61 protein-coding genes and 1 tRNA gene (2 of these 62 only partly in view) are annotated in these 52689 nt (G+C 69.6%); 23 read left to right on the top strand and 39 right to left on the bottom strand.

Annotated features, from left to right (window positions below):
- Window positions 1-506 carry the 3' portion of a CPBP family intramembrane glutamic endopeptidase gene (locus HWV07_RS10990; protein ID WP_178334345.1) on the top strand. 499 nt of this gene lie to the left of the window's left edge, so the window shows 506 of its 1005 coding nt (coding positions 500-1005); its start codon lies off the left edge, out of view; the stop codon is at window positions 504-506.
- 7 nt (window positions 507-513) lie between these two features.
- Here the strand turns inward: HWV07_RS10990 and HWV07_RS10985 are convergent, their stop codons facing one another.
- The 9 genes from HWV07_RS10985 to HWV07_RS10945 form a co-directional block, all read right to left on the bottom strand.
- Window positions 514-1290: an ABC transporter ATP-binding protein gene (locus HWV07_RS10985; protein WP_178334344.1), complete on the bottom strand. Its 777-nt coding sequence runs from the start codon at window positions 1288-1290 to the stop codon at window positions 514-516.
- On the bottom strand, window positions 1287-2075 hold the full coding sequence (locus HWV07_RS10980; protein ID WP_178334343.1) for an ABC transporter ATP-binding protein: 789 nt from the start codon (window positions 2073-2075) through the stop codon (window positions 1287-1289). The genes HWV07_RS10985 and HWV07_RS10980 overlap by 4 nt, the downstream gene beginning before the upstream one ends.
- Window positions 2072-3304 (bottom strand): branched-chain amino acid ABC transporter permease, encoded by a 1233-nt coding sequence (locus tag HWV07_RS10975; RefSeq protein WP_178334342.1) that lies wholly within the window; start codon window positions 3302-3304, stop codon window positions 2072-2074. Before HWV07_RS10975 ends, HWV07_RS10980 begins: the two co-directional genes overlap by 4 nt.
- Window positions 3304-4206 carry a branched-chain amino acid ABC transporter permease gene (locus tag HWV07_RS10970; protein WP_178334341.1) on the bottom strand — a complete coding sequence of 301 codons (903 nt, stop codon included), beginning with the start codon at window positions 4204-4206 and terminating at the stop codon, window positions 3304-3306. The genes HWV07_RS10975 and HWV07_RS10970 overlap by 1 nt, the downstream gene beginning before the upstream one ends.
- A gap of 2 nt (window positions 4207-4208) precedes the next feature.
- Window positions 4209-5654: an ABC transporter substrate-binding protein gene (locus tag HWV07_RS10965; RefSeq protein WP_178334340.1), complete on the bottom strand. Its 1446-nt coding sequence runs from the start codon at window positions 5652-5654 to the stop codon at window positions 4209-4211.
- Between the two features lie 240 nt (window positions 5655-5894).
- On the bottom strand, window positions 5895-6962 hold the full coding sequence (locus HWV07_RS10960; protein WP_178334339.1) for a PGF-CTERM sorting domain-containing protein: 1068 nt from the start codon (window positions 6960-6962) through the stop codon (window positions 5895-5897).
- A gap of 144 nt (window positions 6963-7106) precedes the next feature.
- A complete protein-coding gene (locus HWV07_RS10955) occupies window positions 7107-8138 on the bottom strand; it encodes a hypothetical protein (protein WP_178334338.1) in 1032 nt (343 codons plus the stop codon).
- A 161-nt stretch (window positions 8139-8299) separates the two neighbouring features.
- A complete protein-coding gene (locus tag HWV07_RS10950) occupies window positions 8300-9427 on the bottom strand; it encodes a PGF-CTERM sorting domain-containing protein (RefSeq protein ID WP_178334337.1) in 1128 nt (375 codons plus the stop codon).
- 117 nt (window positions 9428-9544) lie between these two features.
- Window positions 9545-10660, bottom strand: coding sequence for a PGF-CTERM sorting domain-containing protein (locus tag HWV07_RS10945; RefSeq protein WP_178334336.1), 1116 nt, complete (start codon window positions 10658-10660; stop codon window positions 9545-9547).
- 306 nt (window positions 10661-10966) lie between these two features.
- Here HWV07_RS10945 and HWV07_RS10940 point away from each other — a divergent pair, with 306 nt between their 5' ends.
- The 3 genes from HWV07_RS10940 to HWV07_RS10930 all read left to right on the top strand — a co-directional run bounded on the left by HWV07_RS10940 (window position 10967) and on the right by HWV07_RS10930 (window position 13364).
- Window positions 10967-11764, top strand: a complete 798-nt coding sequence (locus tag HWV07_RS10940; RefSeq protein ID WP_178334335.1) for a hypothetical protein — start codon at window positions 10967-10969, stop codon at window positions 11762-11764.
- A 166-nt stretch (window positions 11765-11930) separates the two neighbouring features.
- Window positions 11931-12464, top strand: a complete 534-nt coding sequence (locus HWV07_RS10935) for a 50S ribosomal protein L16 (RefSeq protein ID WP_178334334.1) — start codon at window positions 11931-11933, stop codon at window positions 12462-12464.
- Window positions 12465-12632: 168 nt separating this feature from the next.
- Window positions 12633-13364: a creatininase family protein gene (locus tag HWV07_RS10930; protein ID WP_178334333.1), complete on the top strand. Its 732-nt coding sequence runs from the start codon at window positions 12633-12635 to the stop codon at window positions 13362-13364.
- A 9-nt stretch (window positions 13365-13373) separates the two neighbouring features.
- On the opposite strand, the gene HWV07_RS10925 is transcribed toward HWV07_RS10930, so the two are convergent.
- Complete coding sequence (locus HWV07_RS10925; protein ID WP_178334332.1) at window positions 13374-13835, bottom strand: DUF5790 family protein; 462 nt, start codon at window positions 13833-13835, stop codon at window positions 13374-13376.
- A 73-nt stretch (window positions 13836-13908) separates the two neighbouring features.
- Window positions 13909-15030, bottom strand: coding sequence for a DUF7544 domain-containing protein (locus HWV07_RS10920; RefSeq protein ID WP_178334331.1), 1122 nt, complete (start codon window positions 15028-15030; stop codon window positions 13909-13911).
- Here HWV07_RS10920 and HWV07_RS20115 point away from each other — a divergent pair.
- Complete coding sequence (locus HWV07_RS20115) at window positions 14965-15357, top strand: DUF7350 domain-containing protein (RefSeq protein WP_425487805.1); 393 nt, start codon at window positions 14965-14967, stop codon at window positions 15355-15357. The two genes, HWV07_RS10920 and HWV07_RS20115, sit on opposite strands and share 66 nt — an antisense overlap.
- Window positions 15358-15481: 124 nt before the next feature.
- On the opposite strand, the gene HWV07_RS10915 is transcribed toward HWV07_RS20115, so the two are convergent.
- A complete protein-coding gene (locus tag HWV07_RS10915) occupies window positions 15482-15961 on the bottom strand; it encodes an RNA-binding protein (RefSeq protein WP_178334330.1) in 480 nt (159 codons plus the stop codon).
- Window positions 15962-16089: 128 nt separating this feature from the next.
- Here HWV07_RS10915 and HWV07_RS10910 point away from each other — a divergent pair, with 128 nt between their 5' ends.
- On the top strand, window positions 16090-17094 hold the full coding sequence (locus tag HWV07_RS10910) for a threonine aldolase family protein (protein ID WP_178334329.1): 1005 nt from the start codon (window positions 16090-16092) through the stop codon (window positions 17092-17094).
- A 7-nt stretch (window positions 17095-17101) separates the two neighbouring features.
- Here the strand turns inward: HWV07_RS10910 and HWV07_RS10905 are convergent, their stop codons facing one another.
- Window positions 17102-17299, bottom strand: a complete 198-nt coding sequence (locus HWV07_RS10905) for a DUF7859 family protein (RefSeq protein ID WP_178332312.1) — start codon at window positions 17297-17299, stop codon at window positions 17102-17104.
- Window positions 17300-17444: 145 nt separating this feature from the next.
- On the opposite strand from HWV07_RS10905, the gene HWV07_RS10900 reads away from it, so the two are divergent.
- Window positions 17445-18314, top strand: a complete 870-nt coding sequence (locus tag HWV07_RS10900) for an ArsR/SmtB family transcription factor (RefSeq protein ID WP_178334328.1) — start codon at window positions 17445-17447, stop codon at window positions 18312-18314.
- 272 nt (window positions 18315-18586) lie between these two features.
- On the opposite strand, the gene HWV07_RS10895 is transcribed toward HWV07_RS10900, so the two are convergent.
- Complete coding sequence (locus HWV07_RS10895; protein WP_178334327.1) at window positions 18587-19108, bottom strand: metallophosphoesterase; 522 nt, start codon at window positions 19106-19108, stop codon at window positions 18587-18589.
- An 86-nt stretch (window positions 19109-19194) separates the two neighbouring features.
- Between HWV07_RS10895 and HWV07_RS10890 the strand changes: the two genes are divergently transcribed.
- Window positions 19195-20160 carry a cation diffusion facilitator family transporter gene (locus tag HWV07_RS10890; protein ID WP_178334326.1) on the top strand — a complete coding sequence of 322 codons (966 nt, stop codon included), beginning with the start codon at window positions 19195-19197 and terminating at the stop codon, window positions 20158-20160.
- Window positions 20161-20213: 53 nt separating this feature from the next.
- Window positions 20214-20792, top strand: coding sequence for a pyridoxal 5'-phosphate synthase glutaminase subunit PdxT (pdxT, locus tag HWV07_RS10885; RefSeq protein ID WP_178334325.1), 579 nt, complete (start codon window positions 20214-20216; stop codon window positions 20790-20792).
- A gap of 91 nt (window positions 20793-20883) precedes the next feature.
- Here pdxT and argF read toward each other — a convergent pair whose 3' ends face one another.
- From argF to HWV07_RS10835, 10 genes are all read right to left on the bottom strand, one after another.
- A complete protein-coding gene (argF, locus tag HWV07_RS10880) occupies window positions 20884-21777 on the bottom strand; it encodes an ornithine carbamoyltransferase (RefSeq protein WP_178334324.1) in 894 nt (297 codons plus the stop codon).
- The gene (locus HWV07_RS10875; protein ID WP_178334323.1) at window positions 21774-22853 is read right to left on the bottom strand and encodes a [LysW]-lysine hydrolase; all 1080 of its coding nucleotides are present in this window, start codon (window positions 22851-22853) and stop codon (window positions 21774-21776) included. The genes argF and HWV07_RS10875 overlap by 4 nt, the downstream gene beginning before the upstream one ends.
- On the bottom strand, window positions 22850-23977 hold the full coding sequence (locus tag HWV07_RS10870; protein WP_178334322.1) for an aspartate aminotransferase family protein: 1128 nt from the start codon (window positions 23975-23977) through the stop codon (window positions 22850-22852). The genes HWV07_RS10875 and HWV07_RS10870 overlap by 4 nt, the downstream gene beginning before the upstream one ends.
- Window positions 23974-24825 (bottom strand): acetylglutamate/acetylaminoadipate kinase, encoded by an 852-nt coding sequence (locus tag HWV07_RS10865; protein ID WP_178334321.1) that lies wholly within the window; start codon window positions 24823-24825, stop codon window positions 23974-23976. The genes HWV07_RS10870 and HWV07_RS10865 overlap by 4 nt, the downstream gene beginning before the upstream one ends.
- Before the next feature lies 1 nt (window position 24826).
- A complete protein-coding gene (gene argC / locus HWV07_RS10860; RefSeq protein ID WP_178334320.1) occupies window positions 24827-25870 on the bottom strand; it encodes an N-acetyl-gamma-glutamyl-phosphate reductase in 1044 nt (347 codons plus the stop codon).
- Window positions 25867-26730 carry a lysine biosynthesis protein LysX gene (lysX, locus tag HWV07_RS10855; protein ID WP_178334319.1) on the bottom strand — a complete coding sequence of 288 codons (864 nt, stop codon included), beginning with the start codon at window positions 26728-26730 and terminating at the stop codon, window positions 25867-25869. Before lysX ends, argC begins: the two co-directional genes overlap by 4 nt.
- A gap of 113 nt (window positions 26731-26843) precedes the next feature.
- On the bottom strand, window positions 26844-27008 hold the full coding sequence (gene lysW / locus HWV07_RS10850) for a lysine biosynthesis protein LysW (protein WP_178334318.1): 165 nt from the start codon (window positions 27006-27008) through the stop codon (window positions 26844-26846).
- Window positions 27009-27195: 187 nt separating this feature from the next.
- The gene (argH, locus tag HWV07_RS10845) at window positions 27196-28716 is read right to left on the bottom strand and encodes an argininosuccinate lyase (RefSeq protein ID WP_178334317.1); all 1521 of its coding nucleotides are present in this window, start codon (window positions 28714-28716) and stop codon (window positions 27196-27198) included.
- A gap of 3 nt (window positions 28717-28719) precedes the next feature.
- Complete coding sequence (locus HWV07_RS10840) at window positions 28720-29928, bottom strand: argininosuccinate synthase (protein WP_178334316.1); 1209 nt, start codon at window positions 29926-29928, stop codon at window positions 28720-28722.
- Window positions 29929-30197: 269 nt separating this feature from the next.
- Window positions 30198-30983 carry a DUF7345 domain-containing protein gene (locus HWV07_RS10835; protein ID WP_178334315.1) on the bottom strand — a complete coding sequence of 262 codons (786 nt, stop codon included), beginning with the start codon at window positions 30981-30983 and terminating at the stop codon, window positions 30198-30200.
- A gap of 88 nt (window positions 30984-31071) precedes the next feature.
- On the opposite strand from HWV07_RS10835, the gene HWV07_RS10830 reads away from it, so the two are divergent.
- Both HWV07_RS10830 and HWV07_RS10825 read left to right on the top strand, forming a co-directional pair.
- Window positions 31072-31257: a DUF7554 family protein gene (locus HWV07_RS10830; protein WP_178334314.1), complete on the top strand. Its 186-nt coding sequence runs from the start codon at window positions 31072-31074 to the stop codon at window positions 31255-31257.
- Window positions 31257-31742, top strand: a complete 486-nt coding sequence (locus tag HWV07_RS10825) for a 2'-5' RNA ligase family protein (RefSeq protein ID WP_178334313.1) — start codon at window positions 31257-31259, stop codon at window positions 31740-31742. The genes HWV07_RS10830 and HWV07_RS10825 overlap by 1 nt, the downstream gene beginning before the upstream one ends.
- 33 nt (window positions 31743-31775) lie before the next feature.
- Here the strand turns inward: HWV07_RS10825 and HWV07_RS10820 are convergent, their stop codons facing one another.
- The 5 genes from HWV07_RS10820 to HWV07_RS10800 form a co-directional block, all read right to left on the bottom strand.
- Window positions 31776-32495 carry an HNH endonuclease gene (locus HWV07_RS10820; protein WP_178334312.1) on the bottom strand — a complete coding sequence of 240 codons (720 nt, stop codon included), beginning with the start codon at window positions 32493-32495 and terminating at the stop codon, window positions 31776-31778.
- Between the two features lie 2 nt (window positions 32496-32497).
- Window positions 32498-34618, bottom strand: a complete 2121-nt coding sequence (locus tag HWV07_RS10815) for an ATP-dependent DNA helicase (protein ID WP_246279878.1) — start codon at window positions 34616-34618, stop codon at window positions 32498-32500.
- 121 nt (window positions 34619-34739) lie between these two features.
- Window positions 34740-35447: a DICT sensory domain-containing protein gene (locus HWV07_RS10810; protein WP_178334310.1), complete on the bottom strand. Its 708-nt coding sequence runs from the start codon at window positions 35445-35447 to the stop codon at window positions 34740-34742.
- Window positions 35444-35866 (bottom strand): DUF7344 domain-containing protein, encoded by a 423-nt coding sequence (locus HWV07_RS10805; protein WP_178334309.1) that lies wholly within the window; start codon window positions 35864-35866, stop codon window positions 35444-35446. Before HWV07_RS10805 ends, HWV07_RS10810 begins: the two co-directional genes overlap by 4 nt.
- Window positions 35867-36031: 165 nt before the next feature.
- Window positions 36032-36193 (bottom strand): preprotein translocase subunit Sec61beta, encoded by a 162-nt coding sequence (locus HWV07_RS10800; RefSeq protein WP_178334308.1) that lies wholly within the window; start codon window positions 36191-36193, stop codon window positions 36032-36034.
- A 148-nt stretch (window positions 36194-36341) separates the two neighbouring features.
- Between HWV07_RS10800 and HWV07_RS10795 the strand changes: the two genes are divergently transcribed.
- A complete protein-coding gene (locus HWV07_RS10795; protein WP_178334307.1) occupies window positions 36342-36608 on the top strand; it encodes a thioredoxin family protein in 267 nt (88 codons plus the stop codon).
- Window positions 36609-36702: 94 nt separating this feature from the next.
- On the opposite strand, the gene HWV07_RS10790 is transcribed toward HWV07_RS10795, so the two are convergent.
- Complete coding sequence (locus HWV07_RS10790; protein ID WP_178334306.1) at window positions 36703-38037, bottom strand: DUF8159 domain-containing protein; 1335 nt, start codon at window positions 38035-38037, stop codon at window positions 36703-36705.
- 196 nt (window positions 38038-38233) lie between these two features.
- On the opposite strand from HWV07_RS10790, the gene HWV07_RS10785 reads away from it, so the two are divergent.
- Both HWV07_RS10785 and hisE read left to right on the top strand, forming a co-directional pair.
- The gene (locus HWV07_RS10785; RefSeq protein WP_178334305.1) at window positions 38234-38680 is read left to right on the top strand and encodes a bifunctional nuclease family protein; all 447 of its coding nucleotides are present in this window, start codon (window positions 38234-38236) and stop codon (window positions 38678-38680) included.
- A complete protein-coding gene (gene hisE / locus HWV07_RS10780) occupies window positions 38677-39021 on the top strand; it encodes a phosphoribosyl-ATP diphosphatase (protein ID WP_178334304.1) in 345 nt (114 codons plus the stop codon). The genes HWV07_RS10785 and hisE overlap by 4 nt, the downstream gene beginning before the upstream one ends.
- Before the next feature lie 34 nt (window positions 39022-39055).
- Here hisE and HWV07_RS10775 read toward each other — a convergent pair whose 3' ends face one another.
- The 3 genes from HWV07_RS10775 to HWV07_RS10765 are packed head-to-tail and all read right to left on the bottom strand — an operon-like array spanning window position 39056 to window position 40028.
- Window positions 39056-39268, bottom strand: coding sequence for a hypothetical protein (locus tag HWV07_RS10775; RefSeq protein WP_178334303.1), 213 nt, complete (start codon window positions 39266-39268; stop codon window positions 39056-39058).
- Between the two features lie 54 nt (window positions 39269-39322).
- Window positions 39323-39643, bottom strand: coding sequence for an ASCH domain-containing protein (locus HWV07_RS10770; RefSeq protein WP_178334302.1), 321 nt, complete (start codon window positions 39641-39643; stop codon window positions 39323-39325).
- Window positions 39644-39668: 25 nt separating this feature from the next.
- Window positions 39669-40028, bottom strand: a complete 360-nt coding sequence (locus HWV07_RS10765; RefSeq protein ID WP_178334301.1) for a DUF5518 domain-containing protein — start codon at window positions 40026-40028, stop codon at window positions 39669-39671.
- Window positions 40029-40109: 81 nt separating this feature from the next.
- On the opposite strand from HWV07_RS10765, the gene HWV07_RS10760 reads away from it, so the two are divergent.
- From HWV07_RS10760 to HWV07_RS10750, 3 genes are all read left to right on the top strand, one after another.
- A complete protein-coding gene (locus HWV07_RS10760; RefSeq protein WP_178334300.1) occupies window positions 40110-41087 on the top strand; it encodes an NOG1 family protein in 978 nt (325 codons plus the stop codon).
- A gap of 259 nt (window positions 41088-41346) precedes the next feature.
- Entirely contained in the window at window positions 41347-42126 is a 780-nt protein-coding gene (azf, locus tag HWV07_RS10755) for an NAD-dependent glucose-6-phosphate dehydrogenase Azf (protein WP_178334299.1), read from the top strand.
- 126 nt (window positions 42127-42252) lie between these two features.
- Window positions 42253-42843, top strand: a complete 591-nt coding sequence (locus HWV07_RS10750; protein WP_178334298.1) for a DUF7978 family protein — start codon at window positions 42253-42255, stop codon at window positions 42841-42843.
- 24 nt (window positions 42844-42867) lie between these two features.
- On the opposite strand, the gene HWV07_RS10745 is transcribed toward HWV07_RS10750, so the two are convergent.
- The 4 genes from HWV07_RS10745 to HWV07_RS10730 form a co-directional block, all read right to left on the bottom strand.
- Complete coding sequence (locus HWV07_RS10745; protein ID WP_178334297.1) at window positions 42868-43389, bottom strand: nicotinamide-nucleotide adenylyltransferase; 522 nt, start codon at window positions 43387-43389, stop codon at window positions 42868-42870.
- Window positions 43390-43445: 56 nt separating this feature from the next.
- Complete coding sequence (locus HWV07_RS19930) at window positions 43446-44030, bottom strand: DUF309 domain-containing protein (RefSeq protein WP_178334296.1); 585 nt, start codon at window positions 44028-44030, stop codon at window positions 43446-43448.
- Window positions 44031-44090: 60 nt separating this feature from the next.
- Window positions 44091-44813 carry a glycerophosphodiester phosphodiesterase family protein gene (locus HWV07_RS10735; RefSeq protein ID WP_178334295.1) on the bottom strand — a complete coding sequence of 241 codons (723 nt, stop codon included), beginning with the start codon at window positions 44811-44813 and terminating at the stop codon, window positions 44091-44093.
- A gap of 221 nt (window positions 44814-45034) precedes the next feature.
- Window positions 45035-45107, bottom strand: a tRNA-Arg gene (locus HWV07_RS10730).
- 107 nt (window positions 45108-45214) lie between these two features.
- Between HWV07_RS10730 and HWV07_RS10725 the strand changes: the two genes are divergently transcribed.
- The 6 genes from HWV07_RS10725 to HWV07_RS10700 all read left to right on the top strand — a co-directional run bounded on the left by HWV07_RS10725 (window position 45215) and on the right by HWV07_RS10700 (window position 51338).
- The gene (locus HWV07_RS10725) at window positions 45215-45844 is read left to right on the top strand and encodes a DUF7504 family protein (RefSeq protein WP_178334294.1); all 630 of its coding nucleotides are present in this window, start codon (window positions 45215-45217) and stop codon (window positions 45842-45844) included.
- A gap of 187 nt (window positions 45845-46031) precedes the next feature.
- A complete protein-coding gene (locus HWV07_RS10720) occupies window positions 46032-47444 on the top strand; it encodes a single-stranded DNA binding protein (protein ID WP_178334293.1) in 1413 nt (470 codons plus the stop codon).
- Between the two features lie 65 nt (window positions 47445-47509).
- Window positions 47510-47947 carry a histone family protein gene (locus tag HWV07_RS10715; protein ID WP_178334292.1) on the top strand — a complete coding sequence of 146 codons (438 nt, stop codon included), beginning with the start codon at window positions 47510-47512 and terminating at the stop codon, window positions 47945-47947.
- Window positions 47944-48948, top strand: a complete 1005-nt coding sequence (locus tag HWV07_RS10710) for a histone deacetylase family protein (RefSeq protein ID WP_178334291.1) — start codon at window positions 47944-47946, stop codon at window positions 48946-48948. Before HWV07_RS10715 ends, HWV07_RS10710 begins: the two co-directional genes overlap by 4 nt.
- Before the next feature lie 176 nt (window positions 48949-49124).
- A complete protein-coding gene (locus HWV07_RS10705; protein ID WP_178334290.1) occupies window positions 49125-51014 on the top strand; it encodes an asparagine synthase-related protein in 1890 nt (629 codons plus the stop codon).
- A 78-nt stretch (window positions 51015-51092) separates the two neighbouring features.
- A complete protein-coding gene (locus HWV07_RS10700) occupies window positions 51093-51338 on the top strand; it encodes a HalOD1 output domain-containing protein (RefSeq protein ID WP_178334289.1) in 246 nt (81 codons plus the stop codon).
- 94 nt (window positions 51339-51432) lie between these two features.
- On the opposite strand, the gene HWV07_RS10695 is transcribed toward HWV07_RS10700, so the two are convergent.
- Together HWV07_RS10695 and cca are read right to left on the bottom strand one after the other, a co-directional pair.
- Entirely contained in the window at window positions 51433-52278 is an 846-nt protein-coding gene (locus HWV07_RS10695) for an alpha/beta fold hydrolase (protein ID WP_178334288.1), read from the bottom strand.
- Between the two features lie 80 nt (window positions 52279-52358).
- Window positions 52359-52689, bottom strand: the 3' end of a protein-coding gene (gene cca, locus HWV07_RS10690; protein ID WP_178334287.1) for a CCA tRNA nucleotidyltransferase. 1016 nt of this gene lie beyond the right edge of the window; the window shows 331 of its 1347 coding nt (coding positions 1017-1347); its start codon lies off the right edge, out of view — the gene reads right to left on this strand; its stop codon occupies window positions 52359-52361.

Here is a 52689-nt window from a genome sequence, read left to right as displayed (position 1 = left end):
CGAACCTGGCCGAGGGCCTGACCGCCTTCGTCGACCGGCGGGTCGCGGTCGTCGCGGCGCTGGCGCTCTCCAGCGTCGCGTTCGGCCTGCTGCACGGCCGCAACCCCAGCGCGACGACCCTCGCCGTCGTCACCATCACCCTCGCCGGTGTCCTGCTCGGCCTGGGCTACGTCTACACCGACCGGCTGGGCCTCCCCGTCGGCCTCCACGTCACCTGGAACCTGACGCACGTCCTGCTCGGCGTCCCGGTGAGCGGCCTGGAACTCGGCGTCCGGCTCCTCGAGACCTCGACGTCGGGTCGCGAACTCGTCCACGGCGGCGCGTTCGGTCCGGAGGGCGGCGTGCTCGGGCTGGCCGCGACGCTGCTGGGCTGCGTCGCCGTCGTCGCCTACGGTCGCGCGACCGGTCGCGGCCTCCAGGACGCGGTCGCGGTGCCGTCGCTCCGGGATCGGAGCGGAGAACGAGAGAACGTGCCAGAGAACGGGGACCGAGAGCCGGGGGAGTGACGGGTCGTTACCCGCCGAGGTAGGACTCCCGGATGTAGTCGTCGCCCTTGAGCTCCTCGGGGGTGCCCTCCTTGGCGACCTCGCCGTTCTCGAGCAGGTAGATGCGGTCGGCGTGCTTGAGCGCGAAGGTCACGTTCTGCTCGGTGAGCAGCACCGTGACGCCCTGCTCGACGATGGGGTCGAGCGCCTCGGCGATGTCCTGGAGGATGACCGGTGCCAGCCCCAGCGTCGGCTCGTCGAGGATGAGGAGGTCGGGGTCGCCCATCAGCGCGCGGCCGATGGCGAGCATCTGCTGTTCGCCGCCGGACATCGAGCGGGCGTTCTGCTCGCGGCGCTCGTCGAGCCGCGGGAAGAGGTCGTAGACGAACTCCTTGCGCTCCTCGATGACGGCGTCGTCCTGCAGGTAGCCGCCGAGTTCGAGGTTGTCCTCGACGTCCAGGTAGCCGAAGAGGTCGCGCTCCTCGGTGCAGTGGATCATCCCCTGCTCGACGAGTTCGGTCTGGCCGACCGTGGCGACCTCCTGGTCGCGGTAGCGGACGCTCCCCTGGTAGTCGAGGAAACCCGAGGCGGTGTTCGCGAACGTGGTCTTGCCGGCGCCGTTGGGGCCAATGAGCGAGACGATCTCGCCCTGCCGCACCTCGAGGTCGAGGCCGCGCAGCGCGGTGACCTTCCCGTAGGAGACCCGGAGGTCCTCGGCCTCGAGGACGGTCGGCCGCTGTTGTGTCGTGTCGGACGTCGACTGGAACTCGAAGCGGTCGGCCTCGTCGTCCGTCGGCGCGCTCATATCTCGTCACCTCCGAGGTACGCCTCCTGGACCTGGGGATCGTTCTTGATCTCGTCGGGGCTCCCCTCGGCGATCTTCGAGCCGAACTGGATGACGAACGCCCGGTCGATGAGGTTCAGCAGGCCGCGCATGTTGTGGTCGACGACGATGAGCGTCATGCCGTGGTCGCGCAGCGAGCGCATCACCTCGGAGAGCTCCTCGACCTCCTTGCCGGAGAGGCCGGCGAACGGCTCGTCGACGAGCATCAGGTCGGGCTGGGTCGCGATGGCGCGGCCCAGCTCCAGCTTCAGCATGCCGGCGTGGGGTAGCTCCGAGGGCGTCTGGTCGAGGACCTCGCCGAGGCCGACGCGGCGGCAGATCTCCTCGGCCAGCCGCTCGGTCTCGCCGCCCATCCCCGACAGCGTGAACAACTCGTCGGGGGCCAGCGCGAGCTCGACGTTCTTGACGACCGTCCGGTCCTCCAGCGGGGCGAACTCCTGGAACGTCCGGGCCATCCCCTCCTTGACCATCTCGTGGGCGGGGATGCCGGTGACGTCGCGGCCCTTGAAGTAGACCGTGCCGTCGGTCGGCGGGTAGGTGCCGGTCACGCAGTTGAACGTCGTCGACTTCCCGGCGCCGTTCGGGCCGATGAAGCCGAGGATCTCCTGTTCCTGCACCGCGAAGGAGAGGTCGTCGACGGCGACGAGACCGCCGAACTCCTTGCGGAGGTCCTTTGCGACGAGGATCCCGTCGTCGGGACCGTACGTCCGGTCGTCGACCGCGGCGCGTTCCGGTTCGGTGCTCATCTGTTGTCACCTCCGATGATCTCCTCGATCTCGTCGCGGTACTTCGAGACGACGCTTTCGGAGGCCGACCGGCCGTCGGCGTCGGCCGGCTCCGGCGGCGCCTCGCCGCGGTAGCGGGCCAGCAGCTTCCGGCCGTCCTTGATGTTCCGGGGGACGACGCCCTCCGGCATGAACACGAGCGTCAGCATGGCGAGCAGGAACTCCGGCAGCGGCGAGAGGGCGGAGAACTCCAGTCCCAGCACGGGGATGGTGAAGTCAAGCCAGCCGACGAGCGCGGTCGTGGCCGCGAACAGCAGCGCGCCGACGACCGCGCCGACGATGGTCCCCATGCCGCCGAGGATGGCCATCACGATGACCTCGATGCTGAGGTCGATCTTCCCCGGGCCGAAGAGGTTCTCGGTGTTGGGGTAGCCGAACGGGCCGACGTGCATCCAGACGGCGGCGGCGAAGCCGCCGACGGCGCCCGCCAGCACGAACGCGAAGATCTTGAACTTCGCGGGGTTGAGGCCGGCCGAGCGGACCGCGTCCTCGTCCTCGCGGATGGCGGTGAAGACGCTCCCCGCGGAGGAGCGGGTCACGGCGTAGCAGACCCCGAAGACGATGAGCAGCGCGATGAAGGCCGCGTAGTACCGCCCCAGCGACTCCATCATCGTCGTCTCGACGGTGATGAACGCGCCGTCGCCGATGCTGACAAGCTGCGGCGGCTGCACGGTCAGGCCGCCGGTGCCGCCGAGCCCCTGCGGGGCGAGCAACGGCAGCCCCTCGCTGAAGAGGACGAACATCTGGAAGAGCAGCAGCGGTGCAATGAGCGTCACCAGCGAGAGGTACGGCCCGTCGAGCCGGAGCGCGGGGACGCCGATGAGGACGCCGCCGATGGCGGCCAGGAGCGTCGCGCCCGCGATGCCCACGAAGATGGGCATGTTGTGCTGGGTCGTGATGACGGCCGTGCCGTAGCCGCCGAGCGCGAAGAAGAACGCGTGCCCGAAGCTCAGCTGGCCGGTGTAGCCGGAGACGACGTCCCAGCTGATGGCGAACATCATCAGGAACAGGACGTACGTGAAGTTGAGCAGCTCCGAGGGCTGCAGGATCACCGGCAGCAGCCCCAGCATGACGAACCCGTAGGCGCCGAGCCGGTGGCGCAGCGGCAGGTTGCCGAACTTGAGCCGCTCCTTGACGGCCTGCTTGCGTCGCTTCTGCACGTCGCCGTCGAGTGGGTTTTGCGTAGCCATTATTCTGCAGCCTCCCTACCGAACAGTCCTTCGGGTTTCACGATCAGGAACACCAGTAGTAGCGCCAGCGACGAGATGCCCGCGAGCTGGGAGCCGTTCGGGACGAAGCTGACCGTGAACGTCTCGAAGAAGCCGATGATGTAGGCTCCGACGACGCTGCCCTTGATGGAGCCGAGTCCGCCGAGGATGACAATGGCGAACGACAGGACGAGCGGCGCCGGCGGGTCGATGGCCATCAGCCAGCTGCCGCCGCCGAGGCGGCCGGCCAGCAGGACGCCGGCGAAGCCGGCGAAGGCGCCCGCCAGCGTCCACGTGATGACGTTGATCTTCTCGGCGTTGATGCCGACCAGCGAGGCGCCCTTGTCGCTCTGGCTGACCGCGATGATGGCGCGGCCGGTCCGCGTATAGTTGACGAACCACATCAGCGCCCCGATGAGGACCCACGACGAGACGAAGATGAAGAGGTTGTTGAGCGTACTCGCGCCGATGCCGAAGCGACCCTCGTTGATCACCGGCGAGACGGGGATCTGGAGGGCGTTGACGTTCATGATGTCGTTCGCCAGGATCCGCAGCGCGTACATGATGAAGAACCCGATGACGAACGTGAGTATCAGGACCGTCACCGGTCGCTTGCGGACGTAGCGGATGACGCCGAGGTAGGTCCCGGCGCCGATGACCGCGCCCATGAGGGTGCCGGCCAGGAGGCCGACGGCTATCGGGAGGTCGAGCCCCGAGCTACTCGAGACGATCATCGCCGTGAACGCCCCCACGGTGATGAAGGCGCCGTGGGCGAAGTTGAGGACGCCCCCGACGCCGAAGATCAGCGTGAAGCCGATCGCGATGATCGCGTACAGTGCACTGATGAACGTCGCTGTCAGTATCGCGCCTGTGATGCCTGCCATAGTTACAACCACTCCGGTTCGGTCTTCTCAGCCGTCTTGTTCTCCGGCGGGTAGAACGAGTGCATCGTCCCGTAGTCTTCGCGGATCTCCTCGTCCATCTGCCACTGCTGGAACACCGGGACGCCGGTCTCGGCGATGGAGGTCCACTGCGGCTCGTGGGCGTACTCGGCGTCGGCCGGCGTGAACTGGACCTCCTCGAGGATGGTCGAGTCGGTGAAGGTCATGTCCTCGAGGTACGGGATGACGGCGTCGGGTTCCGGGGTGCCGTCGAGACCCTCCTCCTCGTGCATGGCCGCGAAGACCTCCTCGATCGTGCTGATCGCGTCGTAGGTGATCGGCGCCGTGTAGATGGGGACGCTCTCCCACGTGTCGACGAAGTTCTGGACGAACTCCTGGGTGGTGTCCGTGTTCTCCGTCTGCGGCGTCATCGCGTTCATGGTGAAGACGTGCTCGACGTTGCCGTCGGTCGACTCCCAGTACTCGAAAGACTGGGCGAACACGTGGATGCCGCCGAACTCGAAGTCGCGCTGCTGCTGGGCCCACTGGTTGACGGCGGTGGTGCCGCCGAGGGCCATCCCGATGAGCGCGACGTCGCAGTCTGCCTCCTCGATATCGCTGTAGAGCGGCGACCAATCGCTGACGCCGCCCGGCCGCTGGGAGATGGGGACGTCGATGACGTCGCTGAGCCGCTCCTGGAGCCGGTCGGCGTACGGCGTGAACTCGCCGATGTCCTCCGTCAGGAGCGCGGCTCGCTCCCAGCCGTACTCGTCCTTCTTGTCCTCGATGAACTCAAGCATCGCGTCGGCGAGGTCGAGCAGGTGGATCGGGCCGGCGCGGAAGTGGTACTTGTACTTCTCGTACTCTTCTTGGGGGTCGGCACCCTGCTGATAGGCTGCGGACTTCGAGACCAGCTTCCCGACGCGGGGGTCGGCCGCCGCCGTGGTCACGTGGAGCTTCTGCTGGTTGGCGATCGACGTCATCGTCTGGAGCAACGCCGAACCGAGGAAGACACCGACGGTCATGTCGCAACCCGCCTGACTTGTGAGCCGCCGGTGTTCGGACTGGGCCTTCCCCGGTGACACCTCGGTGTCGCCGAGTTCGACCTTGACCGAGGCGCCGAGCAGCCCGCCGGCCTCGTTCATCTCTTCGGCGGCCATCTGTGCTGCCTGCCACATCGATTCTCCGAGAGGGAGCTCCATCGGCGCGAGCACGCCGATCTTGAAGGTCTCGCCCTCCAGGGGTCCCTCTGCGTCCTTGACGTTACCGCCAACGCCGCCATCCTCGCTCTCGGGGGGCCTGATATTGCTCCCCGGAAGGGGGTTCTCGCGGCTCTGGCAGCCGGCGAGCCCGGCGCCGAGGGCGCCGGTCCCCCCGTACTTGAGGACCGAACGCCGGTCGAGCCGCCCCTCGTTTTCCTCTTGCTGTTCGTTCTCTGGCACGTCGGCCATATGTGTTCGTGCCTTACCATCGACTCCCCTGTGTGTTTCGGTGGTTTTGTCCGGGCATTTAAGACTATAGCACGGGCTGCCGCCCGGTTCCGGAACGGCCGGAATCGATAGCTTCCGGACCGCTCGTCGTCATTGGCGGTCGATGGATTGCTCGGGAGAACGACCCGGGGACCGTTTCGGTCGTCCGTCGGCGACTCGCGGTGGTCGTCTCTCGAGGGCTGCACCCTCGCTGCGTGCCGCTCAACCGCGTCGATGGACGAGGAGCGAACCCGCGAGCAGGGCGAGCAGCGCCGCGAGCGCGCCGAAGCCGGGGCCGTCACCTGGCGTGGGCGTCGTACTGTCGTCGCCCTGGCCGCCGGCTGTACCGCCAGGCGTGGGGGTGGGGCCGTCACCACCCTGGGTGGCCGTGGGTGTCGTCGTCGCCCCGCTGCCGCCGCTCTGGGTGGCCGTCGGGGTCGGGTCGGCACCGGTGTCGCCGCCCTCGGTCGCCGTCGGAGTGGGGTCCTCGCCCGACTCCGTCGCGGTGGGCGTCGGCGTCTCCCCGCCGGTCGGCTCCTCGTTCGGCGGGGCGCCGAGCTGTTCGCGGGCTTCGGCCTCGCTGTCGCACTCGCAGACGTACAGGTAGTTCGACATCGCCAGGATGCCGGCGTGGTTGGCGTCCTCGGAGGGCTGCTGGTCGGGACCGTTGTCGGCCTCGGTGCCGTTGATGAACCCCTGGACCTGGTACCAGCCTGGGTCGTCGGTGAGCGTCAGGCAGGCGCCGCCCGACGACCGGGCGCCCTGCTCGGCGACGATGGCGTCGTCCGCCGCCGCGTAGGGCGGATCGCCGCCGATGTCGTCCCAGTTGTAGAACTCGACGGTGAGCCCGTCGTCGCGGAAGGTCGGTTCCTTCATCCGGCTGACGAGGTCCTCGTCGTACTCCGTGCCCGGGTCGTCGTCGCCGCGGTCGATACCGAACGCCGCGGTGTTGTCGGTGCTGCAGGCCGAGTAGTCGATCCAGTCGGCCGAGATGACGATGTGGCTGATGAAGGCACCCTCCTCGGCGTCCACCTCGCGCATCGCCTGCTCGCCGACGGCCGAGTACTGGATGCTGCCGTTCTCGGCGTTCCGGTCGCCTGGATAGTGGTTGGTCGTGAACGGGAAGGCCACCGTGAAGTTCGCCTCGTCCGTGTAGTCCGTCGCCGTGTCGACCGTGTGCTGGTCGGCGGCGACGGGCGATGCGACCGCGCTGAGAGCGGCGACGCCGGCGACGGCGCTCAGGGTGACGAGCGTCGCCAGCACCACCGCGTCGATCTCCCTTCGTCCCATGCTCCACACCCTTGTTACTACGTATCTAACGATATCGCTGTGTATTCGCTGCTATTTATGTCAGGATGCGTCGAAAATATCCGCGTTCGGTTCTCGGACGGTCCTCGGGGCGTCGGTCACGGCCCTCGAGGGCCGGTTCGCGCGTTACTGTCGTCGGACCAGCAGCGCACCGGCCAGCAGGGCGAGCAGCGCCGCGAGCGCGTCGAAGCCGGGACCGCCGCCGGGCGTCGGCGTGCCCTGGTGGTCACCCTGGGCGCCGCCGGCGGAGCCGCCCTCCGTCGCGCGTGCCGCCGGCGTCTCGTCGCCCGACGCCTCGGTCGCCGTCGCCGTGGAGTCCCCGCCGGTCGCGCCTTCCGGCGTGGCGGTCGCCGTCGGCGTGGCCTCGCCGGGTTCCTCGGTCGCCGTCACCTCGACGGGCGTCTCGGTCGCCGTCGGCGTCGGGTCGGGGTCGCCGCCCTCCTTGCTCGGTGCCGGACCGAGCTTCTCTTCGGCGGTGGCCTCGTCGTGGCAGCCCTCGCAGATCGGGAAGTAGTGGGACTTCGATTCGATGGTCACCGACTCGCCGTCGTGGTTGGTCCCCTCGAGGGTCCCGCTGATCTGGTACCAACCGGGTTCGGTGGGCATCGTGAAGCAGGGGCCGCCCGAGGAGCCCGCACCCTGGAGTGCCACGATGGCGTCCTCGGGGTTGAGGTGGGTCGGGCTCCCGCCGAGGTCGCCCTCGTCGTAGAAGACGACCTCGAGGCTGTCCTCGCTGAAGGTGGAGTCCTTCATGTGCTGGAGGAGGCTGTCGTCGGTCTGGGTGCCGGGGTTGTTGTTACCGCGGTCGACGCCGAAGACGGCAGTGTTCTCGCTCGTACACGCCGAGAAGTCGACGTGGTCGCTCTGGAGTTCGAGGCGGTCGAAGGTCTCGAACCCGTTCGGGGCGACGTCGTCGAACGACTCCCCGCCGGCGGCGTTGTGCTTGATGCTCGCGCCCTCGGGGTTCTGGTCGCCGGGCAGGTGGTCGTCCTCGTTCGGCAGCGTGACGGTGTAGTTGGCCGCGCTATCGTGGGCCGCAGCCGCCTCCTGGGTCCCGACGACGAGCGCGCCGGCACCGACGACGGTCACCGCGGCGACCGTCGCGAGCACCACGACCGTCGCCAGAGCGGTGTTTCTAAATCGAACGTATTTGGTCATGAACTGATACGTAACTCCAGCTCGTAGGGTAAAAACCTTTGTTAAATTACCGGAACTCCCCGGTTGTTTCTACCGAGAGCCGTCAATAACCGGCGGACGTATATTCAGGAGTGGGATTGGCTCCACGTTCGGGGATCGATGGAGGAGGGGCCGCGGGGGTCTCAGTCGCGACGAAGCGCGATCAGTGCCGAGGCGAGCAGGGCGAGCAGCGCCGCGAGCGCGCCGAAGCCGGGACCGTCGCCGGGCGTCGGCGTCCGGTCGGTGTCGTCGCCGCCGTTGCCGCCGGTGGTGTCGTCACCGCCCTGGCTGGTCTGGCCGCCGTCGCCGCCGTTGTTGTTCTGAGTGGGTTCCGCCGTTTCGTCGCCGCCGGTGTTCTCCTGGGTGGGTTCGGGCGTCGCGTCGCCGCCGCCACTCTGGGTCGGCGCCGGCGTTTCGTCGCCGCCGGTATCGGTCTGGGTAGGTTCGGGCGTTTCGTCGCCGCCGGGGTCTGTCTCGGTCGGCTCCGGGGTCTCCTGACCGCCCGACCGTTCGTTCGGCGGGGCGCCGAGCTGTTCGCGGGCCTCCTCCTCGCTGTCGCACTCGCAGACGTAGAGGTAGTTGTTGGAGTTCAGCTCGAGGCTGACCTCCCCCGCGCTGTCGGAGGGTTGCTGGTCGGGGCCGTTGTCGGCGACGGTCCCCTGCAGGTAGGCGGCGATGCGGTACCAGCCGGGTTCGTTCGTCAGCGTCAGGCACGGCCCGCCGGCCGACCCCTCGCCCTGGGAGGCGACGATGGCGTCCTCGGGAGCCATGTACGGCGGGTCACCGCCGAGGTCCCCCCACTTGTAGAACTGGATGTCGATGCCGTCGTCCCGGAAGTCGACCTGCTTCTGCCGCTGGACGAGGCCCTCGTCGTACTCCGTCCCGTCGTTGTCGTTGCCGCGGTCGATGCCGAAGGACTCGGTGTTGTCGGTGCTGCAGGCCGAGTAGTCGATCCAGTCTTCGCCCTCGTACTCGGCGTGGACGACGATCCGGTCGATGTAGACGCCCTCCTCGGCGTCCTGCTGGCGGAAGGCGTCGGCGCCGGAGGCGAAGTACTCGATGCTGCCGCCCTCGGGGTTCTGGTCGCCGGGGTAGTGGTCGGAGGGGTTCGGGAAGTTCACCTGGAAGTCGGCGTACTCGGAGAGGTCCGGTGCGTCGTCGGGGTGTGCGGCGCCGGCGACGCCGACGCCGAGGAGGGTGGTCGTCGCCGCGAGCGACAGCACGAGGGCCGTCGCCACGACGGTAACACTCAACTCTCGAATGCGGGGCATAGCCGTCCATAGCCAACCAATATCCTAAGGGTAACGCTGGATATGTTGGGCCGTTTATCCCTGTCAACCGCTAACGGCCCTCACCAGACGGCCGGTCCGCCCCGCTCGGGGACGGATTCACCGACGCCGCATCGAGAGCAGCGCCGCGCCGAGCACCGCGAGTATCGCGACGATCGGCCCGAAGCCGGGACCGCCGCCGGGCGTCGGCGTGGCGTCGCTCTGGCCCGCCGAGCCGTTCCCGCCGGTATCGTTCTGTTCGGCGCCGCCGTTCTGCCCGTCGGTATTCTGGTCGCCGCTGGTCTGCTCGCCGCCGTCGTCGGTGGTGTCGTCCGTCGTGTCTGTGGTGTCGTCGGTGGTATCGTCCGTCGTGTCTGTGGTGTCGCCCGTCGTGTCGTCGGTGGAATCGGACGTCGGCGTCGCAGTGGCGTCGCCGTCGCCATCGCCGCCGGTGTCGTCCTGGGCGGTCGAGGTCGGCGTCGGCGTCGACTCGTCACCGCCGTCGTCCGTGGTACCGCCGTCCGCACTCGGCTTCGGACCGAGCTTCTCTCGGGCCGTCTCCTCGTTGTGGCAGCCCTCGCAGATCGGGAAGTAGTGGGACTCCGAGGTGACCTCTACGGTCTCGCCGTCCTCCGTGGTGCCGCGGACCAGCCCATTGGTCTGGTACCAGCCGGGTTCGGTGGGCATCGTGAAGCAGGGGCCGCCCGAGGAGCCCGCACCCTGCACGGAGACGATGGCGTCCTCAGGGTTGAGGTAGGTCGGGTTCCCGCCGAGGTCGTCCTCGCTGTAGAACTCGACCTCGATCTTGTGCTCCTTGAACCGTGACTCCTTCATGTGCTTCAGGAGGTCGGTGTCCGTCTTGGTCCCGGAGTTGTTGTTGCCGCGGTCGACGCCGAAGACGGCGGTGTTGGCGCTGCTACAACCGGAGTAGTCGATCTCCGGGGAGCCAGTCTCGAGGTACTCGAGCGTCTCGAAGCCGTTGGGCGCTCCCGCCTCCCGCATCGCGTCGCCAGACTGCGCGAAGTTCTGCATGCTCGCGTTCTCCTCGTTCTGGTTGCCCGGAAGGTGGTCCGAGTTGTGCGGGAGTACGACCGTGTAATCTCCGTTCTCGTAGTCGGTGTGGTCTGCGGCGGCCGGACCGATCACGACTGCCGCGAACGCTCCGACGACGGCCACGCCGACGACGATCAGCGCGACCGACCGCAGTGACGTCTTCGTCATTGTCTCGTCTGTCATACAACTCTTCCATTGGTAATCACAGACGTATATCCGCTGCAGGCAATTTGCCGGGGTTCTTATACTGATGAACCACTGAAAGGTTCTCTCGGTTATTCTTTAACAGGATTAGATACATCGAATCGAAGCTGGAACGTAGTTCGACTGGCCCCATACCCAGCGCAGATCCCGGACCACGGTCGTGAGTTCCGCCATCGCCGCGGTCGTGCGCCTAGCCCGCCCGCCGCTCGCTCGCGACGAGCGGTTCCGTTCCGGACCTCACGAGAGTTAGTAACGCCTATACGCGGGCCTGCCATTCTCCCGCGTATGCAACGACGATGGGCGGCGATCTGCCTCGCCTTCTTCCTCGTCACGGCCGCCGGTGCCTACGGCGTGCAGGCGCTCGCGGAGGGACCGGAGATCGACATGGAGGGCGAGACGTACCAGAACAACGATACGTTCGAGACGAACGGCACCACCTACACCGTGGAGGTGGAGGGCGGGTCCGGCTCGCTCGTGTACAACGAGACTGTCTCGAACGAGGACTCCTGGGACAACAACTCGGCCGTCGAGTTCGAGGACGCCAGCTACAACGTCACCATCGAACCGGCCGAGGACCCGGACCGGTTCGGCCTGACCGAGGAGTTCGACGTCGAGAGCATCCTCCAGAACGACTCCGAGGTGGACAACCAGACGTACACCGCCGAGGACGGGACCGAGTTCGTCCGCTACCGCGACGGGAGCACCGAACCGCTCGAGGAGTACCTCCCCGAACCGAACCAAGTGACCTACTCCGAGAACGACACCGTCGAGCACGACAACGAGTCGAAGACCGCCGAGAACGTGACCAGCGAGTCGGTCGCGCTCACCTGGGAGACCGAGGAGGAGCAGTCGGAGACCCTCGCAGAGGGCGAGAACGTCACCGTCGACAACCAGACGTACGTCGCGACGTTCCCCGACGACCAGACAGTCATGCTCTCGGAGGACGTCGCCAGCTACCAGGAGCAGGCCGGCCACCAGGAGTACTTCCAGCAGCGGCTGAGCGGGCTGAACTACGTCATCATCTTCAGCCTGTTCTCGGCGTTCCTCATCGCCGCCCTGGCGTTCCTCCCGCGGCGCGGCTGACCCCGCCGCCCGCTCTCCGTCCGGTCCGTCCGCCCACTCCCTTCTCTGCTGACCCGCCTCCCAGTCATTGCTGAACCTGCCGACGTGTCCGGAGTCACGCCACGCTCTCACACGAACACCGCGGTTCGAAGGCTTTATCCGCGGACTCGACCTCATTCGACGTACTATGAGTGACAAGCCCGCCTCCATGTACCGGGCCATCGACAAGCCCGCGTACACGCGACGGGAGTACATCACGGGCATCCCCGGCTCGAAGGTCGCCCAGTACAAGATGGGTAACCTCGACGCCGAGCCCGAAGACTACGAGGTCCAGATTAGCCTCATCGTCGACGAGGAGGTCCAGATCCGCCACGGCTCCCTCGAGGCCTCCCGCCTCTCGGCGAACCGCCGGATGCTGAAGGAACTCGGCGAGAACGGCGACTACAAGATGATCCTCCGGAAGTTCCCCCACCAGGTCATCCGGGAGAACAAGCAGGCGACCGGCGCCGGCGCCGACCGTGTCTCCGACGGGATGCGGCAGGCCTTCGGTAAGATCGTCGGGACGGCCGCCCGCATCCAGAAGGGCGAGCAGCTGTTCACCATCTGGTGTCACCCCGAGGACGCCGAGGTCGCCAAGGACGCCTTCCGCCGCGCGTACAACAAGATCTCCCCGCCGTGCACCATCCGCGTCGAGCGCGGCGAGGACCTCCTGATCGCGTAAGGCAGGTTCGGCTTCTTCGGGCTTTTCGTTCTCTGACGCCAGTCGCCAGTCGTAACTCTTCGGTGAGTCTGGCGACTGCTCGACCGGTCGAACGGCTCGTAGTTCGGCACCCCAGAAGGCACCTCCTAGACCATCGCATACAAGCCGGACCCACCCCAGAGACCCAGCATGAACCTCGCCGAGTCGACGTGGACGGACGTCCGCGACGCGGAGACGAACCTGGCGGTCCTGCCGGTCGGGAGCACCGAGCAGCACGGGCCGCACGCGCCGCTGGGCGTCGACGTCATGACCGCCGAGGCGATCGCCGAGGCGGGCGCGGAGCGCTACGCCGACGAGTACGGCAGCGAGGCCGTCGTCGGGCCGGCCATCCCGGTCGGCGTCGCCGAGGAGCACCGGGACTTCGACGGCACGCTGTGGGTCTCCGAGGACACGTTCCGGGCGTACGTCCGAGAGACGATCGAGAGCCTGGTCCACCACGGCCTCGACCGCGTGGTGGTCGTCAACGGCCACGGCGGGAACGTCGACGCGCTCCGGGAGGTCTGCGGGCGGGTGTCCCGCGAGGCGTCGACGGACGCCTACGCGGTCCCGTACACGTGGTTCGACGCGGTCGCGGTGGAGAACCTCGGCCACGGCGGGCCGGCGGAGACGTCGTTCGTCCGGCACCTGCGGCCGGAGCTGATTCACGAGGACCGGACGGACGAGGCAGCCGAGGGCGGCGCCGAGCGGTGGGGCGAGTGGCTCCACGGGACGAACCTGGCGTACGACGCCGCGGAGTTCACCGACAGCGGCGCCGTCGGGGACCCGCGGGACGGGGACGCGGCGCTCGGCGAGGAGCTACTGGAGGAGTCTGCAGACGCGCTGGTCGAACTGCTCGAGGCGGTCGCGAGCCGGCGGGACTGAGAGGCGTCGTTACTCCTCTTCTTCCTCTTCTTCCTCCTCCTCTTCTTCTTCCTCCTCGTCGGCTTCCTCGTCGGCCGCCTCGGACTCGGCGTCCTCGAGGGCCCCCCGGAGCTCCGGGATGGTGGCGGTGAGCTCGCCGACCTGCTCGTTGGCGTCGACGATCTGGTCGAGCAGCGCCTCGACCTCGGCGATGTCCTCCTCGAGGTCGTCGGCGTCCTCGAAGGCGTCGGCCTTCCGGCCCATCGCGAACCACTTCTTGGCGTCCCGCAGGTGGTCCTCGGCGTCGCCGACGTCGAGGGCGCCCTTCAGGGCGTTGAGGACGCCCAGCGTGTTGTCCGCCTCGACGTCCCAGATGGCGTCGGCCTCGGGGAGGGCGCCCCGGGCCTCCGCGAGGCTCGCCTCCACGTCCTCGCGCATCTCGCTGGCCGCCTCGTCGAACAGCTCGTCGTCTTCGAGCGTCGCCTGGCTCATACGCCTCGTTGGTCGCGCTACTGGGTAAAACCACGCCGCAAAGCGAAAGTGAAACACGCAGCGGGCGCGCCGGTCACGGGGCGTGCATGATGCCGCCGCCACCGTCGTCGCCCTCTCCGTCGGCGTCTCCGTCGCTGCCGCCCGGGTCGTCGCCGTCGTCGCCGTCACTTCCGTTCGCGTCCCCGCCGTCCCCGCCACCGCCCTTCTTCCCGCTACTGGCGGCCAGGCTGACGCTGCCGTCGCCGTCGTCCGAGGTGGACCGGACGGCGCGTCGCCGCTCCGGGATGGCGTCGAGGGTGGGGTCGACGTCGCCGAGGATGAACAGCCCGTAGAACCGGAGGAACACCTGGACGAAGGCGTAGACGAGCCCCGCGGCGACGGTCATGCCGACCCCGCCGAGGACGGCGCCCACGGCGATGCCGGCGGTGCTCCCGGCGACCGCCGCGACCGCGAGCCCGACGGCAAGCGCCGGCGCGAGCCCGACGAGCGCCGCGAGCCCGACGAGCATCCCGCCGACGGTGCCGAATATCGCGACGGCGACGGCGTAGACGAGGAACTCCTTCGGCGCGTCGGCCAGCGTCGGCCAGACCCGCCGCCACCCCGCGACGACGCCGAGGTCGCGGATCCACATCGCCGGGACGACGAACGCGGTGGTGAACGCCGAGACGAGGCCGGTCACCAGCCCCAGCAGGGCGAACAGGACCCAGTACTCCCCGAGGACGACCAGGTACGTCAGGGGGCCGGCCTCGGGACCCGCGAGGGAGACGGTGGCCCCGACCAGCACCGACAGCGAGAGCAGGTTCAACAGCAGTCGGAAGCCCGCCAGGCCGAGCGCCCGGTTCCGGTTGGCCCCGATCTCGGCGCGGAGCGAGCGCTCGCCGCTGTTGAGCCACCGGAGGAACGGGAACTCGAGGAAGGCCCCGACGGCGACGAAGACGAGCCAGAGGGCGACGGCGGCGACGCCGGCGAGCAGGAGGACGTCCGGCAGGGCGGCCGGGAGGAACTCCTCGATGGCGGCCCGGCTGTCGGCGGGCATCTCGCCGCTGGAGTTCCCGCCGGTCGGCACGCCGAAGCCGGGACTGGCGACGGTGCCCGCGACGAGGACGGCCCACACCCACTCGCGGAGTCCCTGCGGCCGGTACCGCCCCGTCGCGGTCAGGGCGTCGTCGATGGCGTCGAGCGCGGAGAGGGACACACCCGGAACCGACGGCCACCGGGTATAAAATACCGGCCGAACGCGGTTGCAGGGGCGATCGAACGGCGATGCGCGGCGGTCCCGTCGACCGCATCCGCGGCGGCGCTGTCGGCGACGGTCCGCCGGGACGGCACCGCCGCCACCCACCTGGAGTTCGACCGGACGCTGGACCCCGAACTGGGCTACCACTACGGCACCGCACTCGAAACCGACCTCCGGGCCGGCGACCAGCTCGTCGTCGCGACCGAGACGCCGCCGCAGGTCGCCCGACACGAAGGGTGCGAGCGCGCGTCCCTCGATATGGAGGCCGTCTCCTTCACGGTGTGAGTCGGCGCTAGACCCCCTCTGTTTCGAGTCGAACGGGTACAGGACCGATCGACTACGGCACTCGTCCAAGGGTAGTTGCTCGGTCGACCGGTAGACGCCCGGCGAAAAGGCGCGTCGAGAACGCCTAGACGTGGAACTCGAAGAGGTCGTCGCCGACGTGGTGGAGGGAGTCGACGACCTTCCCCTCGTCGCCGACCATGTCGTCGCCGCTGGCCTCGGCGCGGCCGACGGCCAGCGCCTTCCGGTGGTTCTCCTCGACGATCACCACGAGGTCGCCGGGTTCGACGTCGTCGGTGGCCTCGGTGATGCCGGGGCGCATCACGTTCGCGCCGTCGGAGACGAAGGAGATGGCGCCGGAGTCGACGGTGACGACGTGGCGGTCCGGCGGGTGCTCGTTGGCGCCGCGGACGGTGAGGAAGAGCTCGCCGTCGAAGGAGGCCACCAGCGGTTCGCCGTCGACGAGGACGACCTCGCGGTCGACGTCGTCGAACTCGACGCGTTCGTAGCTGTCGCCGTCGAGCTCGACGCCGAGCTGTTCGGCGAGCTTGGCCTCCAGCTCGTCGATCTCGTCCGACCGGAGGTGGTGGCGGGACTTCACGTCCATGGGGGGACTTCGCCCGTCACGGGTTAAAAACCGCTGGTCCGAAGCGGGGGTCGCGCGGGTCGTCGCCGCCGACCTCGTTCGGTCGGTCGACCCGCCACCGCTAAGGCGCCGGCGCGCCGCGTACGGGTATGATAGACCTGCGGAGCGACACGGTGACGCGGCCGTCGCTGGGAATGCGGGAGTCGGCGGCCGACGCCGAGGTGGGCGACGACGTCTACGGCGAGGACCCGACCGTCAACGAACTCGAGGCCGCCTTCGCCGACGTCGTCGGCAAGGAGGCGGCGCTGTTCGTGCCGTCGGGAACGATGGGCAACCAGGTCGCCGCTCGCGTCCACACCGAGCACGGCCAGGAGGCGCTCGTCGAGCGTGAGAGCCACGTCTACAAGTGGGAGTTGGGCGGGCTGGCCCAGCACTCCGGGCTGCAGGTCCGGACCGTCGACGGCGGGGAACGGGGCGTCGTCACGCCAGCGGCCGTCGTCGAGGGCTACGTCGAGGCCGACGACCACCGGCCCGGGATCGGCCTGCTCTGCCTCGAGAACACGCACAACAGCAAGGGCGGGACGGCAATCGCCGCCGAGCGGATCGACGCCGCCTGCGCGGCCGCCCACGAGCGCGGCGTCCCGGTCCACCTCGACGGCGCGCGGCTGTTCAACGCCGCGGCGGCGCTCGACACCGACGCCGCCCGGCTGGCCCGCGAGGTCGACTCGGTGATGTGCTGTCTCTCGAAGGGACTGGGCGCGCCCGTCGGGTCGATGCTCGCGGGCAGCGAGGCGTTTATCGCCGAGGCCCGCCGCGTCAGGAAGCTGCTCGGCGGCGGGATGCGGCAGGCTGGGATCGTCGCGGCGCCGGGGCTCGTCGCCCTGGAGAACCGCGAGCGCCTCGCCGACGACCACGCCAACGCCGAGCGGCTGGCGGCGGGCCTCGACGCGGTCGACGGCCTGCGCGCCCGCGAGCCGGAGACGAACATCGTGCTCGTCGAGACCGACGAGCCGGCGGAGGCGTTCCTCGAGCGCTGCGCGGAGCAGGACGTCCTCGGCGTCCCGTTCGGCGAGAAGGTCGTGCGGTTCTGCACCCACCTGGACGTCGACGAGGCGGACGTCGAGGCGGCGATCCGGCGGATCGAGGCGCTGTAGGGGCCGCCTACCGCTTCCGCCCCTCGCGCATCCCCTGGGTGAAGCTCTTGAGAGTCCGGCGGACCAGCAGGAAGAACATGAAGACGATGATGAGCAGCACCGCGATGATGCCGACGAGGACCGGGTCGACGTCGCCGGGCAGCTGCGCGGGCGGCAGCGCCACTCCGGCGGCGAGGCGCGACGACGACGCGATCGTCGGGAGCATACCCGCCGATTGCGGCGCCACTCTAAAATCGTTTCGGCCTCCCGAGAGGTCTCGCCGGTGAGCCGGCGATCGCCGGGGATAATTCCACCGACTATACCGTTGAATTCCTAAAAACTCATGCCGGACGACTCGAAACGGGGGGCAAATGAGCCTCCTGCCCTCCAGTCCGGACGTCGCCCCGGACGGCGAGCCGCGGGTCGTCGGCCTCGACAGCGAGGAGGCCGACGACCTGATGGCCGCCCTCTCCTCGGCGACGGCGCGGAAGCTGCTCGCCGAACTCCACGAGGAGCCGGCGCCGCCCGGCGAGCTCGCCGACCGTGTCGACACGTCGCTGCAGAACGCCCAGTACCACCTCGAGAACCTCGAGGACGCCGGCGCCATCGAGGTCGTCGGCACCGCCTACTCCGAGAAGGGCCGCGAGATGCGGGTGTACGGCCCCGCCGACAGCCCGCTGGTCATCTTCGCCGGCGAGAAGGAGCGGGCCTCCGGGCTCCGCGCCGCGCTCTCGCGGCTGTTCGGCGGCTTCGCGGCCCTGGCGCTCGGGTCGCTCGCCATCCAGCAGGTGTTCGGGCAGCGACTCCTCGGCAGCGGCGGCGAGGACGCGGCGCCGGCCGGCGGGACGGCGACCCCGACGCCGACCCCGTCGCAGACGGCGACTCCGGACGGGGGCAGCGACGACGCCGGCGACGCCGGGGCGTTCGACGCCCGGGGGACCGACACAACGCCCGCCGCGGAGGACGCGGAGACGATGGACGGCGCCGCGTCGACGCCGACGGAGTCCGGCGCCGACACCACGGACGGCGGGGGGGTCGCGACCGACGGGCTGGAGACCGCCACGGAGACCGTCCGGGAGGCGACGCCGACGCCCACCCCGACGGGCGACGCTGGGGACGTACTCGGATTCCTCGACGTCGCCGTCGGTTCCGGCCTCCCGCCGGGGCTGGCGTTCTTCCTCGGCGGCGCGACCGTGCTGACGCTGGTCGTGGCGATGACGTACCTGCGCGCCCGGCCCTGAGCAGCCCGTTCCGGCTCTCTTCCGGCTCTCTTCCGGATCGCGATTCCGGTAGGTAAAACGGCGTTTTGACCTTACGGTGGTCCCTTATCACACCCGGCCTTCTGCCCGGATGCGCTGAACGCTTCGGCCCTCCGAGGCATGTGGTGCCCGCCCCTTCGGCCCTCTCGGCGTTCGGCGCACGACCCTCCCTGCCATTCGGTTCCGGTGTCGACTCCGCTCGAGTAGTGGCACCGTCGTCCGGAACGTGACCGCTCGACCTCAGCAGCGACCGCTCATCCCTCCGGAGACCGCTTCGCGACGGTGAAGCGGTCGAACACCTCGCCGTCGGGTTCGACGAGGCGGCCGCGGGCGAGGCCGTCGTCGTCCCACTCCAGTTCCGCGTGCCCCGGGCGGTTCCACCGCGGGTCGGCGTGGCTGCCGGGGTTCAGCATCGGGACGGGTCCGTCTGTGTATCCGGGGTCGTGGGAATGGCCGAACACCACGAGGTCGGCGCTGGACTGTCGACCCAGCATCGCCAGGGCGGTCTCGCTGTGGTCGTGGCCGTGGGCGACGGCGATCCGGAGGCCGGCCCACTCGACGAGTCGCTCCGCGGGGACGCGGTCGCGGACGGCCGGCGGGTCGTTGTTGCCGTGGACGGCGCGGAGGTCGCAGCGGGCCTCGAAGGCCTCGAGGACGTCGACGGACATGAAGTCGCCGGCGTGGATCACGAGGTCGGCCTCGTCGACGGCCGCCGCGGTCCGCCCCTCGAGGCGCGGGCCGTCGCGACCGTGCGTGTCCGAGAGGACGGCGAGCATGGCGGCGGTTCGGCGCCCCCCGCCATTACGCCACCGCTTCCGGCGACGGAGCAACGGCTTTGTGGCTGCCGTGGGACGGTGGTTACATGGCAGGTGGCAGTACCGGCGTCGTCCTCGCGGCGATGTTCGCCAACGGCGGCATCGCCGTCCTGAAGTTCGTCGGGTTCCTGCTGACCGGGAGCCCGTCGATGCTGGCCGAGACGTATCACTCGATCTCAGATACGGGCAACCAGGTGCTGCTGCTCGTCGGCATCAAGTACAGCGGCCAGGAGGCGACGCAGGCCCACCCCTTCGGCTACGGGAAGGCGCAGTTCTTCTACGCGTTCCTGGTGTCGGTGCTGCTGTTCGGCATCGCCGGCTGGGAGAGCCTCAAGCACGGCTACCACGAGCTGCAGGCCGGCGGCCACGAACCCGAAGCCGGCGCCGCCGAGTTCCTCGGGTTCACCGTCGACATCCCCACGCCGGTCGACCCCTTCTGGATCTCGGTGGTCATCCTGCTCGGCGCCATCGTCTTCGAGACGTGGGCGTTCGTGAAGGCCCGCGCCGAGCTCAAGCGGCAGATGCAGGAGTACGGCTGGTCGGGCTACCGCGAGACGTTCGACCGCACCAGCGACATCACGACGCTCACCGCCTTCACCGAGGACACCGTCGCGCTGGTCGGCCTCGTCGTCGCCCTGGTCGGCATCACCGCCTACCGCGTCACCGGCAACCCCGTCTTCGACGCCCTCGGCGCCATCGTCATCGGCGTGCTGCTGATGTGCTTCGCGGTGCTGCTCGCCGTCGAGAACAAGCGACTCATCCTCGGCGAGAGCCTCCACGAGTCGGTCGAGGGCGAGCTCCGGGCGGCCGTCGAGTCCAACGATGCGGTCGTCCGCGTCGACGACTTCCGGACCATGTTCGTCGGCGCCCAGCAGCTCCTCGTGACCGCCGACGTGAGCTTCGATCCGGGTCTGGACACCGCCGCCGTCGACGAGGCCATCGGGGCCATCGAAGCCGACCTGCGCGAGCGCGACGGCCGCGTGAAGACCATCTACATCGAGCCCGAGCGGTAGCGGTCCCCCGCCGCTTTCGAGCAGTTTTTCCCCTCGTGTCGACAAAAGCGGGTATGCTCCGCGCGGGCGTCATCGCCGTCCAGGGCGACGTCGCCGAACACGCCGCCGCCATCCGCCGGGCCGCCGACCGCCACGGCGAGTCCGTCGAAGTCGAGGAGATCCGCACCGCCGGCTCCGTCCCCGACTGCGACCTCCTGCTGATGCCGGGCGGGGAGTCGACGACCATCTCCCGCCTCCTCCGTGACGAGGGGATCGACGAGGAGATCCGCGCCCACGTCGCCGACGGCGACCCCCTGCTCGCGACCTGCGCCGGCCTCATCGTCGCCAGCCGCGACGCCAAGGACGACCGCGTCGCGACGCTGGACGTCCTCGACGTCTCGGTCGACCGCAACGCATTCGGCCGCCAGAAGGACAGCTTCGAGGCCCACCTGGATATCACGGGCCTCGACGAGCCGTTCCCCGCCGTCTTCATCCGCGCTCCCGTGATCGACGAGGTCGGCGGCGACGTCGAGGTGCTGGCCTCCGTGGACGGGCGTCCCGTGGCCGTGCAGCAAGGGAACGTGCTGGGGACGTCGTTCCACCCCGAACTGACCGAGGACTCCCGGCTGCACGGGCTCGCCTTCTTCGAGTAGCTCGGCCGTTTCGATAGGTCCTCGCGTGAGCGCGCCGAGGGCGCCCGAGGTCGTGCTACTGGAGTGGACTCGAATACGGGAAGAAATTCTCCTAGTCCAGCAGGTACGTCAGCAGGCCCTTCTGGGCGTGCAGCCGGTTCTCCGCCTGGTCCCAGACGATGGAGTTGTCGCTCTCGATGACGGCGTCGGTGACCTCCTCGCCGCGGTGGGCGGGCAGGCAGTGCATGAGCAGGCGGTCGCCCAGCAGCTCCTCGTCGACCTGGAAGTCGCCGTCGTTGAAGACCTCGAGCTTCTCGGCGCGCTCGGACTCCTGGCCCATGCTGACCCAGACGTCGGTGTAGACGATGTCGGCGCCGTCGACGGCGGCCCGGGGGTCGGTGGTGGTCTCGGGCCGGGAGCCTAGTGCTTCGGCGCGCTCGAGGACCTCGTCGTCGACGTCGTACTCCTCGGGGGTGGCGACGACGAGGTCGAGGCCGACGATGGCGGCGCCGAGGACGAACGACTGGCAGACGTTGTTGCCGTCGCCGACCCAGGCGACGCGGGCGTCGAAGCCGTCGAAGCGCTCGCGGATCGTCAGGAGGTCGGCGAGCGTCTGGCAGGGGTGGGCGTCGTCGGTGAGGCCGTTGACGACGGGGACCTCGGCGTACTCGGCGAGCTCCTCGACGTCGGCGTGGTCGAACACGCGGGCCATGATGACGTCGACGTACCGCGACAGCGCGCGGGCGGTGTCCTTGACGGGCTCGCCGTGTCCGAGGTGGATGTCGTCGGGCCCGAGGAAGATGGCGTGGCCGCCGAGCTGGGTGGCGCCGGTCTCGAAGGACACCCGCGTCCGCGTCGAGGGCTTCTCGAAGATCATCGCGAGGCTCCGGCCCTCCATGGCGTCGCCGGTCTTCCCGCGGGCGTGCTTCTCCTTGAGGTCGACCGCGCAGGTCATGACCTCCGAGAGCTGTTCGCGCGTCAGGTCGTCGATGTTCAGGAAGTTCATTGCAGGTCCTCCGCGACGGCTTCGAGCACCGCGACCGCGCGGTCGAGTTCGCGCAGGGGCAGGTGCTCGTCCGGTGCGTGGTCGAGGTCCGAGTCGCCGGGGCCGTAGGTCGCCATCGGGCAGTCCCAGGCGCCGGCGAAGATGTTCATGTCGGCGGTGCCGGTCTTCCGGAGCAGCCGCGGGTCGCCGCCGGCCTGCCGGATGGCGACGCGGAACGCCCGCGCGACGTCGGTCCGGGGGCTCTGCATCGTCGGCTCGACCGAGTCCTTCCAGTTGACGGTGCCGGCCCCGAGTTCGGCGTCGGCGCGCTCCCGCACCTCGTCGGTCGAGAACTCCGGGGGTACCCGGAGCTGGACGTCGAGCGTCGACTCCACGGCGAGGCCGTCGTCGCTGACGCCGCCCTCGATTTTGACGGGCTTGGGCGTCACGCGCTCGAAGACGGGCTCGTAGTCGTCGGTGTCGAACTTCGTCTCGACGGCCGACCACCACGAGATGGCGTCCTGGATGGCGTTGTTCTCCGGCCGGGAGGTGTGGCCGGACTCGGAGGTGGCGACGTAGGTGCCCTGCAGGATGCCGCGGTAACCGAGCGTGATGCCGTCCCAGCCGGAGGGCTCGCCGTTGACGACGGCGTCGGGCTCCGCGCGGTCCTCGATCAGGTGGCGGGCGCCGCGGGAGTCGACCTCCTCGCCGACGACGCCGACGAACGAGACGCCGGTCCGGACGGCGGCGACGGCCAGCGCGGCCAGCGGTCCCTTCGCGTCGACGGAGCCGCGGCCCCACAGCTCGGGGCCGTCCTCTCCCTCCTCGACCCGGACCGGGATGTCGCCCGGAACGGTGTCGACGTGGGAGGTGTACAGCACCGAGTCGTCGGCCGGCGCGCGGACGTTGCCGACGTCGTCGAGGTGGGCCTCGCGGCCACGCTCCTCGAAGAACGCGACGAGCGCCTCTGCGCACTCGCGCTCCTCCGGCGTCGGCGAGGGGATGGAGACGAGCGTCTCCAGCAGCTCCCGCGCCTCCTCGTCCGCCTCGACCTCGGCGGCGCCGTCCTCCGGGGCGGCTCCGTCGGCGTCGCTCATGCGATGACGTCCTCCAGGGCGTCGACCACCGCGTCGACGTGCTCGCGCTCGACGGTCAGCGGCGGCAGCAGGCGCACGACGCTGCGGCCCGCGGGCAGCGCGAGGACCTGGTGGTCCATCGCGAGGTCCCGCAGGATGGGGTTGGCGCCGCGCTTGACCTCGACGCCGACCATGAGGCCCTCGCCGCGGACCTCCCGGACGGCGTGGCCGAGCGCGGACTCGAGTTCGCCGACGAGGTACTCGCCGATCGCGGCGGCGTGGCCCGGCAGCCCCTCGCGGGTGAGGACGTCCAGCGTCGCGCCGGCGGCGGCCGTCGCGACCGGGCCGCCGGAGAACGTCGAGCCGTGGTTGCCGCAGTCCTCGGCGATCCAGTCCTTCACGAGCGTCGCGCCGATGGGCAGGCCGCTGCCGAGACCCTTCGCGGTCGTCAGGACGTCCGGAACGACGCCGTGGGCGTCGGCGGCCCACAGCGACCCCGTCCGGCCGAGGCCGGTCTGGATCTCGTCGAGGATCATCGCCGCGCCGGCCTCGTCGGTGGCCTCGCGGACGGCCTGGAGGTACGCCGAGGAGGCGGGGTTGACGCCGCCCTCGCCCTGCACCGGTTCGAGGACGACCGCCGCGGTCTCCTCGTCGACGGCCTCGCGCATCTCGTCGGCGTCGCCGTACGGGACGAACTCCACGTCGCCGGCCAGCGGGCCGAACCCGTCCTTGTACTTCTGCTTCCAGGTCGTCGCCAGCGAGCCCATCGTCCGGCCGTGGAACCCCTGCATCGTCGCGACGATCTTCGAGCGGCCGGTGGCGTGCCGCGAGAACTTCAGCGCGGCCTCGTTGGCCTCGGTACCGGAGTTACAGAGCCAGACGTTGTCGATATCGCCCGGCGCGAGGTCGGCGAGCTGGTCGTACAGCGCCGTCCGCGCGGCGTTGGGGTACGACGCCTGGACGTACATCAGGCGCTCGACCTGCTCGGTCGTCGCCTCGACGACCTCGGGGTGGCAGTGACCGACCGGGGCGCAGGCGTAGCTCGCGCCGAAGTCCAGGTACTCCGTGCCGTTCTTCGCGTAGAGGTAGACGTCCTCGCCGCGGTCGATGCCGATGGGTTTCTCGGAGAAGACGAAGCCGCTCATTGTTCTGACTGGGCCGCGAGTGCGCCGGGCAGGACGTGCGTGCCGCCGCCGTCGACGGCCGACCGGACCGGGCTGTCGGCGTTGGCGCTGGCGACGACGACGCGTTGCGCGCCGGCCTCCAGGGCCTCCGTCGCCGCCATGACCTTCCGGCCCATGAAGCCCTCCGCGGCGTCGGTCAGTTCGTCGTACTGTTCGGGGGTCTCGACGCGCTCGATGAGCGTCGAGGGGTCGTCGGGGTCGCGGTAGACGCCCTCGACGTCGGTCAGCGAGACGAGCGTCCCGCCGAGTTCGCCCGCCACGGCCGCGGACGTGCGGTCGGCGTCCGTGTTCACCGCGACGCCGTCGTCGGCGAGCATCGGCGGGGAGGCGACCGGCGTGTAGCCGTCGGCGAGGAGGGTCTCCAGCAGGTCGCCGTTGACCGCCTCGATCTTCCCGGAGTGGTCGCCGCGGCGGATCTTCTTCTTGCCGTCCTCGACGACCCGGACGGCGGACTTCCGGGGGCCGTAGAACAGCTGGCCGTCGACGCCCGAGAGGCCGACCGCGTCGACGCCCTGCTCCTGCAGCCCCGTCACGAGGTCGGTGTTGACGAGGCCGGCCATCGCCATCTTGAACACGTCCATCGTCTCCGCGTCGGTGAACCGGCCGACGACGCCGCTGGGCGTCTCGACGTACTCCGGTTCCATGCCCATCTGCTCGAGGGCGTCGTCGACCGCGGTCGACCCGCCGTGGACGACGGCGACGTCCGTCCCCTCGTCGACCAGGGCGGCGATATCGGCGAGCGCGCCCTCGGGTTCGACGGCGCGGGCGCCGCCGATCTTGACGACGACGGGTCCGTCCTGCTCGGTCATCTCACGGCGCTCCCACGGGGTGCAGCCCCGTGAACTCCAGGCCCGCCGTCTCCTCGAGGCCGAGCGCGACGTTGGCCGCGTGGACGGCCTGGCCGGCCGACCCCTTCATCATGTTGTCGATGGCCGAGAAGACGACGATCCGCTTGTTCCGCGGGTCCAGCTCGAAGCCGACCTCCGCGTAGTTCGACCCCGCCACGGCCTTCGGTTCGGGGTAGCGGTACACCCCGGAGCCGCCGGCGACGAGGCGGACGAACGGCTCGTCCTCGTAGCTGCCGCGGTAAGCGCCCCAGAGGTCGCCCTTCGAGACGGGCTCGCCGGGGTAGACGTGGCAGGTCGCCGAGGCGCCGCGGGTCATGTCCACCGCGTGGGCGGTGAAGGAGACCTGCGTGCCGAGGAACTGCTCGATCTCGGCCTCGTGGCGGTGCCCCGTCGGCGCGTACGGGCGGACGACGCCCGAGCGCTCGGGGTGGGAGGAGGCGTCGCCGCCGCCGGCGCCGCCCTCCGAGGAGCCGACCTTCACGTCGACGACGATCTGCTCCTCGCCGGAGAGGATGTCGGCGTCGAACAGCGGCTTCAGGCCCATTATCGCCGCGGTGGCGTTGCAGCCGCCCGACGCGATGAGGTCCGCGCCGGGGAGGTTCTCTCGGTTGAGCTCCGGCAGCGCGTACTCCGAGTCCGCCAGCAGCCCCGGCCGGTCGTGGCCGTCGTACCACTCGTCGTACTGCTCCTCGCTGTCGAGTCTGAAGTCCGCGCTTAGGTCGACGACGGTGTCCGCGGCCGCCTGGAAGGCGTCGATGTGCTCCATCGAGACGCCGTGGGGCGTACACGCGAACAGGACGTCGACCGATTCGAGGTCCTCGGGGCTGGAGAAACGGAGGTCCATCCCCCGGAGGTTCGGGTGGACGGAGCCGACGGTCTTGTTCTCGTAGCTGCGGCTCGTCGCCTGCGCGACCCTGAACTCGGGGTGGCCCTCGAGGATGCGGAGGAGTTCGCCGCCGGTGAAGCCGCTGCCGCCGACGACGCTCGCCTCGTAGCTGGCGGTCACGCCGTCACCTCCACGTCGCGGACCTTCGCCTCGAGCCAGTCGACGACCGTCGCGGGGACGTCGACCTCGGTGACCTCGTTGAGCGCCTTGAACTCGACGGTGTGGTTGACCTCGTGGACCGTGAAGGAGTCGCCGGTCTCCATGAGGTCGACGCCGAGCAGGCCACCGCCGACGGCGTCGGAGGCGCGCTCGACCAGGTCGGCCATCTCGTCGGTGACCTCGAGTTCCTCGGTCTCGGCGCCCTTCGCGGCGTTGGTGAGCCAGTGGTCCGACGAGCGGGCCATCGCCGCGACGGGTTCGCCGTCGGTGGCGACGACGCGGATGTCGCGGCCGGGCTTCTCGACGAACTCCTGGATGTAGAACACCTTGTGCTCGTAGTGGCCGAGCGTCTCCTTGTGCTCGAGGATGGCCTCGGCGGCCGACCGGGAGTCGATCTTCGCCATCAGCCGCCCCCACGACCCGACGACGGGCTTCAGCACGCAGGGGTAGCCGAAGTGCTCGATGGACTCGAGGGCGGACTCCTTGGTGAACGCCACCTCGGTGTCGGGCGTCGGGATGCCCGCCTCGGCGAGGACGAGGCTGTTCCGTGCCTTGTCGGCGCAGATCGCCGCGGTCTCCGGCCCGTTGACGACCGGGATGCCGTATGCGTCGACGAACCGGGAGACGTACCGCGACCGGCTCGTCGCGAGACAGCGGTCGACGGCGATGTCGACGTCGTCGAAGGCCTCCGGCGCGTCGTGGACGCCGAAGCGCTCCTTGCGGACGTCGATCTTCGTCACCTCGTGGCCGCGGTCGCGGAGCTCGCGCAGCAGGAGCTTCTCGTCGCGGCGGATACGCGAGTAGAGGACGCCGACGTTCACGGCGGACCACCCCGCGGTGCGCCGTGAGCTCGGAGCGCCGCCGGCGCTCCGGCGTTCATCTTCGGCCCCCCGTCTCCGCGCTCGATTGGCGGACTGCGCCGACGTGCATTACCTTACTCCCCCCAGTCCTCTTCCAGTTCGGGCGCCGTCTCGAGCTCGACGGGGTCGTCCCCGACGACTTCGAGCTCGGCACCGCAGGTCGCACAGTCGACGATCTCTCCCACTTCCAGGTCGTCGTGCAGGTCCAGGTCGGCCCCGCACTCGGGACATTCTGTCATCGTACCTCCTACTCGCCGTCGGATTCACTTAAAGCCTTCGAACTTGTCAGAATAGATTAACAACGCGTACTCGACTCTACCGGCGTCGAGAGGGCGTATCGGGCGTTCGGCTGCGGTTGCATATCAGAAATGTGGTACTACGTCCCCGAGGGGGGACGGCGGTCGCGGCCGCGGGTCCTGTCGCCGGTCACGCATAGCCGGCCACCTCCTCGCTGAGTTCGTCGGCGGCCGCCGACAGCGCCGTGCGCCGGTCCTCCAGGGCGTCCACGTCGGCGCCGATGTCGTCGAGCGTCCGATCCAGCGCCGCCTCGACGGCCTCGGGCGCGGGCCCGCCCAGCGAGTCCCGGGAGGCGACGCTCCGCTCGGGGTCCAGCGCCGCCTCGACGGCCTCGCGGTCGACGCGCTCGTCGAGGGGGTGGCCGAGGACCTCCCGGGCCGCGTCGTCGAGGGCCTCGTAGTCGCTGCCGTGCTCCGCTGCGTGAGCTACCATCTCGTGGGCCGTCCGGAACGGGAGTCCCTCCATCGCCAGCAGGTCGGCGACGCCCGTCGCCGTCGAGAAGCCCTCGCCGGCCGCCTCGGCCAACGTCGCCGCCTTCCAGTCGGCTGTCGCGACCGCGCCGGCCGCGACCCCGGTGGCCTCGGTCACCGCGTCGACGGCGTCGAAGGCGTGCGGGTGGGCGCGCTGCAGGTCGCGGTTGTACGCCCGCGGCAGCCCCTTGAGGATGGACAGCAGGGCGTTCAGCCCCGCCGCCGCGTCGCCCGCGCTCGCCCGGACCAGCTCCATCGTGTCGGGGTTCTTCTTCTGGGGCATGATCGACGAGGTCGACGAGTAGTCGTCGGATAGCTCGACGTAGCCCTTGTTCGAGAAGACCACGAGGTCCTCCGCGAGCCCGGACAGCGTCGTCGCCAGCGTCGCGACCGCGCTCGTCGTCTCGACGAGGAAGTCCCGTGCCGACGAGGCGTCCATCGAGTTCTCGACGACGCCCTCGAATCCGAGCAGCCCCGCGGTGCGCTCGCGGTCGATATCGAAGGGCGTCCCCGCGAACGCGGCGGCGCCCAGCGGCGAGCGATTGACCCGGTCGTAGGCGTCCAGCAGGCGCTCGGTGTCGCGGGCCAGCGCCGACTCGTAGGACAGCAGGTAGTGGCCGACGGTGGTGGGCTGGGCGGGCTGGAGGTGCGTGAAGCCCGGCATCACCGTCCCGGCGTGGGCCTCGGCGACCTCCGTCAGCACCTCGCGGGCCTCGATGGCCGTCTCCGCGGCGTCGAGGACGTCCTCGCGCAGGCGGTGGCGGATGCAGGTCGCGACCTCGTCGTTGCGCGAGCGGGCGGTGTGCATCTTCCCGCCGCGCTCGCCGACGCGCTCGATGACGGCCGTCTCGATGGCCGCGTGGACGTCCTCGCCGTCCGGCAGCGCGCCGTGGCCCGCGGTCTCGACGTCGTCGAGCGCCTCCAGGATGGCGGCGGCGTCCGCGTCGTCGACGATGCCCTGCTCGGCGAGCATCACCACGTGGGCGCGGTCGACCGCCAGGTCCGCCGCGAAGATGCGCTCGTCGGCCGCGAGGCTCGAGAGGAACCCGCGGGCGGGCCCGCCGCTGAAGCGGTCGCGGCGGACCACGTCTCGCGGGTCGCTCCGCTCCCCGCTCGATTGCTCCGAGGCGCGTGGCGCCTCGCTTCCGACGTCTCGCGATTCGTCTCCCTGTTCGGTCATCGTCTACTCCTCGTTCTGGCTGTCGATGACGCGGTTGGCCAGGCGCTCCTGGAAGCCGTGGTACTTCGCGACGCCGGTGGCGTCGTTCTGCTCGATGCCGCCGGTGACGTCCTCGGTGTTGAACGAGGCCGCCTCCGCGGAGTAGACCGCGTACGTCGAGTCGCGGCCGACCGGGCGGGCTTGCCCGCCCTCGAGGCGGACGGTCACCGTGCCGGTCACGCGGGTCTGGGTCTCGTCGATGAAGCCCTCGAGGGCACCGACGAGCGGCGCGTTCACGAGCCCCTGGTAGCCCTTCTCGGACCACTCGTGGTCGATCTGCTTCTTGAAGGCGCGCTCCTCCTTGGTGAGCACGAGGTCCTCCAGCGCCCGGTGGGCGTTCAGCAGCACCGTCGCGGCGGGGTGCTCGTAGTTCTCGCGGACCTTCAGCCCGAGCATCCGGTCCTCCATGATGTCGGAGCGGCCGACGCCGTAGTCGCCCGCGAGGTCGTTCAGCTCCTCGATCAGTTCGACGGGCGCCATCTCGCTGCCGTTCAGGCTGACGGGGTAGCCGTCCTCGAAGCCGATCTGGATCTCCTCGGTCTCGCCGGTCGGCGCCGTCGTCCACTGGTAGATGTCCTCCGGCGGGACGTAGCTCGGCTCCTCGAGTTCGGAGCCCTCGATGGAGCGGCTCCAGAGGTTCGTGTCGATGCTGTACTTGCCCTCGTCGCCGCCCTCGACGGGCAGGTCGCGCTCGGCGGCGTACTCCTGTTCGAACTCGCGGGTGAGGCCGAGTTCGCGGACCGGGGCGATGACCTCCAGGTCGGAGTCGCGCCAGACGGCCTCGAAGCGGAGCTGGTCGTTGCCCTTGCCGGTGCAGCCGTGCGCGAGGCCGGTACAGCCCTGTTCTTCGGCGACCTCGAGGATCGCCTTGGCGATGACGGGGCGGGCCAGGGCGGTGCCGAGGGGGTAGCCCTGGTAGGAGGCGTTCGCGCGGACGGCGTCGAAACAGAGGTCGGCGAACTCGTCTTTCGCGTCGACGACGTAGTGCTCGAGGTTCAGCGCCTCGGCCGTCTCCTCGGCCTCGGCGAACTCCTCGGCTGGCTGGCCGACGTCGACGGTGACGCCGATGACCTCGTCGTAGCCGTACTCCTCTTCGAGCAGCGGGACGCAGACCGTCGTGTCGAGCCCGCCCGAGAAGGCGAGCGCGACGCGTTCGTTGTCGTTGTTGGACATTGGTGTGGGGTTCAGATCGGTGGACCGTCAACCGGACGGGTATCGTTGGAAGCCGGGCGAGCGCGACGTGGGAAGTGAGTACTATCGGGCCTGACGGCCCGGTCGTCGCGGTCGCGAGAGAAGGGTGGACCCACCGCTGGGAGCGGCCGTGCCGTGGCGGTGAGTCGGCGTCATGTACTCGTCTCTATCCCCAGTGTGCTATTAAACGCTTGCGAAACGCCGAGAGAACCGTGCCAGACGGTGCCGTGACGACCGTGCCACGGCGGGGGTCAGGCGCGCCGCCGCCGCACCGCGAGCAACACGAGCGCCACCGGAATCAACGCGACGAGCAGCGCCGTGAGGAAGTCGCCGCTCCCGGCCAGCCAGTCGTCGCCGTCGCCGGCCCCGCTGCCGCCGTTCGACCCGCCGTCCTGGACCTCGCGGAACTCGGCGTAGAAGTTCGAGAAGTTGGACGTCTGGGGGTTCCACAGCATGCTGTTCCGCTGGGCCCGGATCTGCGGCGGCTGGGAGTCGACGCTCCGCTCGTAGCCCTCCGGGCCGTGGACCGCGACGCGCGTCGGCCCCGGCTCGAAGCCGCTCCGGAACGGCTCGGTGACGAGCACCCAGTTCCGGTCTCTGCCCTCGAGTTCGTACGCGCCGCTGTGGTAGGCGAGGTGGTCCCACTCGGCGCGGACCTCGACGCGGCCGTACTCGGTGGTCTCGTTGTCGGCCTCGTGGACCACCGTGTACGTCCTGACCGAGACGTTCCGGATGCGCATCTCCAGGTCCGTCGCGTTCCGGCCGGTGGCGGCCGCCTCCCGGAGGTTCCGGGCGACGATGTCCCGCCACTCCACCTGGGCGGTCTCGTTGTCGGCGAACGCCCCGTACTGCTGGCGCTCGGCGTCGTTCGAGAGGTCGTAGGCGGTGACGTTGTAGACGGTCGCGTTGCCGTCGGCGTCGAGTTCGACCCCGAAGATGCCCGTCCGGTCGGGCTCCTCGTGGGCGGCGGCGCCGACGCCGACGAAGCAGGTCAGACAGACCAGGAGGAGCGCACCGAGCGTGAGAGCGTGTCGCATGCCTCTGTCGTGTACCGTCGAGTGACAAATCGGTTTCGCTCGCCGCTCGGCCGTAGCGCTTTTGCGCACCCCCGTCCGACCCACCGGTATGCTCCCCGACCGGGCGGACCTGGACGTCGAGGACCTGCTGAAGATCGTCCTGGTGCTCGTCATCGTCTGGATCGGCGTCCAGATCGCCATCGACCTCCTCGAGTTCGCCTTCAGCGCGCTCGGGTCCGTCCTCGGGCTGCTGATCGTCGCGCTCATCGTCGCGTACTTCCTGGACTACATCTAGTGAACTACAGCTGCAACGTCCCCGTCCCGGCGGAGGTCTCCCGGCTCGCCCGCGGGCTCGCCGCCGAGCTCATCGACGCCGACCGGCGGGACCGCCACACGCTCGTCGCCAAGCGCTTCGGCGACGGCGACCCGCGGACGTTCGCCCGGGAGGTCCGCGACGCCATCGCGGGGATTCCCCCCTTCGCCGCCCGCATCGATGGCGTCGACCTGTTCCAGGACCCGCCGACCGGGAACGCCCCCGTCGCGTACCTCGTCGTCGAGTCGCCCGGGCTCCGCCGCCTGCACGCCGCCCTCTGCGAGCGGTTCGACCCCGTCCCCGGCCTCGAGGCCGACGAGTACGACCCCCACGTCACCATCGCCCGCGGCGGCGACGCCCACCGGCTGCTGGGCCGGGAGGTCGAGTACGAGTGGACCGTCGACGCCGTCTTCGTCTGGTCCGCCGGCTACGGCGAGCCCGTCGAGCGGATCTCCCTGCCCGCCTAGGGAGCCCGCTGGAGTACCATCCGGACGCCGGCGTCAGAACAGCCAGAACGACAGGAAGACGCCGACGAGGATGAACAGCGCGGTCAGGCCGAACGGGTTCACGACGTACCGAAGCGGCGTGTCGAAGAGGAGTCGCTCGAGGCCGGTCTCCGGCGGCCGGAGCGCCCGGACCGGCCCGGTGGCGAACAGCGCCGGCCGGACCGGGGCATCCGGGGCCCGCGATTCCAGCGCCGCGACGTCCAGCTCGCCGGCCACCTCGAAGTCCGCGGGGTCGTAGCCGGCCGCCAGCAACGCGCCGGCGCAGGGTTCACAGAGGACGTAGGTCCCGCCGTCTATGGGCACGTAGGCCGCGAGGTCGGTCGCCGAGTCGACCATGCGCTGGCAGCGCTGGCAGACGTGCTGGCGCTCCGTTCGCATCGTCGCGACCGCGGGCGGCGCGTCGGGCCGGGGGAACAGCGGCGCTCCCTCCGCGAGGTCGCGGTAGGCGGGGTCGTCCGGGTGCAGCGTCGCGTGGCACGGCCGGCAGACGGTCACGAGGCGGTCGAGGTCCGCCAGCGACGCCTGGCCGCTGAAGCCGGCGGTGTCGTGGACCTCCAGGTCGCGCTCGGGGTCGCCCGGCCGCTGTCGTCGCCGGTAGCCGCAGCGCTGGCAGGTGCGGTCGTCGCGTTCGAGGGCCGCCTCGCGGACGGCGTCCCAGCGCGGGCCTTCGCCGTCGCGGGTGCGGCGGCGCTCGGGACGGGGGTCGAGGTCCACGGCTACGGCGTCGGCGGGTCGCCGTCCCAGGCGTCGAGGTCGCCGTAGAAGTTCAGCATCGCGAACTTCAGCTTCTCGGGAGCGACGTCGACGTGCTCGCTGCGCTCCTCCGGCGGGAAGGCGGGGTAGACGCTGTAGTCGCCGAGGTCGACGCGGTTCGACTGGGTGTACCGCTCGTCGATCAGCACGCGGACGCCGAAGTCCTCCGGCGACCGGACGACCCGGCCGAGGGCCTGCCGGGTCTTCCGCACGGTGGGGATCTCCACGGCGTAGCGCCAGCCGGCGTCGCCGTCCGCGTCGCTCGCGCCGCGTTCGTCCTCGCCGAAGGCACCCTGGTAGGCGCGCTGGACGGCCTCCATCCGGTCGTCGAGGTGCGGGTACGGGACGCCGACGACCGCGACGCTGCGGGCGTCGTCGTCGTCGAAGCTGACGCCCTCCGCGAGGGTGCCCCATAGCGAGGTGAACAGCACCGCGTCGTCGTCGGCGACGAACTCCTGGCGGAGGTCCTCGGCCCGTTTGCCGGGCTCGTCGAGGTAGGGCGTCGCGTCGCCGGCGAAGCGGTGGTAGTAGCGCTCCGCTTCGGCGTAGCTGGGGAAGAACGCGAGGGTGTTGCCCGGCGTGAACCGGACGACGTCCTCGAGGGTGTCGCCGACGGTCTCCTGGACGGCGGGGTCGTCGCGCTTGCTGGCGAACAGCGCGGGCGTCTCGACGGCGTAGGTGCGGCGTCGCTCCTCGGGGAACTGCTCGCCGTAGGCCATCGTGAGCGGGTCGTCGAGCCCGAGGACGTCCTCGGTGACGTCGAACGGGCGCAGCGTCGCGCTCATCAGGATGGTCGAGTGCAGCTCCTCGAACAGCGGCTCGGTCACCTGCCGGGGCAGGCAGGTGTACAGCTCCGCGCGTCCCACGACCCCGGTCTCGGTGCGCCGGACGCCCAGGACGGGGTACTGGCCGGGTTCGACGCTGGACTCCATCCAGTCCTCGACGAACGAGGCGGCGGTCAGCGTCGGGCAGTCCTTCCGCGTGGTGGCCTCGCCGTCCTTGTACGCCTGCTCGTAGCGGCGGTCCAGCTCCTCGCCGAGCGCGAGCGCCTGCTCGAGGTCGGCGTCGAAGCCCTGGCCGGTGTACTCCTGGAGGAACGCCACCGAGAGGTCGTCGCGGCCCTCGTCGCTGTCGATGGAGACGTCCTCCCACTCCTCGCCGACGCCCTCGCGGTCGCCGAAGCCGAAGGAGCCCTCGTAGGTGTCGACGAGCGCGGTCCGGAACGCCCGGAGGACGTTCGCCGCGGGGTCGGCGCGGGCGTCGTCGCACTCCTCGAGTTCGTCCAGCGCGCCGTCGAGGGTCCGCTCGGCGAGCGTCCGGGTGGCGTGGTCGCGGGCCGCGTCGGCGACGTTGTGCGCCTCGTCGAAGACGACGATGACGTCCTCGGGCTCGCGGCCGAGCCACCGGAAGAACTGCTCGCGGATCATCGGGTCGAGCAGGTGGTGGTAGTTGCAGATGACGAGGTCGACGCCCTCCATGCCGTCCTTCAGGAGCTCGTAGCCGCAGAGGTCCATCTCGTGGGCCTGCTCGTAGATCTCGTCGGGCGTCCGGACGTCGTCGTAGAGCCACGAGTAGAACTCGTCGGTGTTCCCGGTGAGGTTGTTGTAGTACCGCTCGCAGACGTTCCGCTCCTCCTGGAGGGCTTCGATGCCGGCCTCGAGGTCCTCGATCTCCTCCACGACGGCGCCGCGGGCCTGGGCGGCCTCGCCGTCGCCGTCCTGGCTGGCCTCGAGGAGTTCCTCTTCGCGCTCCTCGAGTTCGGCGATGTCCTGCTGCTTGTCGACGAGGTCGCGGGTCGTATCGCGCAGCGCCTGGCACTCCTCGTAGCCGACGTCGATGTGGCACATCGACGCCTTCCCCCGGAAGACGACCGAGCGGATGGGTTCCTGGGCGTTGATGGCGCGGGCCTCCTCGATGAACTGCCGGGTCTGCTGGTGGACGTTCGTGGTGATGACGACGGTCTTGCCGGCTGCCCGCCCGTACTCCAGTGCGGGCGTCAGCGACGCGAGGGTCTTGCCGGTCCCGCAGGCGCCCTCGAAGAGGACGTCCCGCTCCTCGACGAGCGCCTCGCGGATCCGCCCCATCGCGTCCGTCTGGTGGTCGTACGGCTCGTCGTAAGGGAAGAACCGCCGGTGGCCGTCCGACTGTGACACACCCGTCGTTGGGTCGTTCTCGAATAAAAGGGTTCGCCGGCCGGACCGGAAGTTATCGGCCCGTCGGCACGGCGTCGAACACCGCCTGGACGGTCCCCGGGTCGTAGGTCCAGAAACCCGCGTACGTCTCGGCGTGCCGCTGGCGGCCGACGACCGCGCACTTCCGGGCGTCGTCGCCGCAGCCGTCGAACGCGACGAACCAGAAGCCCTCGACCACCGACGCCGGTTCCGTGTGGAACGCGATGCCGGCGTGGGCGTCGTCGGGGACGGTCCCGGCGTAGGCGTGGATATCGAGCGCCGTCTCGTCGGCCAGCCGCTCGTAGACCCGGCGCTGCTTGCCGAAGGCGGCGGCCGTCTGGAAGCCGGCGCACAGCGTCCCGGCGCCGACCCGCCAGGCGTGCTCCTCGACCTCGCGGGACGCGGCGAGCATCCGCCGGCGGTCGAGGGAGGCGAACACCGTCCCGTCCAGCAGGTCGAACAGCGCGCGGTGGTCCTCGTCGACGTTCTCGAGGTCCCAGGGGTCCAGGATGGCGGCCTCGAACAGCCGGCGCAACTCGGCGACCGGCAGCGCGCCCGCGAAGCCGCCGCGCTCGCGGACCACGAGGAACCCCTCGGCGTCCTCGTCGGGGAGCGTCCGGTGTTCGACGTCGGCGTTCCGGGCCGCGAACCGCTCGACGACGTCGGCGTCCGACGCGCCGGTGTAGACGACGAACTCCTTGCGGGGCCGGTCGACCTCCTCGAAGAGTGCCTCGAGCGTCATGGCTCCGGGAGGGCCTCGTCGGCCCCGGCGGATCGACGCTCGCGCTCGTACTCGCGGGACTCCCGGAGGATCCGCGAGAGCGGCTCGGGGAGCGGTTGCAGGGACACCTCACGGTTCTCTCGGTCGTACGCGACCACGTCGCTGTCGGCGAGTCGGGGGACGTCAGTGTGGTGCAGGGAGACCCTGATGCGGTCCCGCTCGCGCGGGCCGACCACGGTGTTCTCCTCGACGGCCTTCCAGCCCGCGACGACGTCGCTCAGCTCCTCCAGGGGGATCTCGGGGTGCTCCTGGAGGTAGTAGAGGATCCGGCGTCGCGAGGCCGAACACAGCAACTGGTGGAACTCGTCGAGGTCGGGAGCCCCGTCCTCGGGCTCCTCGCCGCGGTCCGTCGATCCGTCGTCGAATCCGCCACCCCTCATGGGTAGCGGTAGCACTCGGAAGCCCAAAAATGTTCACTGGCCAACTTGTCTTCAGATTACGTGGCGGCCGGGTGAGAAGATACTCGCCGGGTGCTGCAACGGCTACTGGCGGCGGCACGGCCGCTCGGGAATCGGACCGAGACGTGAAAATCGGGGCCGGCCAGCTCAGGCCAGCGCGTTCAGCATCAGGACGAAGACCCCGAGGAGGACGCCGAAGGCGACCACCGTCCGGGGGTCCATCGTGGGTGCGTTGCGATCCTCGCTGTCGAAGTACCGGACGAGTCCCGCACTGGACATCAGCCCGCCGGAGTTCTCTCCGCTGCTCATACCCGTCAGTTCGTGCCGGAGGTCCTAAGGGTTTCGGCACGGTCGGTCGCCGACCCGCCTGCAGTCGGCGCCGCTCGGGCCGCCGTCGCACCCCTCCGTCGCCGGTTGGGAAACCCTTATGCGCGCGGGTAGAAAACGTCCGATAGTCATGCCCGTCACCCTCAAGGACTTCTATGCGGACTGGTGCGGCCCGTGCAAGACGCAGGACCCCATCCTCGAGGAACTCGAGGAGGACTTCCCGGACGTCGACTTCGAGAAGGTCAACGTCGACGAGGAGCAGGACGTCGCCAACGAGTACCAGGTGCGCTCGCTGCCGACCCTCATCGTCGAGAACGACGACGGCATCGTCGAGCGCTTCGTCGGCGTCACCCAGCGCGACGACCTCGAGAGCGCGTTAAGCCAGGCCGGCGCCTGAGGCGGCCCTCCTCCCGACGCGCCCGAACGGCGCGCCCGCGTTCACGGTTTTCTTTCACATCCGGTAGCGGTCGCTCCGCCGACGGCCGGCCCGCTCAGTCCTCGCCGGACCCGAGCAGTCGCCTCGCGTAGGGGAGCACTCCGAGGGGGAGGAGTAGTACCGGGGCCAGCGAAGCGTCCGTACCGTTGTTGTCCCCTGGTCCTCTGGTTCCGTTCCCCGGTGAACTGTCGGTCGAGGTCGTCTGCGTTTCCTCGGTCGAGGTCGTCTGCGTTTCCTCGGTCGAGGTCGTCTGCGTTTCCTCGGTCGAGGTCGTCTGCGTTTCCTCGGTCGAGGTCGTCTGCGTTTCCTCGGTCGAGGTCGTCTGCGTTTCCTCGGTCGAGGTCGTCTGCGTTTCCTCGGTCGAGGTCGTCTGCGTTTCCTCGGTCGGTGAGTCGGTGGGCTCGGTGGTCGACGACTCTGTCTCTGCGGGCGTATCCTCGGGCGTGTCCGTGGACTCTGTCTCGGTCTGCTGGGGTGTCTCGTTCGGCGAGTCGGTCGATTCTGGCGTGTCGGTCGATCCCGGCGTGTCGTCGGGCGTATCCGTGGGGTCTGACGCGTCGGTCGCTTCCGGTGTCTCGTTCGGGGTCGAGTCGGGCGTCGCTGTCGACTCCGGCGTGTCTGCCGGCGTGGTGGGTCCGGGACCGGGTTCGGCGGTCGACTGGTCGGTCTCCGCGGGCGGCGACCCCGGCGTGGCCGTGTCCCCGGGCTGGGAGGTCGTCTCCGGCGTCGAGTCCGGCCCGGTAGCGGGGTCGGACTCGGTGTCGGTCGGTCCCGGACCGGGTGCTGGAGCCGGTGCCGCGGTCGACCCCGCCTCCGGCGTCGCGGTGTCCTCGTCGTCCGCCTGCTCGACGAGCTGGATGGAGCTCTCGACGTGCTCGTGGTACTCCTGCAGGGTGTACTCGCCGTGGTAGGTGTCCTCGGCGACGTCGGCGTCGATCGTGAACGTGGCAATCGTCCGGCCCTGCTGGTCCAGGATCGTCCCGTCCAGCCGGTCGACGTCCCACTCGTACTCGCCGACCAGCACCGCGAAGGTCATCGCGACGTCCTCCAGTTCGGCGCCGACGTCGTCACCCCGGCGGAAGCTGTACCGGAGTTCGCTGCCGTCGTCGCTCATCGAGGCGCTCTCGACGTTCTGGCCGTGGTGTTCGACCGACCGGACGAACAGGTCGAGGTGGTCGACGGGCGACCCGCGCGGTTCGACCGGGAGCTGCGCCTCGGACTCCTCGATCGGGCGGTCCGGCGCGGACGACCGCACGTTGGCGACGGCCTCCACCGCCTCCTCCGAGGGCGTCGTGGAACTGTTGACCGGCGTGCCGTCGGTGGTCTCCGGCGTCGGCGTCGAGCCGTCGGAGCCGTCGAGGACGCTTCCGCAACCCGAGAGAAGAACCATACAGACTACCGCGAGGACGGACAATCTCATTGACAGAAACTATCGCTGGCACGCAGTAGTGGGTTATCACCAGTCGTTTGCGAGTCGCTTGCGGGCGTGACGGACGGGACCGGTCCACACGACCGATCGAGGTCGGGACTCGCCGCTCCACGCCCCGGAAGGACGAGTTTTTTGCCCTGCACGTTCTCGCGGGGGTATGGACGCATACATCGAGGGCGTCCGCGTCGCGGAGACGCCCTCGGGACTCGCCGCGATCGTGACGCTCGGCGTCGAGGACGAGGACGACGTCCTCCCCATCTTCGTCGGCTTCGACGAGGCGGCGAGCATCGCCCGCGGCCTCGACGCGACGGACCTCGGCCGACCGCTGACCCACGACCTGTTCCTCGACGTGATGGAGGAACTCGGCGGCCGCGTCGAGCGGGTCGTCGTCTCCGAATTGGACGACGACACCTACGTCGCGGACCTCCACGTCGAGACGCCGCGGGAGTCGGTGGTCGTCGACGCCCGCCCCAGCGACTCGCTGGCGCTGGCCTCGCGGACGGACGGCGACATCGAGGTCGACGAGGCCGTCTTCGAAGCGAACGCCGAACCGCGCGACGAGTACGACGACCTCGACGACATCCGGGAGCTGATGGAGCGATGACCGACGAGACGACAGACGAGCGGACCGACGACGTTGCGGGCGAGGGGAGCGCCGAGACCGCCGAGATACTCGACGAACTGTTCGAGGTGATCGAATCCCGGAAGGCGGAGCTGCCGGAGGACTCCTACACCGCGTCGCTGTTCACCCACGAGAAGGGCGAGAACGCGGTCCTGGAGAAGCTGGGCGAGGAGACGACCGAGCTGATTCTCGCGGCGAAGGACGACGACCGCGAGGAGCTGGCTCACGAGGCCGCCGACATCGTCTACCACCTGCTCGTCCTGCTGTCGATGAAGGAGATGGACCTCGCGGACCTGCGGGCGGAGCTGCGCGAGCGGCGCTGACTCCGGGGACGAAAGACCGTCCAGCCCGAGGGCGTCACGCTCCAGGGTAGGTGTCGACGTGGTGGACGGCCTCCGGGGAGAGCAGCCGCCCGCTGGGCAGCTCGACCCAGCCGTTCGCGCGGATCGTCGCCGGCCCCTCGTGGAGGACGGTCTCGCCGTCCACGTCGCCGTAGATCACGACCGACTCGTAGTCGTCCTCGAAGAGCTCAGAGAGGGCGTCGAGGATGGGTTCTGCGGGGGCGATCATAGTATCCAGTTGTGTTCTTCCGATAAAAACACTGCGAGTGGCTCGGGGGGACGGTCAGCGCCGTTCGAACCGGTAGGTCACGACCGTGCTGTCGTCGTCCCACTCGAAGTCGCCGCCGTGGACCTTCTCGAGGCGCTCGCGGTAGGTCTCCAGCGACGGCGACCCCTCCCGCCGGGCGTCCTCGTCGGTGAGGTCGCCGAGGGTGCGCTCCTTGACTCCGGTCACCTCGAACTCGGTACCGTCGAGTTCGAAGGTGTCGCCCTCGTCGGCGTAGCGGTTCGAGGCGCCGCGGCTGATCTGCGTGACGTCGCCGTTCAGGACGGCCTCCTGGACGCGGTCGTTCGGGAGCAGGGACTCGGGGTCGATGGCTGTCATGGGTCGACGTACGGGCGCCGGCCACTTAGGCGAGGAGGCCGCCGACCGCGCCGCCGATGGCGCTGTCGACCGCGAAGACGAACGCGATGACGATGCCGACCGCGAAGACGCCGACGCCGCCCAGCACGCCGAACGGGCCGGCGAGGGGGATTCCGACCAGCGAGACGAGTACCGCGGCAATCACCGCAATCGCGATGCCGTCGAGCGCGCCGGCGAGCAGGCCGTGCCAGGCGCCGCTGCCGGCGCCGCCGCCCGCGAGGACGCCGGCCGTGAAGCCGGCGACGAGGCCGGCGCCGATGTGGCCGACGACGGGGAGCGCGAAGGCGACGATTCCGGCGACGATACCGACGAGGAAGCCGACGAAGACGGCGCGCCAGTCTGTCATACCAGAAGGTAGGCCGCTGGACCGGAAAACGCTACCGACCCGATACACCGGCCTTATAGGCTCGCACACGTAACGTAGCCCATGCACTTCGAAGACCTTCCGACGACGCCCCGGTCGGAGGAGCTGGTCGACAAGGCGTTCTCGCGGGCGGCGCGGGCGGGGCGGGCCAAACAGGGGACGGAGGCCCAGGAGTCGATGCTCCAGACGGCCGGCAACATCCTCTCCGACAACCTCCAGAACGTCGTCACGACGTGGCCGGACTTCGACACCGTCGACCCGTTCTACTACGAGCTGGCCGACGCCACGCTCGCCGACACCGACGTCGGCGGCGTCGACGCGCTCCGCCAGCACCTCTCGAAGGTGATGAGCGCCGGGCGGCAGTGCGACAAGATCAAGCAGGAGTACCACAGCAAGGTCCGGAACGCCGACAGCGACACCGCCCGCAAGCACCGCAAGCAGGCGTTCGCCCGCCTCGCCGACGTCACCGAAGGGGTCGCCGACGACCTCCTGGCCATCAGCGAGGCCCGCGACGCGCTGAAGGTGCTGCCGGACATCCGCGCCGACGAGCCGGCCATCGTCGTCGCCGGCTACCCGAACGTCGGGAAGTCCTCGTTCGTCAACCGCGTCACGAACGCGCGCAACGAGACCGCGGCGTACCCCTACACGACGACCCAAATCAGCGTCGGCCACCTGGAGCGCGACCGCATCCGCTACCAGCTGGTCGACACGCCCGGGCTGCTGGACCGCCCCGCCGAGGAGCGCAACGCCATCGAGTCCCAGGCCGTCTCGGCGCTGACCCACCTCGCCGACGCCGTCCTCGTGATGCTGGACGCCAGCGAGGAGTGCGGCTACCCCCTCGAGGACCAGCTCGAGCTGCTCGCGGACATCGAGTCGCAGTTCGAGGTGCCCGTCCTCGTCGTCTGCAACAAGTCGGACGTCTCGACGGACGTCGAGGCCGACCACTACATGAGCGTCGAGACCGGCGAGAACGTCGAGACGGTCGTCGACGCCGCCGTCGAGGCGGTCGGGTACGAGCTCGAACTGCCGTTCGACGAGTAGGGAGGGTCGGAACGAGCGTCGCGAGCGAGACCCTCCGAAACCCCGAGCGGGGAGCGCAGCGACCCGCGAGGAATAGCGTGGGACCGACGGTCACACGAACGAACGGGTCGGAACGAGCGTCGCGAGCGAGACGTTCCGAATTCCGGGCGGGGAGGAACGCGGTAACGACCCGCGAGGAATAGCGATTTCCCTTCGGGTTCGTCCCCGGGAATGACGGAACCGCACGTTTCTTACCCGACAGATACGTTCCCCATCTCAAATGGACGACACCGTGTTGCTCACCGGTGCCAAGGGCGCTGTCGGGACGGCCATCCGGGAGGGCATCGGCGAGAAGTACGACTGGCGGTACCTCTTCCACAACCCGCCGCCGTTCGAGCCCGACAACCCGTTCCTCGTCGGCGACGTCACCGACGAGGAGCTGGTCGCCGAGGCCTGCGAGGGCGTCGGCGCCGTCGTCCACCTCGCCGGTGACCCCCGGCGGGACGCCCCCTGGGACTCCGTCCTCGACACCAACATCCACGGGACGAAGGTGCTGTACGACGCCGCCGTCGAGGCCGGCGTCGAGAAGTTCGTCTTCGCTTCCTCGAACCACGCCGTCGGCCACTTCGAGACCGAGCGCAAGCCGGACCTCTACCGCACCGACGACGACTTCCTGCTCGACGGGTCCGAGCTGCCCCGCCCCGGCAACCACTACGGCATCTCGAAGGCCACCGGCGAGCTCATCGGCCGGTACTACCACGACGAGCACGGCATCAAGGTCTGCAACATCCGCATCGGCAACCTCACGAAGAACCACCCGCCGAAGGAGTACGAGCGCGGCCAGGCGATGTGGCTCTCCTACCGCGACTGCGCGCACATCCACGAGTGCGCCCTCGAGGCCGACTACGACTACGAGATCGTCTACGGCATCTCCGACAACGACCGCAAGTACTACTCGCTGGAGCGCGCCAAGGAGGTCCTCGGCTACGAGCCGCGGGACAACTCCGCGGACTTCACCTTCGAGGGCGAGCCGAAGGAAGAAGTAGTCGAGGAGGAATAACGAAACTTCCCTTTAACTGCTCCAGACCGACAGAATAGAGTCCACGCCCCTCAACACCAGATTGTCTCTGTAGTTATAATCTAACTAGTAGAATATACTTTATCGGTTGCTGATTACTTTGGGGTGATGCAGTCGTTCAACCGATACCAGTTCGAGTGGGGACGGGGAGTGGTCGTGGGGGCATTGACTTTCTGTCTCGGGTTTCTGTTGACCCGCCACTTCGTCTTGCTCGGTCCACTGCCTCAGACTGCCTATGACGCCTCCGAAATCACAAAGGTGGGTTGGCTGTTCTTCAACGCGCACACCGTACATCTCACTGAATCAGCAACGTTCTTTGGAGAGACGATGACTGTCTCAGGTCACGATTTCATCAGCCGAGAGGGGGCTTCCGAGTATCTCACATTTCTTCACACAATCCCTCCACTCACCTTGGTTCTCGGAGGCGTTCTGTCAGCTGTAGGATGGCCTAAGACCAGAACCCTCTCGTTTGCCGCGTTGAACGGTACGAGTATAGCGGTCGGCTACTGCCTAGCTGTCATCGTCGCTGTATTCCTGTTCTCTGCTACGGAAACTGCCTTCGGGGCGAGCGGTACAATTCGCCCAGCGCCGCTATATGCAATACTAGTTGGCGGATTAGTCTATCCACTAGTTTTCGGAGGTCTCGGTGGAGTTGTATACTTCCTCTCGCAGGGCTCGATTCGACTCCAGGTCCGTTAGCCCTTTCTGGGACACTCCTACTGACTAGCTTCCGTCGTCGGGTTCGTCGTCCTGGTCGATCTTCTGGAGCCGCTGCACTCCGCCGATCTCCTCGACCGCCTCGACGACCTCGTCGGGGACGAGGTGCCGCCAGTCGTCGCCGTCGATCATCCGCTCGCGGATCTCCGCGCCGTGGTACTGGTCGCGGTTCGCCAGCGGCGTCCCGCGGACCTCGTAGCCCGCCTCCTCGAAGAGGCGCTCGACGAGGTGGTTGTTCGTGTACGCGACGTCGAATGTCGGACAGCGAATCTCGATCTGCCGGACCCACATCGCGTTCTCCTCGATGTCCTCGATGGGGATGAGGTAGGTCTTGGCGTCGAGTTCGTCGAGGACGTTCTGGACGATGTTGACGCGCTCGCCGGACGTGAAGGGGTTCTTCGTGCTGTGGGAGCGCCCGGCGCTGCCGATGCCGACGACGACCTCCTCGACGTCCTCGGCGATCTCCTCGATGAGGTAGCGGTGCCCCAGGTGGAACGGCTGGAACCGACCGATGACCAGACCTCTCATATTCGCGATTCGGCGGCCGGACGGAAATGGCCGGTGCCTGTCCCGGGAGGGTGCCCCTACTCCGACTCGAACAGCCCCTCGACGTCGGCGTCCCGCATCTCGCGGCGGTCGACGTGGTCGGCGAGGCGCTGCCGCACCGCGGGGGAGTCGTCCCGCAGGTACGCCAGCGTCAGCGTGACGAACGGGGTGGTCTCCTCGCCGGCCGCGACGTCGGCCACCGCGTACTCGACGGCCCGCTCGACGGTCTCGTCGCCGCGGGTCTCCGCCAGCGCCTCGGCCGCGACGCCGGCGGCGGGGAACTGGAGGGCGTCGACCGTGATGACCTCGCCCTCGACGCGGACGGCCGGCGGTCGCTCGCGCTCGGCGAGTTCCGGGTCGGCGGCGAGCCGCCGGAGCCACGCCCGCAGCTCGTCGCGGTGGCAGTCCGCCAGGTACGCCGCACCGCTCTCCGCCAGCCCGACGGCGCCCGACCAGTTGCCCGTCCGGGCCTTGTACGTCGCCGCGGCGGCCTGGACGAGCCCCTGGACGCAGTCGTCGCGCTCGCCGCGGGGGTCCTCGAGCCAGCGCTCCTCCCAGGGCTCGTGGGCGGCGAGGTAGTGGCCGGCGTTGAACAGCGCGGCGCCGGCCCGGAGGTGGTCCATGCCCGCGATACACCTTGCGTCGCCGAAAAGGTCACGGGAGGCAGGTCGCGAACCGGGCTCTCACGGCCGAACCGACTCGAAGATGACGTTGTCGGCGTGGGCACGGGCTCGCTCCAGCGCGGCCGGCGTCCGGACCGTCCACGCCAGCACGGGGACGCCCAGCTTCCGGTGGAGGGTGACCGGCCAGTACGGAAGCGCGTCGTGCTCGTAGGCGACGAAGTCCGGTCGGGCGAGGGGGCTGGCGAGGAGCCGCCGACAGGTGAACCGCGCGAGCGGCCCGACCTCCGGTACGTTCCGCAGCCTCCCGGCGACCTGTCCGCGCGGCCACCCGGGTCGATTCCGCCGGAACCACCCGACGGTCAGGGGGTTGAACGACTGAACCGCGAACGGGTCGTCGTAACCGTCCAGCACCGTCGCGACCGCCGACTCGACGCTCCCCGGCCGACCCCGGTTCTTCACCTCCACGAGGACCGGCACCCCTCCGTCGATAGCCCGGAGCGCGGCATCGAACGTCGGGACGCTCTGGTCGGAGTCCAGCAGCGTCAGTTCCGACAGCTCCGCCCACTCCACCTCGTCCACTGCAGCGTCCATCCCGCAGAGCCGCTGGAGCCGCTCGTCGTGACAGACCACCGCCACCCCGTCGGCCGTCAGCCGGACGTCGAGTTCGACCGGGTATCCGGACTCGACGGCCGCCTCGAACGCCGCCAGGGAGTTCTCCGGGATGCCGTCGCCGTGGAGGCCCCGGTGGGCGATCGGCCGCTTGCGGAGCCAGTCCGGTGACACGGACTGGACGAGGCGGGGGTCGACAATAAGTCGTCGGTGGGAGAACAGCCGCTCGTCGGTTAGCGTCGATGAGAACGTCCGGACGGAGATTTGAACGAGCCGAGACGTTCCTGCTCGGGCCTTCGGCCCTGCGCGGGCTGCGACTCGTCGGCTCAAATCTCCTTTATCCGTTTTCGGCGCACGGGCTCCTCGCTGTCGCTCGTCGTGTTATGCGCCGAAAACGTCCGGACGGAGATTTGAACTCCGGTCCCTGGCTCCGCAAGCCAAGAGGATAGTCCACTACCCTACCCGGACTCACCCCAACGTACCCCGCTTCGACGTATAGGGGTTACGGTTCCCCCGTCGGCTCCCGGAGATGTTACCCCTCAATTTATGCCTGTCTAGTGGGTAGCTGCCACAACATGTCTGCGGGGGATGGGCTGGCCGAGAACGCCGATAGATCGGGGCGTGGGGGCCTCGAGGACGCGTCGAACGTGCTCGTGCTGTCGCCGACGCTGGACGACGCGGCGCGGCGGTCGTACTTCGAGACGCTGCTCCCGGAGCGGCCGACCGACGCCGACGTCCTGGCGATCGACTACCGGCAGACGCCGGCCAAGTGGATCGAGGAGTGGGAGCGCAACGTCGGCGCGCGGCCGCGAAGCTGTACGATCGTCAGCCTCGATGAGACGCGCGGGTCCGCGGCCGCCTCGGGGCCGTCGACGAGCTTCGGCCGGAACACGGTCACGAGCGTCGAGAGCCCGGGGGACCTCACCGGCCTGGGGATCACCGTCAGCGAGTACCTCTCGGAGCACTCCGGCCCGGGGACCTTCGTGACGTTCGACTCGCTGACCGTCCTGCTGCAGTTCGTCGAGCTCCAGCGGGCGTTCCGCTTCCTGCACGTGCTGTCGAACCGCGTGACGACGGCCGAGGCGGTCGCCCACTACCACATGGACCCGGGCGCCCACACCGACCAGGAGGTCGCGACCCTGTCGTCGCTGTTCGACGTCGTTGCGGCGTTCGAGGACGGCGAGTGGTCGGTTCGGTCCCGGTAGCGGGGCGAGGGTTCATGAGGGAAGCCGACGCCAGACGGCCCATGTCTCGACCTCGACGCGGCCGTCCGTTCGGCGGCCAGTCCCGAACCGAGGATCGGCGACGAATCCGCCGAGGGCGCCGCCGTCCCCGCCGCCCGCGGCGACACCGACAACGCTTTTCGGCAGGCCGCACTTGCCTTCCCTAGCAATGGGTGCCATCGAGGAAATCTACGCGGAACTCGACGCCGACGTCTCCGAGGAGGAGTTCCGCGAGGCCGTCGAAGCGAAGGTCGAACAGATGGGGGGGCTGGCGGACGAGGAGACCGCCGCGATGCTCATCAAGCACGACCTCGACGGCGGCGAAGTGGAGACCATCGCCGACATCGAACCGGGCCTCGAGGAGGCGAAGTTCCTCGGGAAGGTGACGAGCGTCGGCGACCTGCGGACCTTCGAGCGGGACGGCGAGGACGACGAGGGTCGCGTCCTGAACCTGGACGTGGCCGACGAGTCCGGGAGCGTCCGGGTCGCGCTGTGGGACGACGACGCCGTCGCGGCCGACGACGAACTGGCGGTCGGCGACGTCCTGCGCGTGAAGGGTCGCCCGAAGGAGGGGTACAACGGCCTGGAGGTCAGCGCCGACCGCGTCGAGGTCGACGAGGAGGCCGACGTGGACGTCGACGTCGGCGGCGAGGTGACCGCCGACTCGCTGTCGATGGGCCAGTCGGACGTCAACCTCCGGGGCGTTGTCCTCGACACCGACTCCATCCGGACCTTCGACCGCGACGACGGCAGCGAGGGCCGCGTCTCGAACCTGACGCTCGGCGACGAGACGGGCCGCGTCCGCGTGACGCTGTGGGACGAGCAGGCCGACCTCGCCGAGGAGCTGGAGGCCGGCCAGAGCGTCGAGGTCGTCGACGGCTACGTCCGCGAGCGCGACGGCTCCCTGGAGCTGCACGTCGGCGACCGCGGCGCGGTCGACGAACTCGAGGAGACCGTCGAGTTCGTCCCCGATGCGACCGACATCGACAGCCTGGAACTCGACCAGACGGTCGACATCGCGGGCGTCGTCCGCTCGGCGGACCCCAAACGGACCTTCGACCGCGACGACGGCAGCGAGGGTCAGGTCCGCAACATCCGGGTGCAGGACCAGACCGGCGACATCCGGGTGGCGCTGTGGGGCGACAAGGCCGACAAGGACCTCGGGCCGGGCGACGAGGTGTTCTGCGCCGACGTCGAGATCCAGGACGGCTGGCAGGACGACCTCGAGGCCTCCGCAGGCTGGCGGTCGACGGTCACCGTCGTCGACGGCGCGGAGCCGGACCGCGACGACGACGCCACCGGGCTCGACCAGTTCGCCGACGGCTCGAAGCCCGAGTCGGGGTCGGACGGGGTGGACGACGAGGAGTCGGCCGACGCCGCCGCCGCGGACGGCGCGGACGCCGCGGGCGACGACCCGGAAACGTTCACGGGGACGGTGGTCCAGCCGGGCGACCCGGTCATCCTCGACAGCGGCGACGAGACGCTGCACGTCGAGACGGACGCCGACGTCCACCTCGGCCAGGAGGTCACCGTCCGCGGGCGGCGCGACGGCGAGCGGTTCGTCGCCGAAGAGGTCTTCTGAGCGCCGCCGCGTGACCGTGCCGCATCCTCGCAAAGATTAAGGCCGCCTCGGCCCGCCTGTGGGATATGAGCGTCGAGTTACCGTTCGCCCCGGTGGATACGATTATCCGCCGGAACGCCGGTCAGTTGCGTGTCAGCGCCGAAGCGGCCGAGGAACTCGCGCGCCGGATCCAGGACCGCGGGGCGGACCTGGCGGCCGCGGCGGCCGAAGAGGCCACGGCGGACGGTCGGAAGACGCTGATGGCCGAGGACTTCGAGGCCCCGGTCGTCGACAAGGACTTACTGGAGTTGCCGGTCGCGCCGGTCGACCGCATCGCACGCCTCGACATCGACGATCGCTACCGCGTCTCCATGGACGCCCGCATCGCGCTGGCGGGCGTCCTCGAGTCGTACGCCGACACGGTCGCGGCGGCGTCGGCCATCCTCGCCCGGCACGCCGACCGCCGGACCATCAAAGCCGAGGACGTCGAGGCCTACTACGAACTGGAACCGTACTTCGAATGAGGTTCGGCTACCGCGAGATCTGTCTCGAACACGACACCGGCTCCCGGCACCCGGAGACCGCCGACCGGCTCCGGGCCATCCGGCGGGCGCTCGCCAAGCGCCACGGCGTGGCGTACCACGAGGGCAGCCTCGCGGACCGAGACGCGATCGAGGCCGTCCACGACAGCGACTACGTCGACGAGGTCGAGTCGTTCTGCGCGGACGGCGGCGGCACCTGGGACGCCGACACCGTCGCCGTCGAGAAGACGTGGGAGGCTGCCCGCGCCGCCGCCGGCCTCGCGGGCTGGGCGATCGACGAGGCCCTCGACGGCGCCGACGGCCGCGATACGCCCTTCGCCATCGGGCGGCCGCCCGGTCACCACGCCGAGTTCGACGAGGCGATGGGCTTCTGCTTCTTCAACAACGTCGGCGTGGGCATCCAGCGCGCGCTCGACCGCGGCGACATCGAGTCGGCGGCCGTCTTCGACTGGGACGTCCACCACGGCAACGGCACCCAGGACATCTTCTACGACCGCGACGACGTCTACTACGCCTCCGTCCACGAGCGGGGGCTCTACCCCGGGACCGGCGACGTCCTCGAGACCGGCGGCCCGGACGCGCGCAAGACGGTCCTCAACGTCCCGCTGTCGGGCGGGAGCGGCGACGTCGAGTACGCCACCGTCGTCGACGAGCTGCTGGCGCCCGGCCTGGAGCGGTTCGACCCCGACCTACTGGTCGTCTCGGCGGGCTTCGACGCCCACCGCCACGACCCCATCTCGCGGATGCGCGTCTCCACGGAGGGGTACGGCCACCTGACCAAGCGGCTCCGCGAGATCACCGACGACCTCGACGCCGCCCTGGCGTTCGTCCTCGAGGGCGGCTACGGGCTCGACGCGCTCGCCGACTCCGTCGGGATGGTCCACGAGGTCTTCGACGGCCGCGAGCCGATCGAGCCGGAGGGCGACCTCACCTCGAAGGCGAAGAACGTCATCGACGACGTGCGCGACGCCCACGATCTCTGAACCGGGACGACTGGCGACCTTCGGTGTCCTTAGAGCTCAGCTACAGCGCTGTCGGTGACGTATGAGGCGCCGTAACCGAAGTATCTCGATCGGGCGCGTGGTGAGGGTCCCGGGTACCGTTTCCGTACTCCTATTAACGACTCTATAGTAAGGCTCCGGCAGACGACAGTCCTGCCATGGTCGGAATCTGTGGCGTCGTCGGTGAGGGAACGGCGGCCCTCGATACCCTTATCGAGGGGCTCACGTGGACCGGGGGGGAGGCGACGGAGAGGACAGCGACGTCAGAGGTAGCCGTCGGCGTCGCGACCCACCCCTCGGAACCCTCGTCGGGGCCCGCCGTGGTCCCCGAACGTGACGCGACCGTCTGGCTCTGGGGCGACGTGTGGGGATACGAGGGCTCCGGGGGCTACGAGACTGTCGAGACGGCGCCCGCCGCCTTCGCCGCCAGGCGGTACGGCGAGGCGGGAATCGACTTCGTCGAGGGGCTCAACGGGAGCTTCGCGGGCGTGGTCCACGACCGCGAGGCCGGCCGGGTCGAGGTGTTCACCGACCGGCTGGGGACGCGACCGGTCCACCACGCCCGGACCGACGACGGCGCGGTGTTCTCGACGGACGTCCAGTCGCTCCCGGCGCACCCGGGCGTTCCCCACGGCTTCGACGTCGACGCCCTCGCGGAGTACTTCACGCTGCAGCGGAGTTTCGGGCTGGAGACGCCGCTCGAGGGGGTCGAGCTGCTGCCGCCGGGTTCGGTCACGACGTTCGACCTCGACGGCGGCTCCGTGGAGACGACCCGCTACTGGGAGCCCCGCTACGAGCCCGAGGACCGCCCGCGGTCGTACTTCGCCGACCGGCTCGCGACGCTCGTCGAACGGGTCGTCGAGGAGCGGACCGACCCAGACGCGACCTACGGTCTGCTGTTGAGCGGCGGGAGCGACTCGCGGCTCGCCCTGGCGGCCCTCGCCGCGTCGGACCGCACCGTCCACGCCTACCACCTCAACGAGTGGGAGAACCGGGAGGCCGACGTCGCCCGGCGAGCCGCCGCGACCGTCGGCGCCGACTACACCTTCCTGCGGCGCGACCAGGACTACCACGCCCGCGTCCTCGAGGAGACGGCGCCGATCACGAACTTCGTCGGCTACTTCAACCAGGTCCACGCCGCGGGGTTCGCCGACCGCCTCCGCGACGAGGTCGACGAACTGGTGACGGGCCACTACGGCGACATGCTGTTCGAGGGGAACCACTTCCCGACGCGCGAGGTCGACCTCGGGAGGCTGGGGTCGTTCGACCTGCCGGTCGAGCGCGAGGTCCGGACCGCGGCGGACCTCGTCGAGCACCGCGTCGGCGGCCGGACCGCACCCGCGTACATCGCCGACGCGCTGGACGAGGATATCGCCGATATCTACGCGGCGAACGTCGACCGCCGCGGCGACCGGGTCGTCGACCACGGCGTCGAGTACCGGTCGCTCCGGGAGGCCGTCGTCGCCAGTCGCTGTCCCCTCACGAACGGGACCTCCCAGATATTCTACCACGGAACCCTCCAGATGCTGCCGTCGTGGACGCCGTTCCTCGACAACCGGCTCGTCGATCTGTTCCTCTCGACGCCCGCCCGGCACCTCCTGCGCGGCGGGCTGGTCGGCGCGGCCGTCGAACGGCTCGCCCCCGACCTGGCGGCCATCCCTCACGCGAACTCCGGCGTCGGTCTCTCGCGGCCGTTCGCGGTCCAGTGGCTCGGCCGGATCGCCACCGGCTTCGCCGAGCGCTACCTCGCGGACCCGCCCGCCGAGTCTCACTGGACCAGCGGTCCGTGGCCCGATCACGGCGACCTGATCCGGACGAACGACTTCGTCCGCGAGACGCTCGAGGAGCACGAGGACCTGATCCGGGCGCTGCCGTTCCTGGACGCCGACGGCGTGGGGGCGTGCTATCAGGACCACCTCGACGGCGCCCACAACCTCGCGGCGCTGTACTCGCTGGTGACGTTCCTCGAGATGCCGGTCGTCCAGGAACTCGCCAGGGAGTCGGCCGCCCCCGTGACGGCACGCCGGGGGTCCGCAGAGTCGGACTGAGCGCGGCGGTCGTCACTCCCGTTCGACGACCGGGTGAAATCTCTGGGGGTTGTTGCACCTGGAGGCCCTGCTGCGAGTATGAAACGGGACGTGCCCCCTTCACAACCGACTCACGTCGCCGTGAAGGAGACCATCGCCGAACTGGAGGGCTGTCGCCCCCGGGACCTCGGGACGCTCGGGGCGGTGATCGACGTCGATACGCTCGACGCGTTCGGCGAGTCCCGCTTCGACCGGACGGGCGGCGAGGTCGACTCCCTCGAGTTCCGGTACTGCGGGTACTCGATAGAACTGTTCGGCGACGGGACGCTGTACGTGAAACACTGATCGACTATCCGCCGGTAGGAAGTCTGTAACCGCGAAAATAGCGCCGTCAGCTGGGTGTCCGCTCGCTTCTCTCGCCTCGCGAAGACGGGTGGTCTCAGGCGGGCGTCGGCTGGGCCGCCCGGTCCAGCGTGGCGAAGAACTCCGCGCAGGCCTCGTTGAACGCCACCGGGTTGTCCTCGTTGACCAGGTGGCCCGCGTCGGCGATCTCCCGGAAGGAGGCGTTCTGGAGCGTCCCGGCGAGGTTCTCGCCCTGGACCTTGACCGGCGGCGCCTCGTGATCGCCGTAGAGGACCAGCGTCGGCGTCTCGACGTGCGAGAGGTCCGGGGGCACGTACTCGTAGAGCGCCCGGAAGATCTTCGTGTACTCCGCCGGCTCGATCTCGCCGATGGCCTCGAGGGCCTGCGCCCGGACGTCCTGGTCGACGGTCAGCCAGGTGTCGCCGACGGTCGCCCTGATGGAGGCCAGGAGCATCTGGAACGTCGCCCTCGTCCCCATCGTCGTGACTATCGCGGAGACGGCCGGCAGCGGCGACATGAACGGCTTGACCTGCGGCGGGATGTCGACCGGCGGCATCGACTGCACCGGCCCGCCGATGACGGCGCCCCGGGCCGCGTCTGGGTGCCGCTCCAGGTACGTCTGGATGATCATCCCGCCGATGGAGATCCCGTTGAGGATCGGCCGCTCGACGTCGAGGTGGTCCAACAGCACCTCGAGGTCGTCGGCGAACTGGTCGATGGAGTACCGCCGCATCCCCGTCGCGCCGGTCCGGCCGTGACCCCGGATGTCGAACCGGATCACGCGGTAGTCGTCGGCGAAGCGCTCGACCTGGGCCTCCCAGGCGTCGGCGTCCTGCCAGCCCCCGTGGATACAGACCATCGGCGGCCCGCTCCCCTGCTCGTCGTACCACAGCGTCCCGTCTTCGATAGGTATCGTCGGCATCTACCCACCGTAGGGGTTCCACGCGGATAAGGCGTCGACCTCCCGACACGTTCTCGATAACCAGGTGCTAGGCGCCGCCGTCACGGTCGCGGATCGAAGTACGCGGCCAGCTCGCTGCCGAACTCGTCGGCCAGCTTCCCGATCGCCTCGCCGACCAGGACCTCGCGGTCGGCCTCCAGGGCGGATTCGACGTGCGGGCCGAGCGAGACGTCGAACAGCTTCGCCTCGACGAGTTCGCCGGGCGTCCGGGCGTCGCGGGGCCGCTCGACGACGTAGTGCCCCTCGTCGTCGACGAACGGTCCGACGGCGTCCCCGGCGTCGGCGTAGGACTCGAAGAACCCCTCTGCGTGCTCGCGGACGCCGACGGGCGGCCCGCGGTGGCGCTCGACCGCGGGCAGTTCGGCGACGGCG

It is taken from the genome of Natronomonas salina (genome assembly GCF_013391105.1).
Lineage (GTDB): Archaea > Halobacteriota > Halobacteria > Halobacteriales > Haloarculaceae > Natronomonas > Natronomonas salina.
This window is presented reverse-complemented; position numbering and strand designations above follow the sequence as displayed.

Excerpts from the sequence above, each read along its gene's own strand:
- HWV07_RS10950 (WP_178334337.1), bottom strand. The coding sequence starts at position 9,427 with ATGCCCCGCATTCGAGAGTTGAGTGTTACCGTCGTGGCGACGGCCCTC.
- HWV07_RS10790 (WP_178334306.1), bottom strand. The coding sequence starts at position 38,037 with ATGGTTCTTCTCTCGGGTTGCGGAAGCGTCCTCGACGGCTCCGACGGC.
- HWV07_RS10800 (WP_178334308.1), bottom strand. The coding sequence starts at position 36,193 with ATGAGCAGCGGAGAGAACTCCGGCGGGCTGATGTCCAGTGCGGGACTC.
- HWV07_RS10965 (WP_178334340.1), bottom strand. The coding sequence starts at position 5,654 with ATGGCCGACGTGCCAGAGAACGAACAGCAAGAGGAAAACGAGGGGCGG.
- HWV07_RS10835 (WP_178334315.1), bottom strand. The coding sequence starts at position 30,983 with ATGCGACACGCTCTCACGCTCGGTGCGCTCCTCCTGGTCTGTCTGACC.
- HWV07_RS10695 (WP_178334288.1), bottom strand. The coding sequence starts at position 52,278 with ATGCCGACGATACCTATCGAAGACGGGACGCTGTGGTACGACGAGCAG.
- HWV07_RS10910 (WP_178334329.1), top strand. The coding sequence starts at position 16,090 with ATGATAGACCTGCGGAGCGACACGGTGACGCGGCCGTCGCTGGGAATG.
- HWV07_RS10840 (WP_178334316.1), bottom strand. The coding sequence starts at position 29,928 with ATGTCCAACAACGACAACGAACGCGTCGCGCTCGCCTTCTCGGGCGGG.
- HWV07_RS10905 (WP_178332312.1), bottom strand. The coding sequence starts at position 17,299 with ATGCTCCCGACGATCGCGTCGTCGTCGCGCCTCGCCGCCGGAGTGGCG.
- HWV07_RS10970 (WP_178334341.1), bottom strand. The coding sequence starts at position 4,206 with ATGGCAGGCATCACAGGCGCGATACTGACAGCGACGTTCATCAGTGCA.
- HWV07_RS10960 (WP_178334339.1), bottom strand. The coding sequence starts at position 6,962 with ATGGGACGAAGGGAGATCGACGCGGTGGTGCTGGCGACGCTCGTCACC.
- HWV07_RS10870 (WP_178334322.1), bottom strand. The coding sequence starts at position 23,977 with ATGAGCGGCTTCGTCTTCTCCGAGAAACCCATCGGCATCGACCGCGGC.
- pdxT (WP_178334325.1), top strand. The coding sequence starts at position 20,214 with ATGCTCCGCGCGGGCGTCATCGCCGTCCAGGGCGACGTCGCCGAACAC.
- HWV07_RS10785 (WP_178334305.1), top strand. The coding sequence starts at position 38,234 with ATGGACGCATACATCGAGGGCGTCCGCGTCGCGGAGACGCCCTCGGGA.
- HWV07_RS10710 (WP_178334291.1), top strand. The coding sequence starts at position 47,944 with ATGAGGTTCGGCTACCGCGAGATCTGTCTCGAACACGACACCGGCTCC.
- HWV07_RS10945 (WP_178334336.1), bottom strand. The coding sequence starts at position 10,660 with ATGACAGACGAGACAATGACGAAGACGTCACTGCGGTCGGTCGCGCTG.
- HWV07_RS10775 (WP_178334303.1), bottom strand. The coding sequence starts at position 39,268 with ATGATCGCCCCCGCAGAACCCATCCTCGACGCCCTCTCTGAGCTCTTC.
- HWV07_RS10770 (WP_178334302.1), bottom strand. The coding sequence starts at position 39,643 with ATGACAGCCATCGACCCCGAGTCCCTGCTCCCGAACGACCGCGTCCAG.
- HWV07_RS10795 (WP_178334307.1), top strand. The coding sequence starts at position 36,342 with ATGCCCGTCACCCTCAAGGACTTCTATGCGGACTGGTGCGGCCCGTGC.
- HWV07_RS10765 (WP_178334301.1), bottom strand. The coding sequence starts at position 40,028 with ATGACAGACTGGCGCGCCGTCTTCGTCGGCTTCCTCGTCGGTATCGTC.
- HWV07_RS10890 (WP_178334326.1), top strand. The coding sequence starts at position 19,195 with ATGGCAGGTGGCAGTACCGGCGTCGTCCTCGCGGCGATGTTCGCCAAC.
- HWV07_RS10805 (WP_178334309.1), bottom strand. The coding sequence starts at position 35,866 with ATGAGGGGTGGCGGATTCGACGACGGATCGACGGACCGCGGCGAGGAG.
- HWV07_RS10720 (WP_178334293.1), top strand. The coding sequence starts at position 46,032 with ATGGGTGCCATCGAGGAAATCTACGCGGAACTCGACGCCGACGTCTCC.
- argF (WP_178334324.1), bottom strand. The coding sequence starts at position 21,777 with ATGAACTTCCTGAACATCGACGACCTGACGCGCGAACAGCTCTCGGAG.
- HWV07_RS10760 (WP_178334300.1), top strand. The coding sequence starts at position 40,110 with ATGCACTTCGAAGACCTTCCGACGACGCCCCGGTCGGAGGAGCTGGTC.
- HWV07_RS10750 (WP_178334298.1), top strand. The coding sequence starts at position 42,253 with ATGCAGTCGTTCAACCGATACCAGTTCGAGTGGGGACGGGGAGTGGTC.
- HWV07_RS10975 (WP_178334342.1), bottom strand. The coding sequence starts at position 3,304 with ATGGCTACGCAAAACCCACTCGACGGCGACGTGCAGAAGCGACGCAAG.
- HWV07_RS10915 (WP_178334330.1), bottom strand. The coding sequence starts at position 15,961 with ATGGACGTGAAGTCCCGCCACCACCTCCGGTCGGACGAGATCGACGAG.
- azf (WP_178334299.1), top strand. The coding sequence starts at position 41,347 with ATGGACGACACCGTGTTGCTCACCGGTGCCAAGGGCGCTGTCGGGACG.
- HWV07_RS10865 (WP_178334321.1), bottom strand. The coding sequence starts at position 24,825 with ATGACCGAGCAGGACGGACCCGTCGTCGTCAAGATCGGCGGCGCCCGC.
- HWV07_RS19930 (WP_178334296.1), bottom strand. The coding sequence starts at position 44,030 with ATGGACCACCTCCGGGCCGGCGCCGCGCTGTTCAACGCCGGCCACTAC.
- argH (WP_178334317.1), bottom strand. The coding sequence starts at position 28,716 with ATGACCGAACAGGGAGACGAATCGCGAGACGTCGGAAGCGAGGCGCCA.
- HWV07_RS10930 (WP_178334333.1), top strand. The coding sequence starts at position 12,633 with ATGAACCTCGCCGAGTCGACGTGGACGGACGTCCGCGACGCGGAGACG.
- HWV07_RS10955 (WP_178334338.1), bottom strand. The coding sequence starts at position 8,138 with ATGACCAAATACGTTCGATTTAGAAACACCGCTCTGGCGACGGTCGTG.
- lysW (WP_178334318.1), bottom strand. The coding sequence starts at position 27,008 with ATGACAGAATGTCCCGAGTGCGGGGCCGACCTGGACCTGCACGACGAC.
- HWV07_RS10705 (WP_178334290.1), top strand. The coding sequence starts at position 49,125 with ATGGTCGGAATCTGTGGCGTCGTCGGTGAGGGAACGGCGGCCCTCGAT.
- HWV07_RS10815 (WP_246279878.1), bottom strand. The coding sequence starts at position 34,618 with ATGGGGCGGATCCGCGAGGCGCTCGTCGAGGAGCGGGACGTCCTCTTC.
- HWV07_RS10895 (WP_178334327.1), bottom strand. The coding sequence starts at position 19,108 with ATGCTCGCCGTCCTCTCGGACACGCACGGTCGCGACGGCCCGCGCCTC.
- HWV07_RS10875 (WP_178334323.1), bottom strand. The coding sequence starts at position 22,853 with ATGAGCGACGCCGACGGAGCCGCCCCGGAGGACGGCGCCGCCGAGGTC.
- HWV07_RS10715 (WP_178334292.1), top strand. The coding sequence starts at position 47,510 with ATGAGCGTCGAGTTACCGTTCGCCCCGGTGGATACGATTATCCGCCGG.
- HWV07_RS10700 (WP_178334289.1), top strand. The coding sequence starts at position 51,093 with ATGAAACGGGACGTGCCCCCTTCACAACCGACTCACGTCGCCGTGAAG.
- HWV07_RS10900 (WP_178334328.1), top strand. The coding sequence starts at position 17,445 with ATGAGCCTCCTGCCCTCCAGTCCGGACGTCGCCCCGGACGGCGAGCCG.
- HWV07_RS10830 (WP_178334314.1), top strand. The coding sequence starts at position 31,072 with ATGCTCCCCGACCGGGCGGACCTGGACGTCGAGGACCTGCTGAAGATC.
- HWV07_RS10935 (WP_178334334.1), top strand. The coding sequence starts at position 11,931 with ATGAGTGACAAGCCCGCCTCCATGTACCGGGCCATCGACAAGCCCGCG.
- HWV07_RS10925 (WP_178334332.1), bottom strand. The coding sequence starts at position 13,835 with ATGAGCCAGGCGACGCTCGAAGACGACGAGCTGTTCGACGAGGCGGCC.
- HWV07_RS10745 (WP_178334297.1), bottom strand. The coding sequence starts at position 43,389 with ATGAGAGGTCTGGTCATCGGTCGGTTCCAGCCGTTCCACCTGGGGCAC.
- HWV07_RS10985 (WP_178334344.1), bottom strand. The coding sequence starts at position 1,290 with ATGAGCGCGCCGACGGACGACGAGGCCGACCGCTTCGAGTTCCAGTCG.
- HWV07_RS10940 (WP_178334335.1), top strand. The coding sequence starts at position 10,967 with ATGCAACGACGATGGGCGGCGATCTGCCTCGCCTTCTTCCTCGTCACG.
- HWV07_RS10725 (WP_178334294.1), top strand. The coding sequence starts at position 45,215 with ATGTCTGCGGGGGATGGGCTGGCCGAGAACGCCGATAGATCGGGGCGT.
- HWV07_RS10980 (WP_178334343.1), bottom strand. The coding sequence starts at position 2,075 with ATGAGCACCGAACCGGAACGCGCCGCGGTCGACGACCGGACGTACGGT.
- hisE (WP_178334304.1), top strand. The coding sequence starts at position 38,677 with ATGACCGACGAGACGACAGACGAGCGGACCGACGACGTTGCGGGCGAG.
- HWV07_RS10810 (WP_178334310.1), bottom strand. The coding sequence starts at position 35,447 with ATGACGCTCGAGGCACTCTTCGAGGAGGTCGACCGGCCCCGCAAGGAG.